The organism is Sphingopyxis sp. (genome assembly GCF_965279725.1).
In the GTDB taxonomy this organism is placed as follows: Bacteria; Pseudomonadota; Alphaproteobacteria; order Sphingomonadales; family Sphingomonadaceae; genus Sphingopyxis.
Genome location: NZ_CBDIIL010000003.1, coordinates 1,420,719 through 1,476,162 on the forward strand (window position 1 = coordinate 1,420,719; position 55,444 = coordinate 1,476,162).

51 protein-coding genes and 1 pseudogene (2 of these 52 only partly in view) are annotated in these 55,444 nt (G+C 64.5%); 24 read left to right on the plus strand and 28 right to left on the minus strand.

The features are described from left to right. Both ACQY6T_RS15810 and ACQY6T_RS15815 read left to right on the plus strand, forming a co-directional pair. Positions 1-1,277, plus strand: the 3' portion of a protein-coding gene (locus ACQY6T_RS15810) for an NAD(P)/FAD-dependent oxidoreductase (RefSeq protein WP_428632313.1). 337 nt of this gene lie to the left of the window's left edge; only the last 1,277 of its 1,614 coding nucleotides appear in the window; its start codon lies beyond the left edge, outside the window; it ends in the stop codon at positions 1,275-1,277. Beyond that, a complete protein-coding gene (locus ACQY6T_RS15815; protein ID WP_428632315.1) occupies positions 1,274-1,825 on the plus strand; it encodes an rRNA large subunit pseudouridine synthase E in 552 nt (183 codons plus the stop codon). The genes ACQY6T_RS15810 and ACQY6T_RS15815 overlap by 4 nt, the downstream gene beginning before the upstream one ends. Here the strand turns inward: ACQY6T_RS15815 and ACQY6T_RS15820 are convergent. From ACQY6T_RS15820 to dcm, 3 genes are read right to left on the minus strand one after another with little or no spacing between them, the layout of a single operon-like run. Next, positions 1,822-3,039: a type II restriction endonuclease gene (locus ACQY6T_RS15820; RefSeq protein ID WP_428632316.1), complete on the minus strand. Its 1,218-nt coding sequence runs from the start codon at positions 3,037-3,039 to the stop codon at positions 1,822-1,824. The two genes, ACQY6T_RS15815 and ACQY6T_RS15820, sit on opposite strands and share 4 nt — an antisense overlap. A 4-nt stretch (positions 3,040-3,043) precedes the next feature. After that, entirely contained in the window at positions 3,044-3,487 is a 444-nt protein-coding gene (locus ACQY6T_RS15825; protein ID WP_428632318.1) for a very short patch repair endonuclease, read from the minus strand. After that, a complete protein-coding gene (dcm, locus tag ACQY6T_RS15830; protein ID WP_428632320.1) occupies positions 3,480-4,745 on the minus strand; it encodes a DNA (cytosine-5-)-methyltransferase in 1,266 nt (421 codons plus the stop codon). The genes ACQY6T_RS15825 and dcm overlap by 8 nt, the downstream gene beginning before the upstream one ends. Before the next feature lie 140 nt (positions 4,746-4,885). On the opposite strand from dcm, the gene ACQY6T_RS15835 reads away from it, so the two are divergent. Then, positions 4,886-5,956, plus strand: coding sequence for a hypothetical protein (locus ACQY6T_RS15835; RefSeq protein WP_428632322.1), 1,071 nt, complete (start codon positions 4,886-4,888; stop codon positions 5,954-5,956). A gap of 112 nt (positions 5,957-6,068) precedes the next feature. Continuing rightward, positions 6,069-6,524 carry a hemerythrin domain-containing protein gene (locus ACQY6T_RS15840; protein WP_428632324.1) on the plus strand — a complete coding sequence of 152 codons (456 nt, stop codon included), beginning with the start codon at positions 6,069-6,071 and terminating at the stop codon, positions 6,522-6,524. Here the strand turns inward: ACQY6T_RS15840 and ACQY6T_RS15845 are convergent. Further along, positions 6,507-8,159 (minus strand): ShlB/FhaC/HecB family hemolysin secretion/activation protein, encoded by a 1,653-nt coding sequence (locus tag ACQY6T_RS15845; RefSeq protein ID WP_428632327.1) that lies wholly within the window; start codon positions 8,157-8,159, stop codon positions 6,507-6,509. The genes ACQY6T_RS15840 and ACQY6T_RS15845 overlap by 18 nt on opposite strands. A gap of 11 nt (positions 8,160-8,170) precedes the next feature. After that, entirely contained in the window at positions 8,171-9,121 is a 951-nt protein-coding gene (locus tag ACQY6T_RS15850; RefSeq protein WP_428632328.1) for a hypothetical protein, read from the minus strand. Positions 9,122-9,624: 503 nt separating this feature from the next. On the opposite strand from ACQY6T_RS15850, the gene ACQY6T_RS15855 reads away from it, so the two are divergent. Together ACQY6T_RS15855 and ACQY6T_RS15860 are read left to right on the plus strand one after the other, a co-directional pair. Further along, complete coding sequence (locus ACQY6T_RS15855; RefSeq protein ID WP_428632685.1) at positions 9,625-11,955, plus strand: TonB-dependent receptor; 2,331 nt, start codon at positions 9,625-9,627, stop codon at positions 11,953-11,955. Between the two features lie 85 nt (positions 11,956-12,040). Then, positions 12,041-12,313, plus strand: coding sequence for a DUF3297 family protein (locus tag ACQY6T_RS15860; protein WP_428632329.1), 273 nt, complete (start codon positions 12,041-12,043; stop codon positions 12,311-12,313). Between the two features lie 118 nt (positions 12,314-12,431). On the opposite strand, the gene ACQY6T_RS15865 is transcribed toward ACQY6T_RS15860, so the two are convergent. The 3 genes from ACQY6T_RS15865 to ACQY6T_RS15875 all read right to left on the minus strand — a co-directional run bounded on the left by ACQY6T_RS15865 (position 12,432) and on the right by ACQY6T_RS15875 (position 17,388). Continuing rightward, on the minus strand, positions 12,432-13,007 hold the full coding sequence (locus ACQY6T_RS15865) for a CHAP domain-containing protein (protein WP_428632330.1): 576 nt from the start codon (positions 13,005-13,007) through the stop codon (positions 12,432-12,434). 164 nt (positions 13,008-13,171) lie between these two features. Further along, positions 13,172-15,526, minus strand: a complete 2,355-nt coding sequence (locus ACQY6T_RS15870) for a putative bifunctional diguanylate cyclase/phosphodiesterase (RefSeq protein WP_428632332.1) — start codon at positions 15,524-15,526, stop codon at positions 13,172-13,174. Positions 15,527-15,636: 110 nt separating this feature from the next. Then, positions 15,637-17,388, minus strand: coding sequence for a fatty acyl-AMP ligase (locus tag ACQY6T_RS15875; RefSeq protein WP_428632333.1), 1,752 nt, complete (start codon positions 17,386-17,388; stop codon positions 15,637-15,639). A 222-nt stretch (positions 17,389-17,610) separates the two neighbouring features. Here ACQY6T_RS15875 and ACQY6T_RS15880 point away from each other — a divergent pair, with 222 nt between their 5' ends. The 4 genes and pseudogenes from ACQY6T_RS15880 to ACQY6T_RS15895 all read left to right on the plus strand — a co-directional run. After that, positions 17,611-18,141: a regulatory protein RecX gene (locus tag ACQY6T_RS15880; protein WP_428632335.1), complete on the plus strand. Its 531-nt coding sequence runs from the start codon at positions 17,611-17,613 to the stop codon at positions 18,139-18,141. Positions 18,142-18,175: 34 nt separating this feature from the next. Further along, positions 18,176-18,637 carry a DUF192 domain-containing protein gene (locus ACQY6T_RS15885; RefSeq protein ID WP_428632336.1) on the plus strand — a complete coding sequence of 154 codons (462 nt, stop codon included), beginning with the start codon at positions 18,176-18,178 and terminating at the stop codon, positions 18,635-18,637. An 84-nt stretch (positions 18,638-18,721) separates the two neighbouring features. Beyond that, positions 18,722-19,108: an NADH:ubiquinone oxidoreductase subunit NDUFA12 gene (locus ACQY6T_RS15890; protein WP_428632337.1), complete on the plus strand. Its 387-nt coding sequence runs from the start codon at positions 18,722-18,724 to the stop codon at positions 19,106-19,108. Between the two features lie 239 nt (positions 19,109-19,347). Further along, positions 19,348-19,518: pseudogene (locus tag ACQY6T_RS15895) on the plus strand (DUF2155 domain-containing protein); the annotation flags it as partial. 35 nt (positions 19,519-19,553) lie between these two features. Here the strand turns inward: ACQY6T_RS15895 and aat are convergent. Next, positions 19,554-20,333 carry a leucyl/phenylalanyl-tRNA--protein transferase gene (aat, locus tag ACQY6T_RS15900; protein ID WP_428632688.1) on the minus strand — a complete coding sequence of 260 codons (780 nt, stop codon included), beginning with the start codon at positions 20,331-20,333 and terminating at the stop codon, positions 19,554-19,556. Continuing rightward, positions 20,330-21,160 carry a class I SAM-dependent methyltransferase gene (locus tag ACQY6T_RS15905; protein ID WP_428632338.1) on the minus strand — a complete coding sequence of 277 codons (831 nt, stop codon included), beginning with the start codon at positions 21,158-21,160 and terminating at the stop codon, positions 20,330-20,332. Before ACQY6T_RS15905 ends, aat begins: the two co-directional genes overlap by 4 nt. A gap of 57 nt (positions 21,161-21,217) precedes the next feature. Between ACQY6T_RS15905 and ACQY6T_RS15910 the strand changes: the two genes are divergently transcribed. Continuing rightward, the gene (locus ACQY6T_RS15910) at positions 21,218-21,406 is read left to right on the plus strand and encodes a hypothetical protein (RefSeq protein ID WP_428632340.1); all 189 of its coding nucleotides are present in this window, start codon (positions 21,218-21,220) and stop codon (positions 21,404-21,406) included. Position 21,407: 1 nt separating this feature from the next. Next, entirely contained in the window at positions 21,408-21,968 is a 561-nt protein-coding gene (locus ACQY6T_RS15915) for a demethoxyubiquinone hydroxylase family protein (protein WP_428632342.1), read from the plus strand. 4 nt (positions 21,969-21,972) lie between these two features. On the opposite strand, the gene ACQY6T_RS15920 is transcribed toward ACQY6T_RS15915, so the two are convergent. From ACQY6T_RS15920 to ACQY6T_RS15950, 7 genes are all read right to left on the minus strand, one after another. Continuing rightward, positions 21,973-23,469 (minus strand): CpaF family protein, encoded by a 1,497-nt coding sequence (locus ACQY6T_RS15920; RefSeq protein ID WP_428632345.1) that lies wholly within the window; start codon positions 23,467-23,469, stop codon positions 21,973-21,975. Between the two features lie 190 nt (positions 23,470-23,659). Next, positions 23,660-23,917, minus strand: a complete 258-nt coding sequence (locus ACQY6T_RS15925; protein ID WP_428632348.1) for an ATP synthase F1 subunit epsilon — start codon at positions 23,915-23,917, stop codon at positions 23,660-23,662. Positions 23,918-24,079: 162 nt separating this feature from the next. Beyond that, the gene (gene atpD / locus ACQY6T_RS15930) at positions 24,080-25,618 is read right to left on the minus strand and encodes a F0F1 ATP synthase subunit beta (protein ID WP_428632350.1); all 1,539 of its coding nucleotides are present in this window, start codon (positions 25,616-25,618) and stop codon (positions 24,080-24,082) included. Positions 25,619-25,676: 58 nt separating this feature from the next. Then, the gene (locus ACQY6T_RS15935; RefSeq protein WP_428632352.1) at positions 25,677-26,552 is read right to left on the minus strand and encodes a F0F1 ATP synthase subunit gamma; all 876 of its coding nucleotides are present in this window, start codon (positions 26,550-26,552) and stop codon (positions 25,677-25,679) included. Positions 26,553-26,602: 50 nt separating this feature from the next. Next, on the minus strand, positions 26,603-28,132 hold the full coding sequence (atpA, locus tag ACQY6T_RS15940) for a F0F1 ATP synthase subunit alpha (RefSeq protein ID WP_428632353.1): 1,530 nt from the start codon (positions 28,130-28,132) through the stop codon (positions 26,603-26,605). Between the two features lie 39 nt (positions 28,133-28,171). Then, positions 28,172-28,738, minus strand: coding sequence for a F0F1 ATP synthase subunit delta (locus tag ACQY6T_RS15945; RefSeq protein ID WP_428632354.1), 567 nt, complete (start codon positions 28,736-28,738; stop codon positions 28,172-28,174). 136 nt (positions 28,739-28,874) lie between these two features. Continuing rightward, positions 28,875-29,387 (minus strand): hypothetical protein, encoded by a 513-nt coding sequence (locus tag ACQY6T_RS15950; RefSeq protein WP_428632356.1) that lies wholly within the window; start codon positions 29,385-29,387, stop codon positions 28,875-28,877. A 52-nt stretch (positions 29,388-29,439) separates the two neighbouring features. Here ACQY6T_RS15950 and ACQY6T_RS15955 point away from each other — a divergent pair, with 52 nt between their 5' ends. Genes ACQY6T_RS15955 through ACQY6T_RS15965 form a run of 3 tightly spaced genes read left to right on the plus strand, consistent with a single transcriptional unit; the run spans position 29,440 to position 31,502 of the window. Continuing rightward, positions 29,440-30,117, plus strand: a complete 678-nt coding sequence (locus tag ACQY6T_RS15955) for a dienelactone hydrolase family protein (protein ID WP_428632358.1) — start codon at positions 29,440-29,442, stop codon at positions 30,115-30,117. Next, complete coding sequence (locus ACQY6T_RS15960) at positions 30,114-30,659, plus strand: hypothetical protein (protein WP_428632360.1); 546 nt, start codon at positions 30,114-30,116, stop codon at positions 30,657-30,659. Before ACQY6T_RS15955 ends, ACQY6T_RS15960 begins: the two co-directional genes overlap by 4 nt. 36 nt (positions 30,660-30,695) lie before the next feature. After that, entirely contained in the window at positions 30,696-31,502 is an 807-nt protein-coding gene (locus tag ACQY6T_RS15965) for an alpha/beta hydrolase (RefSeq protein ID WP_428632362.1), read from the plus strand. Between the two features lie 95 nt (positions 31,503-31,597). Here the strand turns inward: ACQY6T_RS15965 and ACQY6T_RS15970 are convergent, their stop codons facing one another. Together ACQY6T_RS15970 and ACQY6T_RS15975 are read right to left on the minus strand one after the other, a co-directional pair. After that, complete coding sequence (locus tag ACQY6T_RS15970) at positions 31,598-33,145, minus strand: S1C family serine protease (protein WP_428632364.1); 1,548 nt, start codon at positions 33,143-33,145, stop codon at positions 31,598-31,600. A gap of 169 nt (positions 33,146-33,314) precedes the next feature. Further along, a complete protein-coding gene (locus tag ACQY6T_RS15975; RefSeq protein WP_428632365.1) occupies positions 33,315-34,136 on the minus strand; it encodes a DUF2306 domain-containing protein in 822 nt (273 codons plus the stop codon). Between the two features lie 162 nt (positions 34,137-34,298). On the opposite strand from ACQY6T_RS15975, the gene ACQY6T_RS15980 reads away from it, so the two are divergent. From ACQY6T_RS15980 to ACQY6T_RS15990, 3 genes are read left to right on the plus strand one after another with little or no spacing between them, the layout of a single operon-like run. Next, positions 34,299-34,763: a DUF1203 domain-containing protein gene (locus ACQY6T_RS15980; protein ID WP_428632366.1), complete on the plus strand. Its 465-nt coding sequence runs from the start codon at positions 34,299-34,301 to the stop codon at positions 34,761-34,763. 2 nt (positions 34,764-34,765) lie between these two features. Next, positions 34,766-35,800, plus strand: coding sequence for a bifunctional DNA-binding transcriptional regulator/O6-methylguanine-DNA methyltransferase Ada (ada, locus tag ACQY6T_RS15985; RefSeq protein WP_428632368.1), 1,035 nt, complete (start codon positions 34,766-34,768; stop codon positions 35,798-35,800). Beyond that, the gene (locus ACQY6T_RS15990) at positions 35,797-36,558 is read left to right on the plus strand and encodes an isocitrate lyase/PEP mutase family protein (protein ID WP_428632369.1); all 762 of its coding nucleotides are present in this window, start codon (positions 35,797-35,799) and stop codon (positions 36,556-36,558) included. Before ada ends, ACQY6T_RS15990 begins: the two co-directional genes overlap by 4 nt. On the opposite strand, the gene ACQY6T_RS15995 is transcribed toward ACQY6T_RS15990, so the two are convergent. From ACQY6T_RS15995 to ACQY6T_RS16010, 4 genes are all read right to left on the minus strand, one after another. Beyond that, a complete protein-coding gene (locus ACQY6T_RS15995) occupies positions 36,552-38,114 on the minus strand; it encodes a hypothetical protein (protein ID WP_428632371.1) in 1,563 nt (520 codons plus the stop codon). The genes ACQY6T_RS15990 and ACQY6T_RS15995 overlap by 7 nt on opposite strands. A gap of 66 nt (positions 38,115-38,180) precedes the next feature. Continuing rightward, positions 38,181-40,349: a primosomal protein N' gene (locus tag ACQY6T_RS16000; RefSeq protein WP_428632373.1), complete on the minus strand. Its 2,169-nt coding sequence runs from the start codon at positions 40,347-40,349 to the stop codon at positions 38,181-38,183. A 149-nt stretch (positions 40,350-40,498) separates the two neighbouring features. Next, positions 40,499-41,587, minus strand: a complete 1,089-nt coding sequence (locus tag ACQY6T_RS16005; protein ID WP_428632690.1) for a PepSY-associated TM helix domain-containing protein — start codon at positions 41,585-41,587, stop codon at positions 40,499-40,501. 2 nt (positions 41,588-41,589) lie between these two features. Next, positions 41,590-43,782 carry a TonB-dependent receptor gene (locus ACQY6T_RS16010; RefSeq protein ID WP_428632376.1) on the minus strand — a complete coding sequence of 731 codons (2,193 nt, stop codon included), beginning with the start codon at positions 43,780-43,782 and terminating at the stop codon, positions 41,590-41,592. Between the two features lie 278 nt (positions 43,783-44,060). Between ACQY6T_RS16010 and ACQY6T_RS16015 the strand changes: the two genes are divergently transcribed. Then, positions 44,061-46,370: a patatin-like protein gene (locus ACQY6T_RS16015; protein WP_428632377.1), complete on the plus strand. Its 2,310-nt coding sequence runs from the start codon at positions 44,061-44,063 to the stop codon at positions 46,368-46,370. Between the two features lie 135 nt (positions 46,371-46,505). On the opposite strand, the gene ACQY6T_RS16020 is transcribed toward ACQY6T_RS16015, so the two are convergent. The 3 genes from ACQY6T_RS16020 to dnaK all read right to left on the minus strand — a co-directional run bounded on the left by ACQY6T_RS16020 (position 46,506) and on the right by dnaK (position 50,629). After that, complete coding sequence (locus ACQY6T_RS16020; protein ID WP_428632379.1) at positions 46,506-47,480, minus strand: MBL fold metallo-hydrolase; 975 nt, start codon at positions 47,478-47,480, stop codon at positions 46,506-46,508. A gap of 65 nt (positions 47,481-47,545) precedes the next feature. Further along, on the minus strand, positions 47,546-48,664 hold the full coding sequence (gene dnaJ, locus ACQY6T_RS16025) for a molecular chaperone DnaJ (RefSeq protein ID WP_428632382.1): 1,119 nt from the start codon (positions 48,662-48,664) through the stop codon (positions 47,546-47,548). A gap of 57 nt (positions 48,665-48,721) precedes the next feature. Beyond that, the gene (gene dnaK, locus ACQY6T_RS16030) at positions 48,722-50,629 is read right to left on the minus strand and encodes a molecular chaperone DnaK (RefSeq protein ID WP_428632384.1); all 1,908 of its coding nucleotides are present in this window, start codon (positions 50,627-50,629) and stop codon (positions 48,722-48,724) included. Between the two features lie 154 nt (positions 50,630-50,783). Here dnaK and ACQY6T_RS16035 point away from each other — a divergent pair, with 154 nt between their 5' ends. The 5 genes from ACQY6T_RS16035 (at position 50,784) to ACQY6T_RS16055 (ending at position 54,269) form a co-directional block, all read left to right on the plus strand. Beyond that, the gene (locus ACQY6T_RS16035) at positions 50,784-51,317 is read left to right on the plus strand and encodes a copper chaperone PCu(A)C (RefSeq protein WP_428632386.1); all 534 of its coding nucleotides are present in this window, start codon (positions 50,784-50,786) and stop codon (positions 51,315-51,317) included. Between the two features lie 6 nt (positions 51,318-51,323). Next, positions 51,324-51,800, plus strand: coding sequence for a vgr related protein (locus ACQY6T_RS16040; protein WP_428632387.1), 477 nt, complete (start codon positions 51,324-51,326; stop codon positions 51,798-51,800). Beyond that, the gene (locus ACQY6T_RS16045) at positions 51,797-52,369 is read left to right on the plus strand and encodes a hypothetical protein (RefSeq protein ID WP_428632388.1); all 573 of its coding nucleotides are present in this window, start codon (positions 51,797-51,799) and stop codon (positions 52,367-52,369) included. Before ACQY6T_RS16040 ends, ACQY6T_RS16045 begins: the two co-directional genes overlap by 4 nt. Before the next feature lie 66 nt (positions 52,370-52,435). Then, complete coding sequence (locus ACQY6T_RS16050; RefSeq protein ID WP_428632389.1) at positions 52,436-52,843, plus strand: hypothetical protein; 408 nt, start codon at positions 52,436-52,438, stop codon at positions 52,841-52,843. A 70-nt stretch (positions 52,844-52,913) separates the two neighbouring features. Beyond that, on the plus strand, positions 52,914-54,269 hold the full coding sequence (locus tag ACQY6T_RS16055; RefSeq protein WP_428632390.1) for a DNA recombination protein RmuC: 1,356 nt from the start codon (positions 52,914-52,916) through the stop codon (positions 54,267-54,269). 105 nt (positions 54,270-54,374) lie between these two features. On the opposite strand, the gene ACQY6T_RS16060 is transcribed toward ACQY6T_RS16055, so the two are convergent. Further along, positions 54,375-55,088, minus strand: a complete 714-nt coding sequence (locus ACQY6T_RS16060) for an META domain-containing protein (protein ID WP_428632392.1) — start codon at positions 55,086-55,088, stop codon at positions 54,375-54,377. Between the two features lie 177 nt (positions 55,089-55,265). After that, positions 55,266-55,444, minus strand: the final stretch of a protein-coding gene (locus ACQY6T_RS16065) for a TrmH family RNA methyltransferase (protein ID WP_428632394.1). It continues 634 nt past the right edge of the window; the window shows 179 of its 813 coding nt (coding positions 635-813); the start codon falls outside the window, past its right edge — the gene reads right to left on this strand; its stop codon occupies positions 55,266-55,268.

Genomic DNA, 55,444 nt, shown 5'->3' on the forward strand with positions numbered 1-55,444 from the left:
TCCTGGCGCAAATGGGGTTCCGCCCGATCATCCTCGACCGCGGCAAGGTCGTGCGCGAGCGCACCAAGGACACATGGGATCTGTGGCGGCGCGGTGTGCTCCACCCCGAATCGAACGTCCAGTTCGGCGAGGGTGGCGCAGGCACGTTTTCCGACGGCAAGCTCTACAGCCGGATCAAGGACCCGCGGCATCTCGACCGCAAGGTGCTGACCGAATTCGTGAAAGCCGGCGCGCCGCCCGAAATCCTGACCGAGGCGCACCCGCATATCGGCACCTTCCGGCTGGTGACGATGGTCGAAAGCCTGCGCGCGACGATCGAGGGGCTGGGCGGCGAATATCGCTGGCAGCACAAGGTCGACGGGCTCGATATCGTCACCGACGGGGCGGGCGAACGCCGCGTCCGGGGCGTGAACCTGAGCAATGGTGAGTATATCGAGGCCGACCGCGTCATCCTCGCCGTCGGCCACAGCGCGCGCGACACCTTTGCGATGCTCCACGCCGCGGGCGTCCATGTCGAGGCGAAGCCCTTTTCGATCGGCGTCCGCATCGAACATCCGCAATCGTGGATCGACACCTCGCGCTTCGGCGCCGATGCGGGCAACCCGATCCTCGGCGCCGCCGAATATCATATCTCGCACCACTGCAAGAACGGCCGCACCGTCTATAGTTTCTGCATGTGTCCCGGCGGCACCGTCGTCGCCGCGACCTCCGAAGAAGGCCGCGTCGCGACCAACGGCATGAGCCAATATTCGCGCAACGAGCGCAACGCCAATTCGGGCTTCGTCGTCGCGATCGACCCCGAACGCGACTATCCCGGCGATCCGCTCGCGGGCCTCGCCTTTCAGCGCCACTGGGAATCGCTCGCCTTTGTCGCGGGCGGATCGAATTACAAAGCGCCCGCGCAGCGCGTCGGCGATTTCCTCGCGGGCCGCCCGTCGACCGTGCTCGGCAGCGTGGTGCCGTCGTATCGCCCTGGCGTGACGCCGACCGACCTTGCGGCGTGCCTGCCCGATTTCGCGGTCGAGGCGATGCGCGAGGCGATCCCGGTGTTCGGACGCCAGATCGCGGGATACGACCATCCCGACGTGGTGATGACCGGGGTCGAGACGCGCACCTCGTCGCCCGTGCGCTTCACCCGCGGCGAGGATTTTCAGAGCCTGAACACTGCGGGGCTTTTTCCGGCGGGCGAGGGCGCGGGCTATGCCGGGGGCATTTTGTCGGCGGCAGTCGACGGCATCAATGTTGCCGAGGCGGTCGCGCGGAGTTTGATGCCATGACGGTGATCCTGTTCAACAAGCCGTGGGGCGTGCTCAGCCAGTTCACCGACCGCGGCACGCCGGAGGCGCGCGCGACCTTGTCCGACTATATCGACGTCCCCGGCGTCTATCCGGCGGGGCGGCTCGACCGCGACAGCGAGGGCCTGCTGATCCTGACCGACGACGGCGCGCTGCAGGCGCGCATTTCGTCGCCGAAGCACAAGACCCCCAAAACCTATCTGGCGCAGGTCGAGGGCGAGCCCGACGACGCCGCGCTCGACGCGCTGCGCCGCGGCGTTACGCTCAACGACGGCCTGACGCGCCCCGCGACCGTGTGCCTAATCGACCCGCCCCAGCTGTGGGACCGCGACCCGCCGGTGCGATACCGCAAGAGCGTCCCCGACTCATGGCTCGAACTGACGATCACCGAAGGCCGCAACCGCCAAGTCCGCCGCATGACCGCCGCCGTCGGCTATCCGACGCTGCGGCTAGTGCGGTGGCGCATCGGGGGGTGGGAGATTGGGGATTTGGCGATGGGGGAGTGGCGGGAGGCTGTGCCGAGTTCTTAGCTCTGTCTGGACTGAACGAGGCGAATAAAGTCGGAGACATCCATAAGCCAAGCCTGCTGTTCCGGTTTATATGTTGCGTGAAGATCACGAGGCAAAACCAATTGCAATTGCTTGGCCTGCATTTCCGCCGTCTGCTTCAGCGAGATGCCGGGTTCAAAAGTCAGAAGGTGCTTGACTTGGATGCGCTCGGCTTCCGAAAGCACTTGGCGCCAGCGCTCCTTGAGTGTCGATTTGGCTCCCAGCATAGTAAGGCGATTAACATCGAAAGTGGGATCGGCATATTGAGTCGCGCCGGGAAACAGGAAATCGGGTTTGTTCCCGTTTTCGGTGACGGCGCCGCGTGAATGGTTGATCCCAAAGGCGATCAGCAGTGCTTCGATATGGCTTTCCAGTGCCAAACCTGCGCGGGATTTGCGGCGATTCTGTACGCTTAGAGAAAAAGCAATAAAGCCTTCAACATCCTCTCCATCACTGTTCTGGAAGCCAGTGCGCAGCCGTTCGGCTACAATCTTGCGCTCGAGGCGCCGGAACAGTTGGTCCTCCCTTTCCATCCATTTCATGAGCGCCAAGTCAGGCGCATCTTGAATAAATGGCAATGCGAGGGACGAGCGGGCGAGATCGGAGAGCATCCGTGCCTTTGGCATCAGAAGGCCAAAGGGAGCTATCAGCCGGTCCAGATCGGAACCTTCCGGCTCCTCCGGGTCAATATCCAGAGCTTCGAGAATGAAGCGCGCTACAAAATCGAGCGCCGCATCGGAATTTCCGCCGACGGACTGATAGCTGAACTGAAATTCGGACTGAACATCAACGCCGAACAACCAAAGCAACTGGTTGTACATCGTGCTGTCGCTCGGCGTTATGATCACCAGGCAGCCTTCTGCCTTGCGTTTTGCGAGGAAGAAAGCGTCGCCTTCGTCCATCATCGCCGTCACATCATTGGTGGAGTAATAGAGACGGTATTCCGATCGGGTTGGATGTTTCCGACGGGCGTCGTACCAAGTTACAAAACCTTCGGCTTCGACCGCTTCCTGCTCGTGTCCGATCCAGATAAACTTGGTAGCGATGTCTTTCAGATCGTCTTCGCCTAGCAGTTTTTTCAGCTCAGTGGATGCATTGAACTCGTGCTGGTTCGAAGTTGCAGGCCGCGTTTCAACGGCGCTTAGTCGCTTGACGGCGATGCCGGAAAAATATTCTGAAAGGTGCCCCCGTTCCATCGCCCTATTCGTGCGCTGGAACCGCCTTGGCGGTCAACCAGTTCCTGCAGCGCTGCAAAACAGATTCAATTTCTTCCGCCGGGCGGCCTTTGATTTCGCATTCCCAGATGGAGAGTACGCGCCACCCGGCTTCGTCGAGTTTTCGTAGCGCGGTTGCATCACGTTTTTTGTTCGCAGCGATTTTGTCCCGCCAGAATTCGGTCCGCGTCGAAGGCAATTTGAAAAGGCGACAGTCGTGGCCGTGCCAGAAGCAGCCATTCACGAATATCGCTGCCCGCCATTTCGGGAAAACCAAGTCCGGTTTCCCCGGCAGTCGCTTGTCGTGGACGAGAAAGCGAAGGCCCAAGCGATGAAGTCCCCTTCGGATGATCATTTCCGGCTTGGTATCCTTACCCCGGATGCCGGCCATCATACGGCTACGCACTTCCGGAGTAACAACGTCAGCCATTAGCTTCCGCCATCGCACGACCCTGCTGAAAATCGGCCGCGGGAACTTCTTCCGGCACCTCTCTGCGGTTGGACAGCGCTGCGGCGAGATACGGCTTCATGGCATTGGCCAAGAACTCAACCACCGGAACAACGACCGCATTTCCGAACTGGCGATATGCCTGAGTATCAGACACACCAATTTTCCATGTTCGTTCGCCGCGCTCAAAGCCCATCAACCGGGCACATTCCGTCGGCGTCAGTCGACGAGGACGTTCTCCAGGCTGATCCACAAGGATTTCTGAGCCGTCCTTGTAATAGCGCGCCGACAAGGTGCGAGTGACATCGTTTGGACCGAAAAGGCTATATCCGAAGCCATTGCCCTTTGAATTATGCTTCTCCTTATATTTCTGGAGATATTCCCAGAGTCGGGGCGTCAGCGTGTATTTCGGCTCAACATCTTCGTGGCGATCCAGAATGCTGCCGAGCTTCGGTCCGTCGGCGGCGTCGGGGAGTTCCAAGCCTAGCAGATCGAAATCAGTCTTCTCTCTGAAGCCTATAATGAAGATGCGCTCTCTTTTTTGCGGGACCCAAGGTGCCGAACTGATTACGCGCTTCTGCACATGATATTTCAGCTCGTTTTCCAGCACATTCATGATCGTCCGGAATGTCTTGCCGCCGTCGTGACTTTCCAGATTTTTCACATTTTCCAGCACAAATGCCTTGGGTCTGTGATGCTTGATGATCTCGGCGGTATCGTAAAATAGAGTTCCTTGCGTATCGCACAGAAAGCCGTGAGGACGGCCAAGCGCATTCTTCTTCGATACTCCGGCAATGGAAAAAGGCTGGCAAGGGAAACCGGCAAGCAAAAGGTCATGCTCGGGGATCAGGTCCGGATTTTCCGAGAACTGCCGAACATCGCCGTGCAATTCATGATTGTCTCTGAAATTTTTCCGATATGTTTCCTGCGCATTCTTGTCCCATTCGGACGTGAAAACGCAGTGGCCGCCAATGCCCTGAAATCCGATCCTTAGCCCGCCAATTCCGGCGAAAAGATCAATGAAACGAAAGGAAAGATCACCGGCCGAAGCTTCTTGAACCGGTTTAGGCTTGAGACTGTCGATCATTTCCAGCGAGCGATAGATATGCGCCTTTGGGACCGTTTCGCCCCGCTCCCAGCGATAGACGGTGCTAACGTCGCATTCCAGTTCCTGCGCCACCTCATCGACCGACATACCGAGGCGCTGCCGAAACTCATGGAAAGACAGGTTTTCGGTCATGCTTTACTCCTCTGGGTCGATTTTTGGCAAAATGCCAGGAAGAGTCCCAGAGTGCAAGAACAAAATGTAAACAAAACCCCTTTCCTACATTCTCCCACCACGTCATATCCTGTCCGGTTTGGCAGACAGGAGGGCATATCATGCAGAACCGGACACCGATCGCGGCGGAGGCTCGGCCGCCGCTTCCCGACTTTACGCCGGTGCCGCGCAAATATCGGCACGACGGGTGGACGCCCGAGCGGCAGAAGGCGTTTATCGCGGCGCTCGCCGATACGGGGTCGGTCAACCGCGCGGCCGCGATGGTCAATATGGCGCAGACGAACTGCTATACGCTGCGGCGTGCGCCGGGGGCGGAGAGCTTTCGGCGGGCGTGGGAGGCGGCGCTCGATTTCGGGGTCGCGCGGCTGAAGGATATCGCGTTCGAACGCGCGATCGACGGCTATCTGGATCCGGTGTTCGTCGGCGGCAAATTGCTGGGGTTTCGGCGGCGGCACAATGACGCGCTGCTGATGTTCTGCCTGCGCCATTATGGGCAGGATGCGGGCGGCAAGCGGACGACGATCAACTATTTCTCGACGCGGGCGAGTGCGGGGGCGGTGGCTTCGGGCGGGGGTGCCGGGGCGATGGGTGTCTCGGCCGCCTCGACAGGCTCGCGACAGGCTTCGCTCGACACGAACGGATCAGCGAGTGTGGCCGAGGCATCGACGACGACGGTGCGGACGGTGATCCATGGCGGGGCGGCGGCCGGACTCGGTTCGGCGGGGACGCAGGACGAGGCCGCAGCGGTGGTCGAAGGTTTCGACGGGACGGCGCTCGACGCCCAGGCGGAGGCCGAGATCGGCGCGGCGCTGCTTGCGCTCGCCGAGCGGCAGCGCGCGGTCGATGCCGCGGTGGCGGACGGCGGGGTCGAGGCGATCGCGCTGCAGCTCGACGATCCGGGGGTCGGACTGGTGCGGATCGGTAAACAGGCGATCCCCTTTCATGGGCCGCTGCAGCCGTATGAGGGGTTGGCCGATGCCGAACCGGCGCTGCGGATTGCGGGCGAGGCCGACTGGGTAGAAGCGGGGGGTGATATTCCCGAGGGCTATCGCGAATGGATCGAGGCGGCCGAGGCGCGCGGCGAGCGGGTGCCGGCGGTGCCGCTGGCGCCGCCCGCGGGCGCAATCGCCGCGGTGCGCAAGCGGCCGTCGCGGCGGCGAAAAATGGCTTAGGCCGCCATCGCGCCGTATCGCGGCGCCGGATATCGGCTAATGCGCGTTTACCGTCTTTTCATGCCGCGCCCATAGGGCAGGTCTGAAGGGACCGTTTATGGAGAGGCGCATCATGCCCATCGGTCCTGAAATGCGGCGGCTGCGCGCCGAGCATGACGCGCTGTCGACGCTGTCGCAGCTGTTGGCCGGACTGATCCGGGCGGCCGAACCGCCGCGCCCGACCGAGCTGGCATCGGTGCGCGGGATGCTGCGCGACACGCTGCTGCGCCATTTGAAATGCGAGGACTGGATCCTCTACCCGCGGCTGAAAGCGAGCGGCAATGCCGCGATCGTGACCATGGCGTCCGAATTCGTCCACGAGATGGGCCATATCGCCGAGGATTTCGCGGCCTATGACGCGCGCTGGACCGCCGCGTCGATCGCCGACGACTGGCCGGGGTTTTGCCGCGAGACCGAGGTCGTGCTCAACGTGCTGGGGATGCGGATCGAGCGCGAGAATTGCGACCTGTATCCGGTCGCCGAACAGCTCGATTTTGCCGTGCCGGGCGAGCTATGGGCGGATCGATAATTTCCAGCTGAGCGCGACGCGCCACCCCTGATCGAACCCGGGGGCGGGCTGTTTCCACGCATCGGCAAATTCGACCCCGACGGTGGCGTTGTCGGCATAGGACAGACGGACGCCGCCGCCCCAGCTGCCGAGCTGGAAATCGGTGCGCGGGGTTATGGGGCGGGCGAGCAGGGTGACGTCGGCATAATCGGCGAAACTGTACAGCTCGCTTTTCGCCAGCCTGCCGGTGCGCAGCGGGCGCCACGCGAGTTCGCCGAAGGTCGCAAAGCCGCGGTCGCCGTTGACCAGCCCATCGTCGAAGGCGCGGCCGAAGGTGGCGCCGCCGACGCTGAACCGCTGCGCCGCGGGCAGCCGGTCGCGGGTCCAGCGTCCGGTCGCGGCGGCGCGGAGCACCGCGACCTTGCCGATCGCCTGGTTCGCCTCGACCCCGGCGTCGGCGTAAAGAAAGCCGACCTCTCCGGCGGTGGGATCGACGCGCGCGCCTGCAAAATCGAGCCCTTTCGCGGCGCCGATGCGGGCGCCGATCACGGTGCGATCCTCGCTGAGGCGAAAGGCGAGGCTGCCGCTGGCGGTCCAGGTCTTCTCGGCGGCGATCGTCGAGCCGAACAGGGCGTTCTTGGAATCGAGATGGTCGAGCCGCGCCGCGAGGGTGACGTTGCGCCGCGTTGCGCGGACCAGCGGATGGGTGACGCCGACCCCCGCGCTCCACGCCTCGCCATCGATCGCCAGCCCGCGCGGCCGGGTGCGCAGCGCGGCGCCCGAAATTTCGGCGCGGGTGCCATTGGCGCCGATCGGGGTCGCATGGCTGGCCGACAGATAGAGCAGGGATTTGAGGTTCACCGCCGCGGCGCCGGAGAGCCGGGTTTCGTCGCCGCTGCGCAGCAGGCTGGTGCCGCGGGCGTTGGCTTCGACGATGCCGTCGTTGATAAACGGGCTGGTGCGCGTGGTGAAGCCCAGGCCGAGTGTTGGCTTTTTGGCATCGATCGCCAGGTCGAGCGCGACCGCGCCCTGCTCGCCGCCGAGCGCGAGCGACGGGGTGACGGTGACGCCGGGCAGGTCGCCGATATTGCCGAGGACGCGTTCAAATCGCGCGCGCGGCAACGGGTGCTGGCCGGGCAGGCCGCGCGCCATTTTGGCGATCAGCGGCGCGGGACCGCCGGTGCTTTCGCCGCTGAACGTGACGGTGCCGATATAGCCCTCGGCCGAAGCGACGGTGACGATGCCGCCCGACAGATCCTGTTCGGGGATGACGAGGGTGAACAGCGCGACGCTGGACCGGCCATAGGCGCGGGTCATCGCGGCGGCGAGCTTGGCCAGATTGTCCGCCGAGGCGGGTTTGCCGACGAACCGCTGCGCGGCGCGGCCGACGTTCGCGGGAACACCCGCCCCGATAAAGCGGATTTCGCGGATGACGACGTCGGGACGCGCGCCCAGCTCGACCTTGCCGAGCGAAAGGCGCTGGACCTCGGGATCGGGAAGCGGGGTTCGGTCGTCGCGATTGGGCGCCAGCGGTGGGCGGCCATCGAGCGGAGACGCCGCGGGTTGAGCGGCCCAGGTTGCAATCGGGAGCGCCGCGGCGGAGAGGAGCAAGGCTCCTGCCACCGCCGCGGTGCAGCTTTGGCGCCAATGGCGCATTCGCGGCGGTATCAGTTGCCGCCCTTTGGCTTGAGCCCGCCCAACACGCCGCCGACGGTGCCAGTGACACCCGAGACGACGCCGGTGACGGGATTAGCTGCGGTGCCGCCGCCGATCGTGCCACCGGTCACGCCGCCCGTGACCTGGCTTAGCGCGCCAGTCGTCGTGCCGACGACATTGCTGACCAGCGCAACGGGCGATCCGACCGGCGAGCCGCCGGGGTTGCCGCCGGTCAGGCCGCCGGTGACGCCGCCGAGCAGATTGCCGCCGGTGCCGGGTTGCAGCGTGACCAGCTGGCCCGCCGAACCGACGCCGACGGTCAGCAGGCTGCCGCTTTGCTGGCCGGGCGACAGGATGCTCGCGCCGAGCAGCGGCGACGCGCCGAAGCTGCCCAGCGCAGTGGCCTTGCCGATCGTCGCGGTGATCAGCTGGCCGGGCGCGGCGGTCAGGCCATCGACCAGATATTGCTGGCCGTTACCGGTCTGGACCAGCGAAACGCCGGTCGCCTTCACCACGCCGATCACGGTGCCGACAATGTTGGCGCCGCCGGGCACGCGCCCGTCGACGGCGTTGGCGAGCAGCAGCCCCCGGTCGGCGATGACATTGACGAGGCCGCCCGATTTGACGAGCACACCACCGATGACGGGGTTGACGTTGTTGATGTCGCCAGTGTTCGCCAGCAAGCCGGTCCCCGCGACGCCGCCGGGGCCGACCAGGCCGCCGACCGCGAGCGCGCCCGCATTGCCGAGGCCAAGGCTGCTGCCGGCTGGACCCGCGGGACCCGCCGGACCCGCCGCGCCGGTCGCACCTGCCGGACCGGCTGGCCCAGCCGCGCCGGTGGCACCGGTCGCGCCGACGCTGCCGATGCGGGTACTGCCCGACGATTCGCAGGCTGCCAGCGCGAAACACGCGGGGATGAGGATGAGATGGGCTGGGCGAAATTCAAGACGAGAGAAAGACATAGAAATCTCCTTCGGCTGTAACTGGTCCCTGCTTTCATAATAGATTTTGTAGAAGAAAGTTCCGCTTTATCAGATGGTTAAAATGAAATTCATGTCTTTGTTAACTATCTGGACGGGCGAAATTTTGGGCGTTTCCGCCCAGAAAAAACATGCTCGTTAACCGTGTTTCCGTCGGAACAGTTGGCTCCAACCGGCGGGCGCTGAGCAAATATGTGCCATATTGGGACAATTTTCGGGGCGACCGTTCCCACCGGTTAATTTGCCCAAACGAGGGCCGTGATCGCGAGTCGCAAATGGCAAGCGAAGCAATCCTCGACGGGATGTCCGGGGGTTCCACTCGACGATGCGGCCTTTGGCGCAAGCGCGCCGGTGTTGACGCGGATCTTTCTTGCTTATGTCATCGCCCTGTCACGCCTTCGCCGCTGCACCGCAATATCACCCGCCTAAAGCCCCCCGACGCCCGCGCCATTTCGGTATCGGGAAAAGGGGATTTTCGAATGACCATGAAGTTCCGGAACCGCCTGCGGGCCGGATCCGTTTCGATCGCTGCGTTCGCCGCGCTGGCCGCGGCGCCCGCCTTTGCCGAGGATATGACGGCCGATGCGGCGGCTGACGGCACCGACGTCGATGAAATCGTCGTGCTGGGCCAGGGGCAGGCGCGTCAGGTGCAGGAACTCGGCGCCGCCGACATCGCGCTTGAGGTTTCGGGCATCAGCCCGCTCAAAGCGATCGACAAGCTGCCCGGCGTGAATTTCCAGTCGGCCGACCCGTTCGGCGCCTATGAATGGTCGGCGCGCATTTCGATCCGCGGTTTCAGCCAGAACCAGCTCGGCTTCACGCTCGACGGGGTGCCGCTGGGCGACATGAATTACGGCAACCACAACGGGCTGCACATCAGCCGCGCGATCATCAGCGAAAATGTCGGCCGGGTCGAAGTGGCGCAGGGCGCCGGATCGTTGGCCGCCGCGTCGACGAGCAATTTGGGCGGGACGATCGAATTCTATTCGCGCGAACCCGCCGAAATCTTTGGCGTCGCAGCATCGGCGACCTATGGCAGCGAAGACACCAAGCGCGCTTTTATCCGGCTCGACAGTGGCGACATCGTCGCCGGCGGCCCGCGTCTGGCGCTCAGCTATGCGTGGCAGGATGCCGACAAATGGAAGGGCGACGGCGTTCAGCGTCAGCAGCAGGTCAATGCGCGCATCGTCCAGCCGGTCGGCGACGGGCAGTTCTTTGGCTTCGTCAATTATTCGGACCGCGCCGAGAACGACTATCAGGATCTGAGCGCCGACATGATCGGGCGGCTGGGTTACCAGTGGGACAATTTCGCTAAGGATTGGGACACCGCGGTGCGGGTCGCCAAAGTCTATCAGAACCAGGTCGCGCGCGCCGTATTCAATGCCGGTGTCGCCAACGGCAGCCTGCCGCTCGGCGCCGTCTTCACCGCTCCCTATGCCGGGGCTGGCGAAGCGTTTCCGGCGCCGGTCGCGACCGTCGATGATGCTTATTATGACGCCTCCGGCCTGCGCAAGGACTGGCTCGCCGGGGTCGGCGTCGATGCGCCACTGACCGACTATTGGACGCTTAACGCGATGGGCTATTACCATGGCAACAAGGGGCGCGGGTTGTGGTTCACCCCCTATGTGACCACCCCCGGCGGGGCACCGATCACCATTCGCACCACCGAATATGACATCGAACGTTATGGCATCGTTGCAAGCAGCCTGTTCACATTGGGCGACAACAAGTTCGAAATCGGGATGTGGTACGAGGATAATGACTTCAACCAGGCGCGCCGTTTCTATGGTCTGGCCGATACCGCCGGGGCGCCGAGCCGGGGCAGCCTGAAATTCCCCAAGGATCCGCTGGCGACCCAGTGGGAGTTCGATTTCAACACCCAGACGCTGCAATATCATGTCCAGGACACGCTCGACCTGGGGCAGGTGCAGATCAATGCGGGGTGGAAGGGGCTGCGCGTCACCAATTTGGCGACCCCGATCGTGCGCGGCGGGCTGGCGGCGGGTCGCACCGAGGCCAAGGACTGGTTTCTGCCGCAGGCGGGCCTGCTGTTTCGCCTGAGCGACGATAACGAGGCGTTCGCGAGCTATACCCAGAATATGCGCGCGTTCGAAAGTTCGGCTACCGGCGGGCCGTTCGCGACGACGCAGGCGGGGTTCGACGCGCTCGACCTGAAACCCGAAACATCGACGACGTACGAGCTCGGCTTTCGGACCAAGTCGTCGCGGTTTCAGGGGGTGATCGCGGGCTATTATGTCGATTTCCAGGATCGCATCATCGCCTTTGCCAACGGGTCGGGCATTCAGGGTAATCCGGCGATCTTGCAGAATGTCGGCGATGTGCGGTCGTGGGGCGTCGAAGCGGCGGGGACGTTCCGGGTCACCCCCGACCTGTCGCTGTTCGCGTCCTATGCGTATAACGACTCCGAATATCAGGACGACGTCGTCAATGCCGGTGGCATCACGGTCGCGGCAACCGCAGGCAAGACGGTGGTCAATTCGCCGCGCCACCTGGCGAAGGGCGAAATCACCTGGGACACCGGCACTGTCTTTGCCCGCGTCGGCGCCAACTACACGTCGAAACGCTATTATTCATTCGAGAATGACGCCGAGGTCGGCGGCTTTGTGATCGTCGATGCCAGCATCGGGTACCGGCTGAACGAGCGCATTTCCGTGCAGGTCAATGCGACCAATTTGTTCGACAAGGAATATGTCTCGACGATCGGCACCAATGGTTTCGCCAACCGCGGCGACAACCAGACGCTGCTCGCGGGGGCGCCGCAGCAGTTCTTCGTGACGCTGAAGGCCGGGTTCTGAAACGCTTCGCCCAATCGCCTTTCCGTTGACGATGATGGCGCGGTCCAGCTAGGGCCGCGCCATCATCTTTTCTGGAAGCACTGACATGACCGATACCCCGCCCGACCATATGTCGACCAACCCGCGCTCGCCCCATTTCGACATGGAGGTGCTGCAGCGCGGCATCGGCATCCGCTTCAAGGGCAAAGAACGCACCGACGTCGAGGAATATTCGATCTCGGAAGGCTGGATCCGCGTCGCCGCGGGCAAGTCAAAGGACCGGTTCGGTCAGGCGATGACGATCAAGCTGTCGGGCGAGGTCGAGGCCTGGTTCGAGGATGCGGCTGCCGACGACGACAAAGCGGCAGACGCCGAGTAAAATCGGCGGTCGTCCGGAAGCGGCGACCTTAAAGGGGGAAGCCACCCGAAGCGGCGGACCGTCCCGAGTGGCTTCGTCGCTCGCCAAGCCTTAGCGGATTGGGGGGGGGGGATAAGGCTTAGTTGCCGAGCGAAGCGACGACGACCTCGAGGCCGTTGCCGGGTTTCCAGTCGTTCTGCGCCCACACCGGGGCTTTAAAGCTTGGCGCCTTGTTGGGCGCGCCGCCAGCATAGATGAAGCCCTGCACCGGATTGGCGCGCAGACCAAGATCGCCGATCGGGGCGTACCAGACGCGAACCATGCTCCAGTCGCCGGCGTTGCTGACGTCGACGACGCGAACATTGCGCTCGATCTGGCCGCGGCGGCCGTTGATCGGCGACCAATTGGCATGGTCGATCAGGATTTCGCGGTCGCTGAGGATTTTCTTGACGACGGCGACATGGCCCAGCGGCATGCCGCCGGTGCCGGCGAACGCCATCACGGCGCCCTGGCGCGGCTCTTCGCCACGTTCGTAGGTGCCTGCGGCCTGTGACCACCAGGTTTTGGCGTTGCCGCGGATTTCGACGCCCGATTCGGCGCGGGCAAAGGGAACGCATTGCAGATAGTCGCGCGCCTCGGCGGGGGCGCTGGTGAGCATGCCGGTGAGCATCATCACAGACGCAATGGCCGCAGCCAGATAACGACGATAGAGCATGAAATGCGACCCCTAATGCTTGTGTTCAAGCGTTGGAGTGTCTTTGCCATGCTTTGCACGAGCCACCACCCACCGCGCGACGAATCGCGCCGAGCCTGCGGTGAGCGGCGGAACCTTTTGTTAAGCCGTTCAATTCGTCGTGTGAGGGCTTCGACCGGTCGCTGTCACGCTGCGGCGCTGGCGGCAGACTCGGTCGGACGGAACAGGGTGAGCACGTCGGCCGACGGCATCGGGCGGCCATAATAATAACCCTGGATATTGCTGCATCCCATCGAGCGCAGCGTTTCGACCTCAAGCTCGGTCTCGGCGCCCTCGGCGGTCGTCGACATGCCCAGGCTGTCGGCCAGCGCGACGACGGCGCGGATGATCGCGATCGATTCGATGCTGCCCTTGGCGGCGCCGACGACAAAGCTGCGGTCGACCTTGATCGTCGAAAATTGCGTCTTGCGCAGATAGCCAAGCGACGAATAACCGGTGCCGAAATCGTCGAGCGACAGGCGAATGCCCAGCCCGATCAGCTGGTCGAGCAATTGCGCCGCGCCGCCGCCGTCGCGCAGAAACACGCTTTCGGTGACCTCGATCTCCAGCCGTTGCGGGGGCAATCCGCTCTGCGCCAGTGCCGACACGACGACCGAGGCAAAGGCGGGGTCGGTCAGCTGGTCCGCCGACACGTTGACCGCGATCTTCAGGTTCGACGGCCATTTCATCGCTTCGTGGCAGGCGGTGCGCAGCACCCATTCGCCGATCGGCGAGATCAGGCGCGCATCCTCGGCCAGCGGGATGAAGCGGCCCGGCGAGACGTTGCCGAGCTTATGGTTCTTCCAGCGGATCAGCGCTTCAAAGCCATTCAGCGTGCCGTCGACCGCGGTCACCACGGGCTGATAATAAAGTTCGAATTCACGGCGTTCGAGCGCGCCGCGCAGTTCCTGCTCCATCACGCGCCGTTCTTCGGCCTGGGCGTGCAGCGACGCGACATAGCCGGCAACCACATTGCCGCCCTTGTCCTTGGATTTGTAGAGCGCCAGATCGGCGTTGCGGGTCAGCGTTTCGACCGTCGCGCCGTCCTGCGGCCCGATCGCATAACCGATGCTGGCGCCGACGAACAATTGGTGATTGTCGACGACATAGGGGCGGCTGATGGTATTGATCAGGCGCTGCGCGAGATCCTCGGCGGCGTCGGCAGAGGGGACATTGTGCAGCACAACGGCGAATTCGTCGCCGCCCAGCCGTCCGCAGGTCATGCCGCGCTCCATCAGACCTTTAAGCCGTGCCGCGACCTGCGCGAGCAGCTTGTCGCCGACGGGGTGGCCCAGCGTATCGTTGACCGCCTTGAACCGGTCGAGGTCGATGATCAGCAGCGCGCAGCGCGCCTTGGCATCGAGTGCGTGCGCCATCGCGCGCGCAATATCTTCGTTAAGGCTGAGGCGATTCGGCAGGCCGGTCAGATTGTCGAAGCGCGCCATCTTGGCGATCTGTTCGGCGGTCGCCCGCTGTTCGGTGACGTCCGACCCGACGCCGCGAAAGCCAAGGAGCTTGCCGGCTTCGTCCAGGCGCGGCGAGGCCGATAGTTCCCACCAGCGCGGCGCGCCGTCGATCGTGACCGGGACGATCAGGTTCGAAAAACTTTCGCGCCGCTTCATCCGTTCGGCCATGTCGTGCAGGCTTTTGGGAAACAGGCCGGTGTCCCACGCGTCGCCTGACAGCGCCTGCAACAGCGGGACCCCCTCGAGCGCTTCGGCGGTTTCGCCCAGCGCAAAGGCGAAGCGCGGCGAAACATGGACGAGGCGGCGGCTGTTATCGGTCTGCCACAGCCAGTCGGCCGAGGTTTCTTCGAACTCGCGCAGCAACAGGCTGACCGTTTCGGTCTTTTCGTGCAGCGTTTCTTCGGAGCGGCGATAGCGGATGTGGCTTTGCGCAAAGCGGACGCAAAAGCTGCCAAGGAGCAAGCCAGCGACCAGCGCGACCCCGGCGAGTTGCGGCGCCCCGGCGCGCACGAGTGCTGCGGCAGCCGACAGCGTGACCGGCGCGATGAACAAGATGCACGCCATCGGGACGCTGTGCGCGACGATGGCCAGCGTGACCATCATCAGCACCGCGATCGTCCACATCGACAGGGCATGATCGAGCGGCGGGGTCAGGCCGTGCAGCCAGAAGGGGGCGCCCCACAGCAGCGCCGAATAAAGCGCGTGGTGGTTGCACAGCCGATATTCGGCGATTCCCGATAATTTGGGATCACCGAGCGGCAGGCTGCGAAACCGGCTGTACGACCACAGGCTGAAGATCAGGCCGCACCCGAGCCAGCCGCCGACAAGCGGTAACGGCACATTGTGGATCATCGTGAACGCGGCGACCAGCGCCATGCCGAGCCCCATCAGCAGGCGCAACGACCCGCGGCCGCGGAGCGGCGCGAGTTGGAGCTGGAGGAGGTTGCCGAGGTCCGCATCGCGCGGTCCCAGCCCCAATAGGGTCCGCGCAGGAATCTCTTCGGCAGCTATCTGGTCGGTCAGCAGGCTTTTCACCCTGCCTGCATAGCGCGGGGGGGTTACCCGAAGGTAACCAGCACCCCGGTTCAGGACAGTTTTTTGTCCAGCACCGGGACAAAAATTGCAGGCAAGGTCAGCGGGTTGGTTCAGGCTGCCATTGCAAAAGGCTGTATTTCCCCGGCCAGATATTGCGCGCGCGCCTTTGACCGGCTGAGTTTGCCCGAACTGGTCCGCGGCAAGGTGCGCGGCGGAATCAGCTCGATCAGGCAATTCATGCCGGTAATCGCGCGGACGCGGTCGCGAATCGTCTCGCGCAGCGCGACGCGTTCGGCGTCGTCGCTGGTGCGGCACTGGACCAGCACCGCGGGGGTCTCTTCACCCCCCGGCGCGGTGATCGCGAACGCGGCGATGTCGCCCGATTTGAAGCCCGGCAATTGCTCGACCGCCCATTCGATGTCCTGCGGCCAGTGGTTCTTGCCGTTGATGATGATCATGTCCTTGGCGCGGCCGACGATATAGATGTAACCGTCTGACAGATAACCCATATCGCCGGTATCGAGCCAGCCGTCGATCAGGCAGGCTGCGGTCGATTCGGGATCGCGATAATAGCCGGTCATCAGCGACGGGCCGGTGCACCACACTTTTCCGACCGCCCGGTCGGGCAGCGGGTTGCCGCTTTCATCGCGTACTTCGATCACCATATCGCGCGCCGCGCGGCCGCAGTTGACGATGGCGCGATAGCGGGTCGGGCGACCCGCATCATTGGCGGCGCCCGACAGCTCGGTTTCCTCGACCAGCTCGACGACGATGCCTTCGCCCGGCGGCATGATGCTGACCGCGAGCGTCGCTTCGGCGAGACCATAGCTGGGCAGGAAGGCGCTGGCGCTGAAGCCCGCGTCGGCAAAGGCATCGACGAAGCTTTGCATCACATCGGGGCGAATCATGTCGGCGCCGTTGCCCGCAACGCGCCAGCGCGACAGGTCGAAACGGTCGGCGACATGCGTCTGGCTCGATACGCGGCGCGCGCAGATGTCATAGCCAAAGGTCGGCGAATAGCTGAGCGTCGTCCCTTCGTTGCGGCTGATCAGGTCGAGCCAGGCGAGTGGACGGCGGGCGAAATCCTCGGTCTTCAGATAATCGACCGACACCTGATTCGCGACCGGCGAGAGCAGACAGCCGACGAGGCCCATGTCGTGGTACCAGGGCAGCCACGATACGCAGCGATCGCTGTCGCGCACTTCCATACCATGCGAGTGGGCGGCGAGATTGTTGAGCAGCGCGGCATGAGTCACTGCGACGCCGTGCGGGAAGCGGGTCGAACCGCTGCTATATTGCAGATAGCAGGTTTCGTCCGACTGCTGCGCGGGCAGGTCGGTCACCGGCGCAGCCTTGGCGGCAAATTCGCTCCAGTCCACCGGCAACACGCCCCGCTGCTCGGCCGCTTCGACTGCCATCGCGGCGATTTCGGGCGGAAAGAACAGCATTGTGGGGTCGCAGCTCGTGAGCTGAACGACGAGCTGACCGACATAGCTATCGCGGCCGCCGAAACTGGTCGGCAGCGGCAGCGGCACCGGCCACGCCCCGGCATAGATGGTGCCAAAGAACAGCGCGGCAAATTCGGCGCCGGTCTCGGCGATCAGCGCGATGCGATCGCCCGGTTTCACCCCCGCCGCGATCAGCCGATAGGCGGTCAGCACCGAATCGTCCTTCAGCTCGCGATACGGATAGGGACGCACCAGCTTGCCGCGCGGGTCGTGGAAATTCAGCCCGCGGGTGCCGGTCGCCGCATAATCGAGCGCTTCGCCGACCGTGGCGAAGTCCGAAAAGCGGCGGGGCTGGCTGCAAAGGGTCGGTGTCGGCTGAAGCTCGTCGGCCGGAAGCTGATTATTTTCAATCATAGATGGTTCACGGTCCCGGGAAGCGGGACGCGCGGCAACAAGCATGTCATCTTTCTGTGTCATGTTGGCCTGCGCGATCCCTAGCAGTTGGAACAAAATCGCCCGATTTCGGGCTATATTGCCCGATATGGCGGCGCTGATCGTTCTCAATCAGGCCCGACTGTGGCATAAACATGGCATATGGCCAATCGCCGCCCTCCGTCGGATCGTTCAAAAAGACCCTTGGGCGCCGCGCGGCTCGACGAGCTGGCGCTGGCCTATGTCGCGCGATTCGCGACGAGCCGGGCCAAACTGACACGCTATCTGTCTCGAAAAATTCGCGAATCGGACTGGACCGACGACATGGACGCCATCGCGGCGTGCGAGGCGGTGGCCGACCGGATGGAGCGGTTGCAGTTCCTCGACGATCGCCAATATGCGGTCATGCGCGCGGGCGCGATGACGCGGCGCGGGTTGGGGGTGCGGCGGATCAAGGCGCAGCTCTATGTCGACGGGATCGCCGCGGCGGACAGCGGCGAGGCGATCGAGACTGCCGAAGGCGCGGCGCTGATCGCGGCGCTCGGTTTTGCGCGGCGGCGGCGGTTCGGGCCGTATGCGACGCGGCCCGCCGATGATCCCAAGCTGCGCGAGCGGCAGATTGCCGCCTTTTTGCGCGCCGGTCACAGCATGACGTTGACGCGGCGCATCTTGTCGATTCCGCCCGGGGACGAAGCGGCGCTGGCGGCGCTGGACGATACGGTGGGGCTCGATTAGGGCTGGCCTAACTTATCTGGATAGGGATCTGCCGATGCGCGCCATTTTCACTGCCCTTGCCTTGTCGCTCGCCGTGCCGATGGCGGGGTGCAGCCAAGATGCCAGCGAGGCGACGGGCGTCGCGACAATCCCGGTGACGATCGCTGGGGCGGGTCAGACGCACCGGTTCAACGTCGAGGTGGCGCGCACCGATGCCGAGCAGGACAAGGGGCTGATGTTTCGTACCAGCCTGCCCCGGGATGGCGGCATGCTGTTTCCGTTTAAGAAGCCGCGGTTCGGCAGTTTCTGGATGAAGAACACGTTGATCCCGCTCGACATGATTTTCATTCGTGCCGATGGCAGCATCGACCGCATCGCCGAAAACACGATCCCCGAATCACTGGAACCGGTGGTCAGCGGCGGCGAGGTCAGCGCGGTGCTGGAGCTTGCGGGCGGCACCGCGGCGCGGCTTGGCATCGACGAGACCGCCAAAGTGACGTGGCAGGATGCGAAATAGCGCCGCGAAAGCGGGGTGATCGACCGCCAAAGACCCTTAAAGATCTCTTGCGAAGCGGCGGGGCTTGGCTGTAAACGCCTCGCCATGAGCATCCTCGGCAAGATTTTCACCTGGTGGGACGGTGCGACCGTCGGCACGCTGCTGAACAGCTGGAAAACCGGCGAAAAGGTCGGTGAGGACAGCCTGGGCAACACCTATCATCGCGCGCGCAAGGGCGATCGCCGCTGGGTGATCTATAACGGATCGAACGACGCGAGCCGGGTGCCTCCCGAATGGCACGGCTGGCTGCACCGCACCTTCGACGAGCTGCCGACCGATGCGTTGCCCGCACCGCGCGCGTGGGAAAAAGAAGCGACCGCGAACCTGACCGGCAGCACCGGCGCCTATCGCCCCGCCGGCGCGTTGGAACGTGGCGGCCAACGCGCCGCGGCAACCGGCGATTACGAGGCTTGGCGCCCCGGCGCCGAGTGAGGGACGCGATGCCGCGCCTGATTTCCACCGCACTGGTTGCGCTGCTGGCCGGGACGGCTTTGACCGGTTGCGATCGGTCGCCCTCGCAAGGCAATGGCAGCGCGACGGTACCGACCGTCGCCAAGTCCGAACGGGTGCAGCAGGAAGTCGGCGGCATCGAGGGCGCGACGCCGATGTCCGATCGGGTTGCGATCGTCGGCCTGCTCAACAAGCGCAACGGCCTGGTCCGCGATCTGGAGATGAAGCCCGGCGAATCGGCGCGGGTCGGCCGCGCGATCGTTCGGCTGCGCGCGTGCGAAGCAACCGCACCGTGGGAGGATCCGCCCGAAACCGGGGCGTTCGTCCAGTTGACGGTGCAGGATCAGCGCGACAACAAATGGTACCGCGTTTTTTCGGGCTGGATTTTCCGCGAACGGCCCGACCGCAATGTCATCCAGCACCCGATTTATGACGTGTTCGTCAAAAGCTGTGCGATGACATATCCGGGCGGCGAGCCGGTCGCGCCTTCGGCACCGAAATCGGGTGCGGCGGCGCGGCCCAAGGCATCGAGCGCGCCCCAGTCGCCCGCGACAAATGGCGGCGAAGGCACCGAGGCGCCCGCCGCGCCTGCGGCCGCGGCACCCAAGGCGCCGCCGTCGCCGCCCGCCAACACCGAATAGAGCCGCGCCAGATAATCGGCCTGACGGATTTCGATCGCGCCCAGGCTGGCGAGGTGCGGGGTGATGAACTGGCAATCGAGCAATTTCCATCCGCCCGCGCGCAGCCGCGCGACCAGGTGGGCGAGCGCGACCTTTGACGCGTCGCGGGCACGGCTGACCATCGATTCGCCGAAAAAGGCGCGCCCGAGCGATACGCCGTAGAGGCCGCCGACCAGTTCGCCATCCTGCCAGCATTCGACGCTGTGGGCGTGACCGATCTGGAACAGCCGATCGTAACTCGCCTTGATGACGGGGTTGATCCACGTCGTCGGCCGGTCGTCGGCAGGCTGGGCGCAGAGCGCGACCATGTCGGCAAAGACGGTGTCGGTGGTGACGCGGAACCGGTCGCCGACGATGACCTTTTTCAGGCTGTGCGACAGATGGAACGCATCCAGCGGCAGGATCGCGCGCAGCCGAGGCTCGACCCAATGGACCGACGGGTCATCCGCCCCGTCGGCCATCGGGAAAATACCCTGCGCATAAGCGCTGAGCAGCAGCGCAGGGTCGATGGGTTCGAAATGCTTCAGGACGCGGGCTTCACGAATTTTAACGTCATGCGGTCCGATTCGCCGATCGCGACATATTTGGCGCGATCGGTCTCGCCCTCGGTCAGCACCGGCGGCAACGTCCAGACGCCCTTGGCATAATCCTTGGTGTCCTTGGGATTGGCGTTGATCTCGCTGCGGCCGGCGAGTTTGAACCCGGCGGCTTCGGCAAAAGCGATGATCGAGCTTTCCTTCATATAGCCCGATTTTTCTTCCTTCGCGGCATCGTCCGTCTCGTTCAGTCGGTGATCGACGACGCCCAGCGTGCCACCGGGTTTGAGCATCGCAAAGATCTGCTTGAACGCCGCGGCGGTGTTATCGGCGCCGTCGAAGCGCCAGTTGTGGACGTTGCGAAAGGTCAGCACGACATCGGCGCTGCCGTCGGGGACTTTGGGATTGGCGCCGGCATTGGGGAATTCGGCGAGCTTCATCGCGCCATAGGCATCGGCATTTTCGGCCTGCTTCGCCTTGACGCGGTTGAGCCCTTTTTCCCACGGCGCCGCGACATAATAGGTGCCGCCGCCGGCCTTGGCCAATGGGGCCAGGATTTCGGTGTACCAGCCGCCGCCGGGCCACAGTTCAACGACGGTATCGCCGGGCTTCACGCCGAAAAAGGCGAGCGTTTCGGCGGGGTGACGAAAGGCGTCGCGCGCGGTGTTGGCGGCGGTGCGGGTGGGCGCGGCGACCGCGGCGGCGATCGCGTCATCGGGCTTGGCCGCGGCTTCGCTGGCGGTGGCATTTTGGGCGGGCGCGCTGCATGCCGCGGCGGCGAACAGGGCGGCTATTGCAACGGGGCGGAAATTACGCATATCGGCACCTCTTCTTATTGGGGGGACGTTCCCCTGTTTGCGAAGGTGCGCGCGTCAATGCAAGTGTCCATGCTGTCGGTCGGTATCGGAGCTGCGGTGCTGTTCGGCATCGCCGAGGTCGCCAACTGGCGCCGCAACAACCGGCGCGACGTCGACAAGGTCGGATTCATGCCGTGGCGGGGGATCGCGCTTGCGTCGGCTGCCATGGCAGTATTCGCGACGGCATTCTGGCTACATCGGGGATAATATGGACATTGGACCCGGCATGGCGCTGACCGCGCGGTTGAAGTCGGGAGAAACGCTCGGCGACCGGGTGATGAAGGTCGATCATGCGGGCGAGCATGGCGCCGTCTGCATTTATAGCGCCCAACGCTGGTTTGCGCGCTGGCGCGCGCCCGACATGGTGGACGAGCTTGATGCCTTCCTGGCGCATGAGCGCAGCCACCGCGCGCTTTTTTTCGCAGAGTTGCAGCGCCGTGGCCGGGGTCGCTGCCGCAGCTATGTCTGGTGCGGCATCGGTGGGCTGATGCTTGGCACAATCACCGGAATCGCGGGGCGCGGGGCGATCGCCGCGACGACGGTCGCAATCGAGCGTGTCGTGCTGCGCCATATGCGTGAACAGATTGCAGCGTTGGAGGGTGTCGACGAGCCAGCGGTACGAACGTTGACGATCATCATCGCCGAAGAACAGGAACATCACGATCTGTCGGCCGCGCGCTTGCCTTCGTCGGGCGTTTGGCAGCGGCTGATAGATCCGATCGTGTCGGTGTCGACCGAAGCGGTGATCTGGCTCGGGATGCGGCTCTAGGCTCTTACAGACACGCCTCAAGATACGGCTGATCGAACCCGTATTGCCGCGCCTTTTCCAGCGTGTACGGGCGCAGGCCCATGGGGCGATATTCGCCGACGATCTTGCCGTCCTTGTCCTCGTCGAGATATTCGAACTTGAACAATTCCTGGGTGACGATGACGTCGCCTTCCATGCCGATCACCTCGGTGATATTGGTGACCCGGCGCGACCCGTCGCGCAGGCGCTTGATCTGGATGACCATATCGACCGAATCGGCGATCTGTTTCGAAATCGCTTCCTTCGGGATCTTAACGTCGCCCATCAGCACCATATTTTCCATACGGCCCAGGCATTCGCGCGGGCTGTTGCTGTGGAGCGTACACATCGACCCGTCGTGACCGGTGTTCATCGCGGCGAGCAGATCGAAACATTCGGCGCCGCGGACTTCGCCCATGATGATGCGGTCGGGACGCATACGCAGCGCGTTCTTCACCAGATCGCCCATGTGGATCGCGCCATTGCCCTCGAGGTTCGCGGGACGCGTTTCGAGCGGTAGCCAGTGCGGCTGTTGCAGACGGAGTTCGGCGGCATCCTCGATCGTCAGAACGCGTTCGCCGGGATCGATCATTTTCGACAAGGCATTGAGCATCGTGGTCTTGCCCGAACCCGTACCGCCCGAGATAACGATGTTGAAGCGGCTGGCGCCCGCGATCTTCAACGCGGTGCACATCTTCTGGCTCATCGCGCCCCACTGACACAACATGTCGAGGGTGATCGGCTTGGCCGAGAATTTACGAATCGAGATCGCGGTGCCGCGCAAGGATAGCGGCGGAACGATCACGTTGACGCGGCTGCCGTCCTTGAGACGGGCATCGGCGAGCGGGGTGGTCTGATCGACGCGGCGGCCGACGAGGTTGCAGATGCGCTGGGCGATCTGGAACAGATGCTGTTCGTCGCGGAACTGGATCGGCGCGATGACCAGCTGGCCCTTTTTTTCGATGTAGGTCTGATACGGTCCGTTGACCATGATGTCGGTGATGTCGGGATCGGCGAGCAGCTCTTCGAGCGGACCGAAGCCGAGCAGCTCGTCGACCAGCACCTTTTCGAGTGCGAATTGTTCGCGGCGGTTGAGTGTGATGCGCAGTTCGGCGAGCACTTCGAGGATGATCGGGCGGAATTCCTCGGTCAGCTCGTCCTTCGACAGCGTTGCTGCGGCTTCGGGATCGACGCGTTCGAGCAGGCGCGGCAGGACCTGTTCCTTGATCTTGTGGACGCTGGCTTCAAACCCTTGCGCCTGTTCAGGCTCCGCCATATCGGCGGTCGAACGCTGGTTCAGCCGCTCCATCGCCTCTTCTTCGGGCGACAGATTCGACGGCATCTTCGGGATTTCGATCGCGGGCGGGGTGTCGATGGCCGGGAATTGCGCGCCGCCAGGCGTGCCCGATCCACCCTGCATCGGCTTGGCCACGCCAAAGGCGGGGCGGCCAGCGGTTCCGGGTCGGCGTCCGAATGCACTCATTCGCTTTGTCCTGCTTTCCAAATCCAGTCGGAAGTGTCGCCGCCACCGGCTGACGCACCCCCATCCGACACGGTGAATAAAGTGGAAACTTTGATATTGTCCTAATGCGCCGGACGATTGACGCCGGACGCAAAAAAGCCCGCGTCCGATCCGGATGCGGGCTTTGCTTCTGCCGTGGACGGCGGAAAGATCAGCTGGCGATATGCTCGGCGAGGACGGTCAGGCCGCTCTCGTTAACCTCGGCAAAGCCGCCTTCGACCTCGATCACTTCGGGCGCGGCGCCCTGGGTGGCATAGATGGTCAGCGGCGCGTTGCGCAGCGTCGCCATGAACGGCGCATGGCCTTCGAGCACCGAAAAATCGCCCTCGCTGCCGGGAACGGTGACCATGTAAACCTCGATCGACCGCTCGAGGCGGGCCGGGGTGACGAGTTCGAACTTCAGAGCCATGGGCTTCGTCCTTAAGCCCCTCCCCTTCAGGGGAGGGGTTGGGGTGGGGGCTGTCGGCTTGGCGTAAGGCCGATATAGCCCCCACCCCGCTCGACTAAGGCCCGGCTAAACGCCGAACCAAGTCTCTCTGCCCCTCCCCTGAAGGGGAGGGGTTAAAGCAACTTACGCGTCTTCGGCCAGCTTCGCGGCCTTGGCAATCACGTCGTCGATGCCGCCGACCATATAGAAGGCCGCTTCGGGCAGATGGTCATATTCGCCGTCGACCACCGCCTTGAACGATTTCACCGTGTCTTCGACCGCGACGAATTTGCCCGAAATGCCGGTGAAGACCTCGGCGACGTGGAACGGCTGCGACAGGAAACGCTGAATCTTGCGCGCCCGCGCGACGACCAGCTTATCTTCTTCGCTCAGCTCGTCCATGCCGAGAATCGCGATGATGTCCTGCAGCGACTTGTACTTCTGCAGCGTTTCCTGAACGCGGCGGGCGGTCTCATAATGCTCTTGGCCGACAATCGCGGCGGTCAGGACGCGGCTGGTCGAATCGAGCGGATCGACCGCCGGATAGATGCCGAGTTCCGAAATCGCGCGGTTCAGCGTCGTCGTCGCGTCCAAGTGGGCGAAGGACGTCGCCGGCGCCGGATCGGTAAGGTCATCCGCGGGAACGTAAATGGCCTGCACCGAGGTGATCGACCCCTTGTTGGTCGAGGTGATGCGTTCCTGCAGCGCGCCCATGTCGGTCGACAGCGTCGGCTGATACCCCACCGCCGAAGGAATACGGCCGAGCAGTGCCGACACTTCCGAACCCGCCTGGGTAAAGCGGAAGATGTTGTCGACGAAGAACAGCACGTCCTGGCCTTCGACATCGCGGAAATATTCGGCGATCGTCAGACCCGACAGCGCGACGCGGGCGCGGGCGCCCGGGGGTTCGTTCATCTGGCCGAACACCAGCGCAACCTTCGAACCCTCGGGGGTCGGGTTGCCGTCCTTATCCTTGGCGATCACCCCGGCGTCGAGGAATTCGTGATACAGATCATTGCCTTCGCGGGTGCGTTCACCGACGCCCGCGAACACCGACGTACCACCATGGCCCTTGGCGATGTTGTTGATCAGTTCCTGGATGAGAACCGTCTTGCCGACGCCGGCGCCGCCGAACAGGCCGATCTTGCCGCCCTTTGCGTAAGGCGCGATCAGGTCGATGACCTTGATCCCGGTGACCAGGATGCTGCTTTCGGTCGACTGGTCGACGAATTCAGGAGCCTTGGCGTGGATCGGCGAGCGGAGGTCGGTGACGACCGGGCCGCGTTCGTCGATCGGCTCGCCGATGACGTTGAGGATGCGGCCGAGCGTCTGCGGGCCGACGGGCACCGAAATCTGCGCGCCGGTATCGGTGACGGGCTGGCCGCGGGTCAGGCCGTCGGTCGCGTCCATCGCGATCGTGCGGACGGTGTTTTCACCAAGGTGCTGCGCGACTTCGAGGACAAGGCGGTTGCCGTTGTTCGAGGTTTCGAGCGCGTTCAGAATCGCGGGCAGGGTGCCGGTGAACTGGACGTCGACGACGGCGCCGATGACCTGTGCGATGCGGCCCGTGGCGATGCCGGTGCTGGCGGCCTTGGGGGCAGCAGCCTTCTTCGGCGCAGCGGCCTTGGGGGCGGCGGGCTTCTTGGCGGGAGCCTTCTTTGCAGGGGCGGGAGCGGTTGCCATTGTCTTCTTCCTCGGGTTGATCGGTTAGAGCGCTTCGGCGCCAGCGATTTTCTTGGTGCTACAGCGCTTCCGCGCCAGCGATGATTTCAATCAGTTCGGTCGTGATCGCCGCCTGACGGGTGCGGTTGTAAATGATGGTCAGCTTGTTGATCAGGTCGCCCGCGTTGCGCGTCGCATTGTCCATCGCGGTCATCGACGCACCCTGTTCGGACGCGGCGTTCTCCAGGATGCCCTTGAAGATCTGGATGGTAATGTTGCGCGGCAGCAGATCGGCGAGAATCGCTTCCTCGTCGGGCTCATATTCGACCGCGGCATCGCTCGCCGCCGGAACGTCGACCGGCGCGGGAACGGGGATCAGCTGCTGGCAGGTCGCCTCCTGAAGCAGCGCCGAGCGGAACTTCGAATAGAAGAGATGTGCGACGTCGAACACGCCGGCTTCATACATCTCCATGACCTTCGCCGAAACCTCGTGCGCCTGATCGAAGCCGATGTCGCGGATGCCGGTCGTCTCGTACAGCTCGGTGATCTGGCCCGCGAACAGGCGTCCGATGACCGGACGACCCTTGCGGCCGATCAGGTAGAAGAGGACCTTCTTGCCCTGCGCCTGCAGTTCGAGTGCCTTGTCGCGCGCCGCCTTGACGATGTTCGAGTTGAACGCACCGGCAAGGCCGCGGTCGCTGTTCAGCACGACGAGCAGATGCGTGTCGCTCTTGCCGGTGCCGGCGAGCAGCTTTGGCGCGCTGTCCGAGCCGCCGACCTTCGACGCCAGGCTGGCGACGACGCCTTCGAGGCGCGTCGCGTAAGGACGCGCGGCTTCGGCAGCCGCCTGCGCCTTGCGCAGCTTGGCGGCTGCGACCATTTTCTTGGCCTTGGTGATCTTCTGGGTCGATTTGACCGAGTTGATCCGCCCTTTGAGTTCTTTCAGGTTTGCCATGAAGGCCCCTATATTTCGTCATCCCGGCCGCAGCCGGGACGACGGAAACCTTATGCGAAAATTTTGGCGAACGCTTCGAGCGCGGCAACCAGACCCTTTTTGGCGTCGTCGCCAAGGTCCTTGGTGTCGCGGATCGTCTTGAGCACGCCGGCATGGTCGCTGCGCAGATAGGCGATCATCGCCGCTTCGTAACGCGAGACGTCGGTGGTCGCGACCTTGTCGAGATAGCCGTTGGTGCCGGCAAAGATCGACGCAGTCTGTTCTTCGAACGGCATCGGCTGGAACTGCGGCTGCTTCAGCAACTGCGTCAGGCGCGCGCCGCGGTTGAGCAGCTTCTGCGTCGACGCGTCGAGATCCGAACCGAACTGCGCAAAGGCTTCCATTTCGCGATACTGTGCCAGCTCGAGCTTGATCGAGCCCGACACCTTCTTCATCGCCTTGGTCTGCGCGGCCGAGCCGACGCGGCTCACCGACAGGCCGACGTTGATCGCCGGACGGATGCCCGCGTTGAACAGGTTGGTTTCGAGGAAGATCTGGCCGTCGGTGATCGAAATCACGTTGGTCGGGATGTACGCCGAAACGTCGCCCGCCTGCGTTTCGATGATCGGCAGCGCGGTTAGCGAGCCCGAACCATTGTCAGCGTTCATCTTGGCCGACCGCTCGAGCAGGCGGCTGTGCAGATAGAAAACGTCGCCGGGATAGGCTTCGCGGCCCGGCGGACGGCGCAGCAGCAGCGACATCTGACGATAGGCGACGGCCTGCTTCGACAGATCGTCATACACGATCACGGCGTGCATGCCGTTGTCGCGGAAATATTCGCCCATCGTGCAGCCGGTATAGGGAGCGAGGAACTGCAGCGGAGCGGGCTCCGACGCGGTTGCGGCGACGACGATCGAATATTCCATCGCGCCATTTTCTTCGAGCTGGCGGACGATCTGCGCGACGGTCGAGCGCTTCTGGCCGATCGCGACATAGATGCAATACAGCTTCTTCGATTCGTCGGTGCCGGCGTTGGCTTCCTTCTGGTTGATGAAGGTGTCGATCGCGACGGCGGTCTTGCCGGTCTGGCGATCGCCGATGATCAGTTCGCGCTGGCCGCGGCCGACGGGGACGAGCGCGTCAAGCGCCTTCAGGCCGGTCTGGACGGGTTCGTGCACCGAAGTACGCGGGATGATCCCCGGCGCCTTCACTTCGACGCGCATGCGCTTTTCGGCCTTGATCGGGCCCTTGCCGTCGATCGGATTGCCAAGGCCATCGACGACGCGGCCGAGCAGGCCCTTGCCGACGGGGACGTCGACGATCGTGCCGGTGCGCTTGACGACGTCGCCTTCCTTGATCTCGGCGTCGCTGCCGAAGATCACGATGCCGACGTTATCGGCTTCGAGGTTGAGCGCCATGCCCTGCACGCCATTGGCGAATTCGACCATTTCACCGGCCTGGACATTGTCGAGGCCGTGGACGCGGGCGATGCCGTCGCCGACCGACAGAACCTGGCCGATTTCGCTGACCGTTGCGTCGGTGCCGAAATTGGCGATCTGGTCCTTGATGACCTTGCTGATTTCAGCGGCGCGGATTTGCATGGTTTAGCCTTTCATCGGGCATTTGGGCGGTCGGGCTTTTCAGCCCTTCATCGCCTGGGCGAAACTGTTGAGACGGGTACGGATGCTGCCGTCGATCAGCTGGCTGCCCAGCTGGACGACGAGGCCGCCGAGGATGGCGGGGTCGACGGTCGTCGCGACGTTGACGTCGCGCCCGACACGGGATTTGAGGTTTGCGGTCAGCTCTTTCAGCTGCTCGGCGGTCAGCGGATGCGCGCTCGTGACCTTCGCGGTCACTTCGCCGCGGTGATCAGCAACGATCGCGTCGAACGCATCGATCATCTTGGGCAGGTCGGCGAGGCGGCGATTGTCCGCCAGGACGCCCAGAAATTTGGCGGTCAGCGAATCGAGCTTCATTGCTTTGCCGACGGCGGCGATGGCGTTCGCGGCATCGGTGCGGCCGACGACCGGGCTGGCGATCAGCGCCGCCAGGTCGGCCGATTCGGTGAGGCCCGCGCGCAGGTCGCCCAGGCTCTTGGCGACCGCGTCGATCGCGTTCGATTCGCGGGCCAGATCGAACAAAGCGACCGCATAACGGCCCGCGAGGCCCGCCGTGATGTTGCCCTGAATGCCGCCGGAATTCTCCACGCGTGAAAGTCCTTTGTTGCTATCCCGTGGGGGATGGGTCGCGCGGGTTTGGGTGGATATTCGAGAGAATACCCCCGCAGCGAAGTCGCGGCGCGCCTAGCAACGATTCTGCGGCAATGCAAGGCGGGGGTGGGGCCTAGTTGCAGGCGGATTGCGGAATCGACTGGGCCAACTCCCGGCGCATGGCCGCAAGGCGTTTTAGCATCGCGCTGTTGCCAGCTTCGGCGGAGCCATTGCCGACGGTGTCGGCCGAGCGCCATGCCGTTTCGAGATTCTGAACCTGATCCATATTACAAACACGAAAGCTGTCCGACGCCGAGGTCGGATAATAGGATACCGTGCAGGCCTGATCGCCCAAGGCAGGGTAGCAATCGCTAAGGCTGGCCAGAGGTGCAGACGATTCGGCGAAGCCCTCGGCTTGCAGCCCGGCGGTCGCAGTCTTCAGCGCAGCGTCGATCTTGCTGTGATCGCGACCGGCCAGTTCGCAAAGGCAGGATTGCTCCGTCAGGTTTTTGATCCGACCGAAACGCGGATCCACGGTCATCTTTTCGGAAGTGGCGGGCGGATCCACGGGCTTGGATGCGCCGCAGCCTGATAACAGACTCAGGGTGACCGCCCACACAGCACTTTTCAGCCCGCGACCTTGCATTCTCTTCGCCCTCCCATAAACCGTCGGCGACAAACTAACATGGGAGACAGCGATGGGCGATATGATCCGGATGACGATGGACGATGGCGTCGAGATCGTCGTCTATCATGCGCAGCCGACCGGCGAGCGCCGCGGCGGGCTGGTGCTGGTGCAGGAAATTTTCGGGGTCACCGACCATATCCGCGAGCTGTGCGAAGAATATGCCGCCGACGGCTATGAAGTGCTGTCCCCCGCGCTGTTCGACCGCGAGCATCCGGGGTTCGAAAGCGATTATTCGGGGCCGCAGTTCGAACGCGCGGTGCAACTGGCGCGCGAACTGCACCCGTTCGAGCAGAGCCTGAAGGATGCGCAGACGTGCATCGATGCATTGAAAGTGAAAGGTCCGGTGTTCATCACCGGCTTTTGTTACGGCGGGTCGGTCGCCTGGCGGATGGCGCAGATCAGCCCCGATGTCGCCGCGGCATCGGCCTATTATGGCAGTCTGGTGCCAACGACGTTCAAGGACGAGGCGCCCGCCTGTGCGACGATCGCCCATTTCGGGCGGTTCGACGCGGGCATCCCGATGGCGGGGGTCGAGGCGCTGATCGCCAAGGAGCATCCGACCGCGCAGATCTTCGTTTACGAGGCGGGACACGGCTTCAACAGCGACCGCCGCAAGGATTATCATGAACCGAGCGCCGAGTTGGCGAAAGAGCGGACCTTGATGCTGTTCGAGGCCTGCGGGGGGTGAGCGGGAAAATTGCCGTGATGCTGCTGGTCGCCGCACTGGGCGATCTGCCGCCCGCGCCTGACGACGCTGCGATCGCCGATCCCGCTCCGCTGCTGGGGGGCGCCGTGATTGAATGTTCCGACGCCGACCTGTCGCGCAAGACGTGCAGCGCGCTGGCGACCTTCACACCCGACGCCAGTGGTGAGTTGGTCAACATCAACCGGACGCTGATCGATGCTGCGGCGCCCGATCTTGTCCTGACGACGCGCTTTGCGATCCATCGCCGCGGCCAGATGCTTTGCTTTCGGGTCGACGACGCGTCGCTGGCATCGCCGCGATTCGAAGCCCGCGGACGATTGGTCGACAGCGACGCGACGCGGAAGCGGCAGGCACAGTTTCAGACGATGTTGCGACCCTATCTCGGGCAGCAGATTTGCGAAACCTATGTGCGCGATGGCGGGGCGATCCGCGTCGAGGCGTGGGTCGGCGAAAACCGTATGCGCGACCTGGATCGGAACGTCGTCTGGGTCACACCCGGCGACGGCTATATATTACGCCCCTGACGGCGCGCCCTGTCAGGTCTGAAAATATGAGGTATCATGGCGAAACTCACGGGCAGCTTGCTGATTCTTATCCTGATCTTTTCGGTCGCGGCGACCGCAATCCTCTATACGCAACAGCGGCGCATCCTGTTTCCTGCTCCCGCCGATTATCCGCATGCGCCGCCGCCGGGCTTTCAGCTGGTCCGCACACAAACCGATGACGGGTTGCGCCTCGGTGCCTTCTATCGCCCCGCGACGTTGGGCAGGCGCACGATCCTCTTCTTCCATGGCAATGGCGATAATCTGAACGGCGCGATTCAGGCGACGCGCGGCCCGGCTGCGAATGGCAACGGGCTGATGCTCGTCGAATATCGCGGCTATGGCGGTAACCCCGGGTCGCCGGACGAGGACGGACTGTATCGCGACGGCGACGCGGCGATTCGCTGGTTGGCGGAACAGGGTGTCGCGGCGCGCGATATCGTGATCGTCGGCAACTCGGTCGGATCGGGCCCGGCAACCGAAATGGCGTTGCGGCACGATGTCGCGGCGCTGATGCTGGTTTCGGGCTTTTCCAGCCTGCCCGAGGTCGTGCGCAGCCAGGTTCCGCTGATCCCCGGCTGGCTGGTGCGCGACCGGTTCGACAATGCGGGCAAACTTGCCCGGGTCAAGGCGCCGGTGTTCCTGCTCCACGGCGCTGCCGATACGCTGGTGAAGCCCGACAATCTGTCACGGCTACAACGCGCGCGGCCCGATGCGACGATGGTAATGGTCGCGGGGGCCGGACACGAGCTGGCCTATACCGCCCCCGCGCAGACAATCCTCGTTGGCTGGATCAATGGCCTGGCGGACCGCGCCGCGCGGTAGCAAGCAAATGATCACCGGCCTGCGCGATGTCCAAACTCGCCGGAGGGATGATGAGCCAATATATCTGGATCGGCCCCGGCGCGCGGGGTACCGGCTCAGGGCGCGGCCGCCTTGACGGCGGCGCCTGTCGCGGGCTGGCAGCGATAGACAAGCCGTTCGTTGGGACTGGCGGGCAGCGCGCTGCGGATGGCATCCTGCTGCGCGGCGAGACCGGCGAGCGCATCGGCGTCGGCGGTGCAACTTTTCAGCGTCACCCCGGCGCGAATCTCACGCGCCTTGGTCATCGTTTCGGCGTCGAGCAAATAGCGGTCGACGCGATAATCGCGGCCCGTCGAATCGATCGACGCGACGGTGACGGTCGCTTCCTCGTTGGGGACGAGGATTCGCTGCCAGCGGTCATCGGCGCCCTTGGTATATTGGGTACGGCCGTTGACGCAGCCGCCCGCGCCGATCGTGACCGGCACGTCGGTGGTCGCTGATACGGTGATCCGGCTGCGGTCGGGGCGGATCGTGCAGAGGAAATTGCCCGCCGCCAGTTTCGGCGCGTCGGCGGCGACCGGCGCGGTTTCCGCAGCAATTTCGGCGCGGGCGTCGGGGCGGGTGACGAACAGGATAGCGGCGCCGAGCATCAGCACTGCCCCCGCGCCGCCCGCGATCTTGGCGTTCCGCATATTCTTCTGGCTATAGAAGAGCAGCCCGGCCCCGGCGGCGAGGGCGCCGATCACGAACAGCACCCCGGCCAGCGCGATGCGGTTCTCGCGCGATGCTTGCGCGTCTTCTTCGGCGCGTGCCTGTTTCAGGTCGCGGTCAAGCTGCGCGGCGGCGTTCTTTGCGGCATTGGCTTCGGCGCTGGCGCGCGATTCGGCGTCGACGGCGGCGCGGTCGCGCGCATCGGCTTCGGCGAGCGACACGCATGGAGTGCCGATGCTGGCATAGCTTTGGTTCGCGTCGGTCAGGAAGCGCGTCAGTTCGCGCCCGGCAATCGCAAAGGCAAAAGGCGAGTCCCCGTCATCAGCGCGGGTGATCGCGGTGTTGATGCCGACGATGCGGCCGCATCCGTCCACCAGCGGGCCGCCCGAATTGCCACGCGAAATCTTGGCGGTGTGGATCAGCATCGCGACCCCGTCGACCGCCTGGGTGTTCGACAGATTGCCTTCGCTGCGCGTCGGGGTGCGCGGGGTGATATAATCATTGGCGCTGCGCGCGGTCGCGAGGTCGACATTGCCCGGATAACCCAGCGCAACGATGTCGGCGCCCGATTCGATCGGGCCGGTAAAGATCGCCGCGGCGGGCAGGCGCGCCTCGGTAATCTCGATCAGCGCGAGGTCGCGCGCGGTGTCGATCGCGATCAGTTTGGCGGCATAGCTTTTCTGCCCTTCCGACGGGACGACGCCCAGCGCGACATTGTCCGGATATTTGACCGCCGATTCGACAACATGGGCGTTGGTGACGATGCGGGTCGGCGAAATCGCGATGCCGCTGCCATGGCCGAACCCGACCACCTCGCCATCGACCATCGCGACGGTGACGACGCGCACGACGCTGCGCGAGGCGGCGCTGATGTCGTCGGCGGCGTGCGCGGGGGCGGTCGGCGTCAGGATGATGGCGAAGAGGGCGAGGAGCAGGGGCAGGATGCGGGTCATGGGCCGCACCCTAGCCCGGCGCGGCGTGAAGGCAAGCCGGGGTGGGGTTTGATGTGCGCCGATCGAATGTAATCCGTTCGCGTCGAGCGAAGTCGAGATGCCCAGAAGGCGCACGCTAACAATAGGTGTCTCGACTTCGCTCGACACGAACGGAAATTTGGTGGGCGTGCTAAATATACGGACCCCACATCATCATCCACGCCCCGCCGCTGCCCGCGAGGATGATGAGGCCGCAGACGATCAGTAGCGCCGCAACGCCCTTGCGCGCGGCTGGCGTGCCGCGGGCGCCGGTGCGCAGATAGAGTTCGGCGATCGCCAGTGGGATCAGCGAATTGGCAAAGGCGAGGAAGATATCGAACGGGCCGTCGAGCGCCTTGCCGATCCCCGCGCCGCCGGTCGCCATGCCCCATGCCATATAGCCGACGCGCATGAACCACACCGCGCTGGCGACCGCGAACAATCGGATCGCCCAGCGGCGGTGGTCGACGAACTGGCGTGCACGCGCGGCCTGCCATGCGAGCGCGGCAAAGCCGATAATCAGCAATGCGTCGAGGGTGATGCCGAAGGCGCCGGCAAGCACCAGCCAGCTACCGCGGCCCCATGTCATCCACAGTCCGCCAAGCGCGAGGGTCAGCGCGCTGACCAGATAGAGCCGCCCGTTCCAGCGGTGCAGCGCGGGCCAGCGGGTGCGGATCGCCGGGACCAGCTGGACCAGCCCGCCAAAGGTGATGACCGCCGCCATCAGCACATGGACCGCAAAGAAGATGTTGCCCGCGGTGTCGCCCGCAACATAGCCCGTGATGATCGGCTTGTCGTTCCACCCGGCAAAATTGCCGGTCAGGGTCCGCACATAATAATAGAGCAGGATGAACGCCACGAACAGCAGCTGCCCCGCCGCGATGGTGAGATAACAGAAGGTCGCGGCGCGGCCGAGCCAGTCGGTGCGGCGCGCGAGCTTTGTGGGTGCGATCGATGTGTCGATGGTGGCCATGGTTCCGTCCCCAATTTCTGACTGGAGCCTGCTCCTTCTACTTAGGTGAGTCAATGATATAATACAGTAACACACTCAGCATGAATGTTTGAGCGCAAGCATCGGGACGCGGCGCCATCGGCGCGGTGACATTGATGTCCAACGACGAGAAAGGATGTTCCGATGACCTATGTAATCGAGGGGCTCAGCCCCGACCACTTTGCGCCGCTGTTCGCGATGAGCGATGCCGAGCTCGCGGACCGAAACGCGCGCCGCGTTACCGCCACCGCCGACCGCGGCTTTCCGTGCCGCGTCAGCCTGGAGGATGCGCGGGTGGGTGAGGAGCTGATTCTGCTCCACCACACCAGCCATGATGTGGCGACGCCATATCGCAGCGCTTATGCAATCTATGTGCGGCCCGATGTGGTCGCGGCGCGTTACCGCGATGAACCGCCGCCGGTGTTCGCAGGTCGCCCGATCGCGCTCCGCGCTTTCGACGCGGACGGTATGCTGCAAACCGCCCGCCTCGCCGGACCGGGCGAGGCCGACGCCGCGATCCGCGACCTGTTCGCCGACGCCGCCATATCCTATATCGATGCCCATCATGCCGCGCATGGCTGTTTCGCCGCGCGCGTGACCAGGAATTGACCATGGCGTTCGAAACCATGACTGACGACGATCGCTGGGCCGCCGCGATCCACCGCGACAAGGCCTTTGACGGGCGCTTCATCACCGGGGTGCTGACCACCGGCATCTATTGTCGGCCAAGCTGCGCGGCGCGCCATCCGTTGCGCGAAAATGTCCGCTTCTTTGCCGATGGCGCGGCGGCGCGCGCCGCGGGGCTGCGCCCCTGCAAGCGCTGCCTGCCCGACGATGTCGCGCGCGACGAGGGTGCGGTGATCGCCGCCATTGCCGCGATCAAGGCGAGCGAAGAGCCGCTGGCGCTCGCCGACCTGGCGGCGCGCACCGGCTATTCACCGACGCATTTTCAGCGCGTCTTCACGCGCCACACCGGCTTGTCGCCCGCCGCTTATGCCCGCGCGCTGCGCGAGGAGCGGGCGCGGCAGGCGCTGAGCGCGGGTGGCCGGGTGACCGACGCGATTTACGACGCGGGCTTTTCGGGGCCGTCGCGTTTCTATGACAATATGGAGGGACGGATGGGGATGACGGCATCGGCATGGGTTAATGGCGGCAAAGATACCGTGATTCACTGGGCGGTGGTGCCGACCAGCCTGGGCGACATGCTGGTCGCGGCGACGGAAAAAGGCGTGTGCCGTCTGTCGTTCGCCGAGGGACGCGAGGCGTTGGAAGACCGCTTCCCGGCGGCCGATCTGGTCGAGGGCGGCGATGCGTTTGCGGCGCTGTTGAAGCAGGTCGTCGCGGCGGTCGAGGCGCCGACCGACGGTTTCGATCATATCCCCATCGATGTGAAAGGCACCGCGTTTCAGGAAGCTGTGTGGCGCGAACTGCGCAAGATCCCGACCGGCGAGACGCGCAGCTACGCCGACATCGCCGCCGCGGTGGGCAAGCCGAAAGCGGTGCGCGCGGCGGGCAGCGCCAATGGCGCCAATAATGTCGCAGTGCTGATCCCGTGCCACCGCGTGGTGCGCAGCGACGGGACGCTCGGCGGCTATGCTTATGGCCTGCCGATCAAGGAAGAATTGCTGAAAAGGGAAGCGAAATGACGATCGACAAAATTGCCGCGTTCAAGGCTCTGCATATTCCGGGCGATCCGCTGATCCTGATCAACATCTGGGATGCCGGGAGCGCGAAAGCGGTCGCCGCGGCCGGGGCGAAGGCGATCGCCACCGGGAGTTTCGGCGTCGCGGGCGCGCAGGGCCGCGCCGACGGCGAGGATTTCCCGCTCGCGGATGTGTTCGAAAATCTGGCGCGCATCCTGTCGGTCACCGACCTGCCGGTGACGATCGACATGGAGGCGGGATATGGCGCCGATCCGGCGGCGGTCGGTGTCTCGGTTGGCCGCGCGAAGGCGGCGGGCGCCGCAGGCATCAATATGGAGGATCGGCTGCCGGGCCAATCGGACCTGCTGCCCGTCGCCGACGCCGTTGCGCGTTACCGCGCCGCGACTGCCACCGGCATTTTCGTCAACGCGCGCTGCGACACCTTTCGCGGGGCGGATGTCGCGGCGGACGGTGACGCGCTGGTCGCCGCGACGCTCGAACGCGCGCGCGCCTATGCCGATGCGGGCGCAGGGTCGCTGTTCGTACCGTTCCTGCTCGACCCCAAATGCATCGCCGCGATCTGCGACGCTTCGCCGCTGCCGGTGAATATATTGCGCGGCAAGGGCGGGCCGACGCACCCAGAATTGGCGGACCTGGGCGTCGCGCGGATCAGCCACGGACACCAGCCGTGGGCCGCAGCAATGGCATGGCTGACGGGGCAGGCAAATCAGGTGCTGGGCGGCGCCGAACCTGATTATTGAGCGGCGGCGGGTGCTGCGACGTCTTTACTGATGTCGTCGGTTGCAGGAGCGCCGGAGCGCCCGTCGCGCATCGCTTCCAACTGAGCCAGAAGCGCGTCGCCTCCCCCATTTTGGTGCGGGTCAAAGGCGACCGTTTTTGCCAATTGGATTGCGGGTTCGAACTGCCCCTGGTTGGCGAGCGAAACCGCATAGGCGACGCGGGTCTCGATATTCTCCGGCGCCAGCACAAAGGCGCGTTCGAGCGCTTTGATCGTCATAGCACTCGGTCTCTCACCTTGCTCGAGAAAGCTGTTGTAATAAGCAAGGAGCGGCGTTGGATCATTGGGATCAGTCCGATTTGCAAGCTGGATCGGGCGGCGGGCGGCCCGCCAGTTTTCGGCGCTGTCGTCGTCTTTTTCCTGCAATTCATGAATCAACAGCTGACCCAGCAGGACATTGGCCCGCACATGGTCGGCCTTGATCGCAAGCGACTTGTCGAGTGAAGTCCGAACCGCGGCGAGGTTGCGTTTGTCGCCCAGTGACCATTCTGCGGCGGCGAGTTCGAACCATACCCCCGCGTCGGCGGGATAGGTCGCCGACAGCTTTCGAAGCTCGTCGCGTACCTTGGTCGTGCGGACGATGTCGTCATGCGCGCTCAGCCGTTCAAGCCGGAGCGGTATCACCGCGCTCTCGGCTGCGGACAACGGAGTGATCCGGATGTCGGCTGGCACCGGAATGGGATCGCGCGTCAGGCGATAGGTCAGCCGGTTGTTGACGTAGCGATTGAGATCCTTGTCGAGCAGGGCGAGGTCGCCAAAACTGTCGGTGGCGGCCTTCTGCGGATCGCTGCCGGTGTTGATGGCGCGGATATAGGGCGCAAGCTGTTTGACGCGAGCGGGGTCATGGTAGAGCATGTGGGTCAACAGCCAGGCGCGGCCATAATAGACATCGGCCTGGCCGCTGTTCCGCATGTTGCCCGGCGTTTGCGAAACCAGTGTCGCAGCCGGAATCTTCGGTAATGCGAGCAAGCCATAAGCACGGCGGTACGCCGGTTTTCCAATCTCGGCCTTTCCTTCGTTGTTGAAGTCGGTCGTCGAATAATATTCGGCGAATCCTTCGACGAACCAGGCCGGAAATGCCGAGGTCAAATAGCGCTTCATGAAATGGTGGGTATATTCATGAAATAGCGTTTGCTGGGCCGCCGATGTGCTGTGGCGTGTGACACCACCGTAACTTTCACGGTTGGATACAGCAAAGCTGCCTTCGGAATGCGGCGAGTAGAAACCAGCGATCGACGACCCGCGCGATCCCGACGCGAGCCGACCGGCATCGTCTGCCTTGGCGACCAGATAGATGGGCAGGCGGTTTTCCTCGCCCTGTACTGGAACATTGATGACCGATCGCAATGTGAGGTCGAAGCGCTGCAGCGTCTGAGCGAAGTCGCGCAGCGATTCCTCGTTGCTTTCACTATAGATGATAAAACTTTCGGTGTCGGCGCGAAACCATTTGGCATCGGCCGTCTGCGCCGTGCTGAATAGCGCCATTCCGGCCATCAGCCCCCAAGTAACCCGTCGCATCTTTGTCCCCCGAACGAATGACCGCAATCGTGACAGCCTGCGCTGACCGTGTAAAGTTCTTCGCGCCTAAACAAAACTATAGGGATCGATGTCGATCGCCAGCCGCGCCTTGCTGGGCCAGTCGATGCTGGCGACCCACTCGCGGATCGTCCCCTGCAGGTCGAAACTGCGCGGTGCGTGCAGCAACAGGCGAAAGCGGTGGCGGCCGCGAAGCATCGCGAGCGGGGCGGGGGCGGGGCCATAGACCGCCAGACCTTCGGCAACCGGCGCTTTCGCGCCCAGCCGCTGTGCGACGCCGCGTGCGACCTCGATGTCTTCGGACGAAATGACGAGCGCGGCGAAGCGGCCATAGGGCGGCGCGCCCGCCTGTTTGCGCGCCGCGGCCTCGGCGGCATAGAAACCATCGCGGTCGTTGGCGACGAGCGCCGCCATCACCGGCGCGTCGGGGACGCGGGTCTGGATCAGCACCTCGCCGGGCTTCACCCCGCGCCCGGCGCGCCCTGCGACCTGCGCGATCTGCTGAAAGGTGCGTTCGGACGCGCGCAGATCTCCGCCGTCGAGCCCGAGGTCGGCATCGACGACGCCGACGAGGGTGAGGTTGGGGAAATGATAGCCTTTGGTGACGAGCTGGGTGCCGATGATGATATCGACCAGCCCGCCCTCGACATTGTCGACAAATTCGGCGGCTTTGGCGGGCGACCACAGGGTATCGCTGGTGACGATGGCGACGCGCGCGCCCGGAAAGCGCAGCGCAATCTCGTCGGCGACGCGCTCGACCCCCGGCCCGCACGCAACCAGGCTGTCCTCATCCTCGCATTCGGGACACAGCCGCGGTGGCGGCATCACATGGCCGCAATGATGGCAGGCGAGGCGATGGACGAGCCGGTGCTCGACCATCCACGCGGTGCAATTCGGGCACTGGATGCGGTGGCCGCAGGTGCGGCAGAGGGTCAGCGGCGCAAAGCCGCGGCGATTGAGGAACAGCAGGCTCTGTTCGCCCTTGTGGAGCCGGTCGGCCAGCGCATCGACGAGCGGCGGGGCGAGCCAGCGGCCGCGGTCGGGCGGGTCGCTGCGCATGTCGATTGCCGCCAGATCGGGCAGCGTTGCGCCGCCAAAGCGCGCGGGCAGGATGATATGGCGATAGCGTCCTGCCTCGACCATCGCGAGGCTTTCGAGCGCCGGGGTCGCGCTCGCGAGCACCACCGGCAGCCCCTCGAAATGCCCGCGCATCACCGCGACGTCGCGCGCGTGATAATGGACGCCGTCCTCCTGCTTGAAGCTCGTCTCATGCGCCTCGTCGACGACTATCACGCCGAGGTTCGCATAGGGGAGGAACAAGGCTGAGCGCGCGCCGACCACGATCTTCGCCTCGCCGCTGGCGATCGCGTGCCAGGCGCGGCGGCGCTCGGTCGAGCGGAGGCCCGAGTGCCAGGCGACGGGTTCGCAGCCGAAGCGCGCGGCGAAGCGGGTGAGCATCGGTTCGGTCAGGGCGATTTCTGGGAGCAGGACGAGCGCCTGTTTGCCCGTGTCGATCGCGGCGGCGATCGCCTCCATATAGACTTCGGTCTTGCCCGACCCGGTGACCCCGTCGAGCAGCAAGGTTTCGAATTTTTCGACGACCACCGCGTCCCGCAGCACGCCCGCCGCCGCCGTCTGTTCGTTTGATAGGTCGGGCGGCGCGAAGGCAGAATCGGGTTCGGGATAGGGCGCGTCGGCTGACACGCTGACCGCCTCGAGCGCGCCGGTGGTCACGAGTCCGCGGATCACCGCATCGCTGACTTCGGCGAGCGCGGCAAGTTCGCGCACCATGCCCTGCCGGTCGCCGATCTTTTCGATGGCGACGGTCCGTTGCGGCGTCATCCGCGCCGGCAATTCGCCGGTGGCGCGATATTCGACGATCGGGCGCTTGGCGTCGGCAAAGGCGACCCCGGGCAGTACCATCCGCAGCACCGATCCCGGCGGCGCGAGATAATAGTCGCTGGTCCATTCGACCAGACGGCGCAGCGGCGCTCGGATCGGGGGGACGGCGACGACTTCGTAAAGGTTGCGCAACCGGTTGTCGCCGACCGCCTCGGGCGCGCCGAAACTCGCATCCTCCCACACCACGCCGCCCATCCGCCGCGGCCCGAGCGGGGCGATGACGACGCTGCCGAGCGGCGCCTCGCACCCCTGCGGGACGCGATAGTCGAGCGGGCCGAGGGCGGCGGTGAGGAGGAGGACGCGGGCGCGGGTCATGGGAGGGGGAGGATATAGGTTGCGCGGGGAAATAGGAAAGCGCGGAGGATGGTTCCTGCCCCACATCCTTCGCCATACCGGACTTGATCCGGCATCCAGTGCCGCGCGCGCCGCATGGACCCCGGATCAAGTCCGGGGTGACGATGATGTCAGGCCTTCGCCAACGCCGCTTTCTTCACTACTCGCTTCGCCGGTTTCGGCCGCCGGAACCAGAAGGTCCACACCGTCAGGCTGCCGAGCAGCGCCAGCACCAGCCCCGATATGGTCATCAGCAGCCGATAGGGCAGCCCACCGACCTTGGCGGCGTGGAGCGGGTAAGCGATGTTGAACGCCTGCGCCCCCGCCGGCATCGCCAGCGCATCGCGCGATCCGAGCAGCTTGCCCGTTGCGGCATCGAACCACAGGGTCGAGCGCCCGTTGGGCAGCCATTCCTCGCGCTGTTTCATACGGATGCTGATCGGCTCGCCGGCTTTGCGCGGCAGGCTAAGGATGCGGAATTCGGCGCCCGGAAAGCGCGTCCGCGCGGCGGTCAGCATCGCGGTCCAGTCGGGGTCGGCGGCCAGCGGCCCGCCCTTGTACTTCGGCGGTGTCAACGCTTTGGCGGTTTCGGCGACGGGGCCGAACGGCGCGACGATGATCGCGGCGAAGGGGCGGAAGATCATCATCGTGCCGGTGACGACCGAGAGCAGGAGGAGCGGCGCGACGACGATGCCGAGGTCGCGGTGCTGCGTGACGATCGCGGGGCGGGTCATCCGTTTCGGCCATAGGCGAAACCGGAAGGTCCGGCGCGTCTTCCACCACAGAATGACGCCTGAAATCACGAAGAAGAGCGCGCACAAGCCCGCGATCCCGATCACCCATTCGCCGGTGTCGCCAGTGAACAGATGGTGGTGGAAATCGAACAGCCAGATTTCGGGGCGCTCCCACTGGCTCGCCCAGCGCGCCACGACCTCGCCCGATTGGCTGGCGTAAAGCCCCGCGCCCTCCTCGAACCGCATCTGGTGCAGCCCGAGGCGTTGGCTGGCATAGATGATCCCCTGCGGATCGCCGGGCATCGCCATCAGCTTTTCGGTCGTCGCCGCGACGGTGGCAAGGTCGGTGACCTGCGCGTCGCCCGCGTGCGGCAGGCCGATCCACTCTTCCTTATGGACGAGGATCGCGCCCGACAGCCCGAGCAAGGCCAGCACGAGGCCGATCAACCCCCCGGTCCAGCGGTGCAGCGTGTCGAGCAGCCTCATCATCAGAAGCGGTAATCCCAGCCCAGCGTGAAGGTGCGCCCGCGCCCGGCGAAGTAGGACAGCTGGTCGGTCGGCAGCCGCGTGTCGCTCGAATAATCGATATATTGCGTGTTGAACAGATTCTGCACCGACAGGCTGATTCCGCCGATGCCGGTCTGATACCGCACATTGGCGTCGGTCAGCGTGTAGCCGCCGAAATCATTGTCGGCGAGCTTGAGCGGGCGCAGCGGGTTAGCATCGTCGGCGGCACGCGCCTTGCTGTCGAAGCGGCGCTTGAAATAGACCTGCGTCTGGACGCGCGCCGAAAACGGGCCGCTGTTGTAGCTGGCCGCGAGGTTCAGGCGGTCGGGCGAAATGTTGGTGCCGTCGAGGTCGCTGTCGACTTTCCCGTCGGGCACCGCATCGCTGTCGAAACGGCCGATCAGATGGGCGTAACCGACATTGAGTTTGAGCCCGTCGATCGGGGTCTGGATGCCGAGGTTGAGCTCCAGCCCCTGGATCTCGACGCGCAGCCGCTGGACGTCAAAGGTGCGGTCGGGGCGCGCGATCAGCAACTGGCCCTTGTCGCTCGACGACCAGAAATAGGAGGCGCTGGCGTCGAGCGGGCCGCGCTTGACCTCAAACCCGATCTCGCGGTTGTTCGACACGATCGGCGAGATGTCGAGGAAGGTGTCGATATCGACCCCGGCGGTGCCGATGGCGCGGGTGATGCGGCCGATGTCGGGGACGGTGAAACCCTCGGCATAGCTTGCATAGGCGCGGATGCCCGGCGCGGGTTCGACGATGACGCCGCCATTGATCAGCACATCGTCAAAGGTCGGCGAACCGCCCGCGACCGACACCCCGCCGCGCGGCGTCGTGGTGGTCGCCAGCGTGGTATAATCGTCGATCTTGATCTTCACATTCTCATAGCGTGCACCGCCCGCGACGCGGATCAGCCCGTCGAACAATTTGAGGTTCGCCTGCGCAAACGGCGCGAGGCTGCGGAAATCGGTCGGCGGCACCCAGGTCCGCCCGGTAGCGATCAGCCGCTGTTCGGTGGTGTCCCACAAGGCGTCGAACCCCAGCGTCAGCGTCAGATCGTCGAAGCCGGGGAGGCCACGTTCGTAGCTCAGCTTGCCGCCGAATTTGCGGCTGCGGTTCTGCGACTGGTCGAACAGCGTGCCGATCGGGGCGATGCGGACGTCCTGAAACGCCGCCTGTGTCGCGATCTCGCCGCCAAAGGTGTCGCGGCTGCGGTTAAAAAAGATCTGGCTGACCAGATTGCCGCCGCCAAGGTCGGTGTCGGTCAGCGACAGCGCGACGCTTTCGGTGCGGTTCTGCGCCGACTTGCCCGGCGGGGTGCCGCGCACCGCGCTCGTGGGCAAGCCAAGCGCGCGGTTACCGGCAACTGCGACATAATCGCCGTCGCCCTTCAGCTCGAAACGGCTGGCGATCAGGTCGATCCGGGCGCTGGGCGACAGTTCATAGCCAAAGCGCCCGAACAGCGAGAGCGACTTTGAATCCTGCGTTTCGCCCTGCGTCAGGTTGAGCCCGACGGGGCGGCCCTTGGCATCCGAAAAGACACCGCGGATTTCATAGGCGGCGCCGACGGTCGCATCGAACGCCCCAGCTTTGTACTGGACCAGCCCCGCGAGCTTGCCGCCCATCCCGGCCTTGGAAAAATCATTGTCGGCGGTGCCCTGTACCAAGGTGCGGCCGCTGATGCCTTCCTCGGTCGGCGCGCCGACGGTGACCTGGTTGACGATGCCGCCGGTGCCGCCGATGCCCTGCAAGGCGTTCGAACCATAGATCAGCTCGACGCGGTCGACGAAAAAGCCGTCGATGGTGAAACCGTCGCGGCTGCCGTCGCGCAGCGGGGTCGATTGCGGAATGCCGTTGATCGCATAGAGCGGCGAACGCCCGCGCAGCGTCTCGCCCGCGCCCGACAATTTCTGCCGCGTCGGCGAAAAGCTGGGGGTCAGGTTGGCGACCGCGTCGGTGACCGAGCCCGCCATCGCGAGCTGCTGGTCGAGCGCGTCCTTGTCGATGATGTCGATGGTCAGCGGCAGCGCGCTTGGCGGCAAGATGGTGCGCGCCGCGGTGACGATGATCGTCTCCTCGCCATTGGCGTCCGTGTCGGCGGCTTCCTGCGCGAAAGCCGGGGCGGACAGCGCGGTGGAAGCGAGCGCGGCGACGAGCAATTTGCGAATCATTCTTAACTCCTGTTGGGGAGCCGCTAATGCGAGCGATTTGCAGATGCAAGGGGTTTCGCGTCGAAGCTTATGCTCCGCTACCGGACTGCTTAGATCAAAAGAGCCTCTCATTCCCGTTCGTGTCGAGCGAAGTCGAGACACCCCGAAGGCGTGCGCTGCTGATGGGTGTCTCGACTTCGCTCGACACGAGCGGAAATGGAGGACGCCGCTCTCATTCTGACCAACTTTCTCGGCGGAAAGGGTGACGCCGCACACCAAACCGCGCTATCATCCCGGCAATGCGGGAAAAGGAACTGCGCTTCGCTCTGATTTGCTACGGCGGCATCAGCCTCGCCGTCTATATGCACGGCATCACCAAGGAAGTGTGGCGGCTCGCCGCGGCGTCGGGCGCTTTTCACGACGGCACCGCATCGACCGGGTCGGGGGCGGTCTATGGCGAACTGCTGGCGGAGATTGCGGGGCGCAGCAATGTGCAGCTGCGCGTTCTGGCCGACATCGTCGCCGGGGCGAGCGCGGGCGGGATCAACGGCATTTTCCTGGCGCGCGCGCTGGCGACCGGGCAATCGCTCGACCCGCTCACCGACCTGTGGCTCGACGATGCCGATGTCGACAGCCTGATCGACCCCGACGCGCGGCCGCTGTCGGCGGCGACCAAATTCTGGGCGGTGCCGATCGCTGGCTGGATGATGAAAAAACGCGGCAATGTCATCGACCGCACCGTCGGTGCGGGCGCGCAGGACGAGGTGCGCGCCAAGCTGTCGCGCTTCGTGCGCGCGCGCTGGTTCGAACCGCCGTTCGGCGGCGAGACCTTTTCCAACCTGCTACTCGATGCTTTTGATGCGATGGATGCGGGGCCGCCGGGGCCGGTGCTGGTGCCGGGCGGCCAACCGATCGACCTGTTCGTGTCGGTTACCGATTTTGCAGGACATAGCGTGCCGCTGGCGCTCAACAGCCCGCCGCGGGTGACCGAGGACGAGCATCGGCTGATGCTGCATTTTCGCGAGGACAGCCGCACCGGCGCGCGGCTCGACGATGTACCCGGCCTCACCGCGGCGGCGCGCGCGACCGCCAGCTTTCCCGGCGCCTTTCCGCCTTTCACGCTGCGCGAACTCGACCGGGTGCTCGCTAAGCGGAAGATCGCGTGGCCGGGCCGCGACGCCTTCATCCGTACCCAGATGCCGGTCGCGGCCGATGGCGACCCCGCCGACCGGGTGCTGATCGACGGATCGGTGCTGGCGAACGCGCCGTTCCGCCCCGCCATCGCGGCGCTGAAACAGCGTCCGGCGCGGCGCGAGATCGACCGCCGCTTTGTCTATATCGATCCCAAGCCCGATTACCGGTCGATCAGTTTCGGCAAACCGGCGGCGGCGGGCGAGGCGCGGCTGCCCGGCTTTATGGCGACCATCCTTGGTGCGCTGTCCGAAATCCCGCGCGAACAGCCGATCCGCGAAAATGTCGAGGCGATCGAGGCGATGTCGCGGCGGATCCGCCGGATGCAGCATATCGTCGATGCGATGAAGGTCGAGGTCGAGGAGCAGGTCGCGGCGCTGTTCGGCACGACCTTTTTTCTAGACACGCCGACGGTGGCGCGGCTGGGCAAATGGCGGGCCAAGGCGCAGGATCAGGCGGCGGCGCGCGCGGGTTTCGCTTACGCGCCCTATGGTCATCTCAAGCTGTCGGCGGTGATCGAGGAGCTCGCCAGCCTGATCGATCGGCTGTTGCCACCCGAAGGCGCCGTGCACCGGACCAATCGGCGGCTGGCGTTGTGGACCGAGGCGCGGGCGCGCGGGCTCGACCGGATTTCCGGCAAGAAAGGGGCGGGGGCGAGCGGCGACGCGATCGCCTTTTTCCGCACCCATGACCTCGGCTTTCGCATCCGCCGGTTGCGCTTTCTGGCGCGCGAGCTCGACACCGCGGTCGAGTCGACGCGCGACAGCCGTGATCCGGTGTGCGAGGATATGCGCGAGGCGATCTTTACCGCGCTGGGCCTTTATCTGGACCGGCAGGGCGACAGCTGGCTCGCCGACCTCGATCTGCCTGCCGATGCGGGGGCAGGCGACTGGATCGACGCGGTCGCGGCGCGGCGCGATCTGACCGTGATCGACGGCGAGGCCGATGTGCTGATCGCCGCCGGACTCGCCGCGATGCCAAAGGACGACCGGCGCACGCTGCTGCTCGCCTATCTCGGCTATCCCTTTTACGACATTGCAACGCTGCCGTTGCTGCAGGGCGAGGGGTTCGACGAATTCGACCCGATCAAGATCGACCGCATCTCTCCGTCGGACGCCACGGCGATCCGAACCGGCGGCGCGGGGGCGATGCTGAAGGGGATCGAGTTCAACAGCTTCGGCGCCTTTTTCAGCCGCGCCTACCGCGAGAACGACTATCTGTGGGGGCGGCTGCACGGCGCCGACCGGCTGATCGACATCGTCGCGAGCAGCGTCGGCGGCGAGCAGGGACTGTCGAGCGAGGAGTTGGCGGCGATCAAGCGCCGCGCGTTTCACGCTATACTGGACGAGGAAGAGGAACGGCTGCCGAAGGTCGCCGGACTGATCGCCGAATTGAGGGGCGAGATTGGCGTGGCCTAGAGCCGGACGACTATAGGCTGAGCCATATACTCCGTTCGTGTCGAGCGAAGTCGAGACACCCATCGGGGCAGCGTCAGTGCGAGGGGCATCTCGACTTCGCTCGATGCAAACGGGTCAAACCGATGTCATCATGCCTCAGTGACTATGCGATCCGCCGCCATGGTCATGCTCGGCGGCACCCTTGGCGCCCATCACATCCTTCGACCGGTCGGGCTGCATCCCCTTTGGGTGCCCCTTTTCGCTGCTGAATACCGCTGCGACAAACGCATCGCCCGAAATGAAGCCGCCTTTCACCTCATATTTCGCCGCCGGCTTCATCGCCTGCACCTGTTCCAGCGTCTTGCCCGCCGCCTTGGCGCTTTCGACCGCGGCGATGACCTCGGCCAGCATCGCGCGATAGGCGGCGAGATCGGCTTTGCTCGCCAGCGGGCCATGACCGGGAATGATCACGCTCTTGTCGTTCGCCAGCGCCAGCACTTTGTCAGCTGCAGCGAGCAAGCCATAGGCGGAGCCACCGCTTTCCAGATCGATGAAGGGCAGGGTGACCTTGTTGAAAAACGTGTCGCCCATGTGAAAGACGTTGGCGGTTTCCCAGTGCAAAATCGAATCGCCGTCGGTGTGGGCGTGGGGCGCATGCATGACGCGCAGCGTGTCGCCGTTGAGATGCAGCGAGATACCGTCGTGATAGGTCAGGATCGGCAGCGCCTCTTTCGCGGCGGGCGGAACCGTATCGCCGCGCAGCGGCTGCCCGGCGGCCATCCGTTCGCGGACATGGTCGTGCGCCATGATCATCGCGCCCGCCTTGCCGAAATTCTCGTTCCCGCCGCTATGGTCGCCGTGCCAATGGGTGTTGATCAGCCATTTGACCGGCGTTGCCCCAAGCGCCGCCACCGCGGCTTCGAGCTTGGGGGTCAGCGGAGCAAACTGATCGTCGACCAGCACGGTGCCATCGGCGCCGTGGCTGACCGCGATATTGCCGCCGGCACCGAACAACACCGCGATGCCGGGGGTGACGACCTCGGTCTTGATTTCGACCTTGGAGAAATCCTGCGCTGTGGCAGCGATTGGTGCGAGAAGGAGAGCGGATGCGAGCAGGACGGCGCGAAGCATGATGGACCTTTCGCTGAGAGAAGCAGGCGACCTGTGTAGCCATCCCACCGTCCGGCGCAACGCCCTCAATCGGTCAGATCGTCCCACATATCCTTGATCCGCCCGAAAAAGCCCTGACTGGCCGGACATTCGTCGCCGGTCTCGGTCTCGCGGAACTCGGCGAGCAGCTCTTTCTGCCGCGCGCTGAGCTCGGTCGGGGTTTCGACATCGATCTGAACGACGAGGTCGCCATGGCCGCGGCCGTTGAGCACCGGCATACCCGCGCCGCGTTGGCGCAATTGCTTGCCCGACTGAATGCCTGCGGGGATGTTGATGTCATGCTTGGCACCGTCGAGTCCGGGGATGCTGATCTCGCCGCCCAGCGCTGCGGTCGTAAAGCTGATCGGCGCGCGGGTGAACAGCGTCGTGCCTTCGCGTTCGAATATCTTGTGCCGCGCCATGTGCAGGAAGATGTAGAGGTCGCCCGGCGCCGCGCCGCGCGCGCCGCTTTCGCCTTCGCCCGACAGGCGGATGCGGGTGCCTTCATCGACCCCGGCGGGGATGGTAACGGTCAGCGTCTTGCGGCGGTCGACGCGGCCTTCGCCGTGGCAGCTGTTGCAAGGGTCGGCGATGACTTCGCCCGCACCCTGGCAGGTCGGGCAGGTGCGCTCGACCATGAAAAAGCCTTGCTGGGCGCGGACCTTGCCATGACCGGCGCAGGTCGAACAGCGGCTGGTCTGGGTGCCGGGCTTGGCGCCCGAGCCGTCGCAGGCATCGCAGCGCGCCGCGACATCGACCTGGATCTCGCGACTGCAGCCGGTGAAGGCGTCCTCAAGCCGGATTTCCATGTCGTAACGCAGGTCGGCGCCGCGTGCGGGACCGCGCTGTTGGCGGCCGCCGCCAAAGGCCGAGCCAAAGATCGATTCGAAAATATCACCGATATCGCCGAAATCGGCGCCGCCGCCGCCACCCGCGCCGCGCACGCCTTCCTTGCCGAACCGGTCATAGGCGGCGCGCTTTTGCGGATCGCGCAGGCAGTCATAGGCTTCGCTGATCGACTTGAAGCGCGCTTCGCTGTCGTGGCACCCCGGATTTTTGTCGGGGTGATATTTCATCGCCAGCTTGCGGTAGCTCGCTTTCAACGTCGCGTCGTCGGCGGTGCGTTCGCATTCGAGCAGTTCGTAATAATCGATGTCGAGTGACATAGGTCAACAGGCCCCCTCCGGCCCGTCGGACCCGGGTGGGGTCCGACGGGGGAGTTCTTACTTCTTGTCGTCTTCGACTTCGGAGAATTCGGCGTCGACGACGTCTTCGTCGGTCTTTGCCTCACCAGCATCGTCGGCGCCGGGGGATGCGGCCGACTGCTGTTCCTTCTCGTAGATCGCCTGGCCCAGCTTCATCGCGACCTGCGCCAGCGCCTGCGACTTTTCCGTCATCGCGGCGGGTTCGCCGCCTTCGACCGCGGTCTTGGCTTCGGCCACCGCCGCTTCGATCTCGGCCTTCAGCGCCGCATCGACCTTGTCGCCATGCTCGCGGAGCTGGCTTTCGGTCGAATGGATCAGGCTTTCGGCGTTGTTCTTCGCCTCGGCCGCCTCGCGGCGCACCTTGTCCTCTTCGGCGAACTGCTCGGCGTCCTTGACCATCTGGTCGATGTCGGAGTCCGAAAGGCCGCCCGAGGCCTGGATCTTGATCTGCTGTTCCTTGCCGGTGCCCTTGTCCTTGGCATGAACCGACACGATGCCGTTGGCATCGATGTCGAACGTCACCTCGATCTGCGGCACGCCGCGCGGCGCCGGTGGGATGCCGACCAGGTCGAACTGACCCAGAATCTTGTTATCCTGAGCCATTTCGCGCTCGCCCTGGAACACGCGGATCGTGACCGCCGACTGGTTGTCGTCGGCGGTCGAATAGACTTGGCTTTTCTTGGTCGGGATCGTCGTGTTGCGGTCGATCATCTTGGTCATGATGCCGCCCAGCGTTTCGATGCCAAGCGACAGCGGGGTGACGTCGAGCAGCAGCACGTCCTTGACGTCGCCCTGCAGCACGCCGGCCTGGATCGCGGCGCCGATCGCGACGACTTCATCGGGGTTCACGCCGGTGTGCGGTTCCTTGCCAAAGAAATCCTTCACGACTTCGCGCACGCGCGGCATGCGGGTCATGCCGCCGACCAGCACGACTTCGTCGATCTCGCTCGCCGAAATGCCGGCGTCCTTGATCGCCTTCTTGCAGGGCTCAAGGGTACGCTTGACCAGCTCTTCGACCAGCTTTTCCAGGTCCGAACGGGTGATCGTCTTGACCAGATGCTTCGGCCCGTTGGCGTCGGCGGTGATGAAGGGCAGGTTGACCTCGGTCGTCGCTGCGGTCGACAGTTCGATCTTGGCCTTTTCGGCGGCTTCCTTCAGGCGCTGCAATGCCAGCTTGTCGCCGCGCAGGTCGATGCCTTCGTCTTTCTTGAAGCCGTCGGCGAGATATTGGACGATCTTGCTGTCGAAATCTTCGCCGCCCAGGAACGTGTCGCCGTTGGTCGACTTCACTTCGAACACGCCGTCGCCCACCTCGAGGATCGAGATGTCGAAGGTGCCGCCGCCAAGGTCATAAACCGCGATCGTCTTGTTCTCGGTCTTGTCGAGACCGTAAGCGAGCGCCGCTGCGGTCGGCTCGTTGATGATGCGCAGCACTTCCAGGCCCGCAATGCGGCCGGCGTCCTTGGTCGCCTGGCGCTGCGCGTCGTTGAAGTACGCCGGCACGGTGATCACCGCCTGGGTCACCGTCTCGCCCAGATAGGCTTCGGCGGTTTCCTTCATCTTTTGCAGGATGAAGGCCGAAATCTGCGACGGCGAATAATCCTCGCCGCCCGCCTTGACCCATGCGTCGCCGTTGGTGCCCTTGACGATCGTGTAAGGAACCAGCTCGGTATCCTTCTTGGTGATCGGATCGTCGAAGCGGCGGCCGATCAGGCGCTTCACCGCGAAAACGGTGTTTTCGGGATTGGTGACCGCCTGGCGTTTTGCCGGCTGGCCGATCAGCCGTTCGCCATCCTTGGCAAAGGCGACGATCGACGGCGTCGTCCGCGTGCCTTCGACATTTTCGATTACCTTGGGCTTGCCGCCTTCCATCACCGCCACACAGCTGTTGGTGGTGCCGAGGTCGATCCCGATCACTTTCGCCATTTGTATTCAGTCCTTGTTGCTTCTGCGGCGCCCTGAAAAGGCACGCCGTTCATTGAGGTTCTGGGCGCGATATAGGTGCGCTAATCCTTGGCACAAGGGTTTTGAGGGCTTATCGGGGACGGGAAATCATGTGCTTTTACGGAGTCCTCCCAAAATGAAACCTTTCGCGCTCCTCGCTCTCGCCGCCACCACGCTGACCCTGTCGGCGTGCGGAGAAAATCTGGGCAAGGGGCAACCGCTGAATGTCGTCAGCGGGCATATCGTGATGGGCGCGACGCCCGACCGGCCGGCGGTCGGCTATTTCCGGGTCGAGGGCGGGCCGGTGCCGGTTCAGCTCGTCGCGGTGACCGCCGACCTCGCGCAGCGCGTCGAAATGCATGAAAGCGTGAAAGAAAACGGCGTCGTGACGATGAAGCCGCTGCTCCGCGCCGAGGTTCCGGCCAAGGGCGAGCTGATCTTCAAGCAGGGCGGCAAGCATCTGATGATCTGGGGCATCAACGGCGCCGCGGTGCGCGCGGGCAAGCTGCCGATGGCGTTCGTCTTCACCGACAACAACAATGAACGCATATTGTTCGACATGGTGATCAAGCCCGCCGAGGGCGCGGCGGCGGGTAGCGAAGCGGCGATGGATCATGGCGCAATGGGGCACGGCGAAGACAAGGCAGCCCCGGACGCGGCCAAGAAGTAAGCGCGGGTGCCGCGCGCCTCGCGATCCTTGACCAGCGGCGAGGTCGCGCTTGCCAGGACGGTGTTCGGCGACGCAATCGCCTATGACCGCGTCCGCATCTGCCATCACAAATGGATCTTTTTCCAGCCGCGCGGCGTCGTCATGGCACCGATGGGCAGCCTGCATTTCAACCCACATGGCGAGCTGTATTGCGACGATTTCAGCGCCGCGTCGCAGCGCCTGCAAGGGCTGTTCATCCATGAAATGACGCATGTCTGGCAGGCACAGACGCGCGGGCGCTGGTATCTGGTGCTTATGCGCCATCCCTTCGCGACCTACAGCTACAGCCTGAAACCCGGCTGGCGGCTCGATCGATACGGATTGGAACAGCAGGCCGAGATCGTCCGCCACTATTGGCTGCTCACCCAAGGCATGGTCGTTGGCGGTGGCCCGGGAGTCGAGGCGTATCGCGCGATCTTGCCCGAGCAATGGGGCGCGGCATGAGCGATTTCGAATTTGTCTTCGTACTCTACAGCCTGCTGCTCGGCCTCTCGATGGTCGAACTGCTCGGCGGATTGGGCCGCGCGCTCGAGGTGCGCTTTGCGGCACAGGCGGAGCGCGAGGCGTTTTCGATCGGCTGGCTGACCCCGCTGCTCGCGATCTTTGTGATGCTCGATCTGCTGTCCTTCTGGAGCGCCGCGTGGACTGCGCGCAACAGCATCACGGTGTCGACCACGACGCTGATGGCGGTCGCCGCCTTTGCCAGCGTTTATTTCCTCGCCGCGCGACTCGTTTTCCCCTCGCATCCCGAGGGGTTCGCCAATCTCGACGTCCATTATTTTCGCGTCCGGCGGATCGTGCTGGGGTTGTTGCTAGCGCTGCTCGTGGCGCAGCTGGGCTATTATCTGTCGCTCCCCGATCTGGCGGCGAGCCTAGCTCGCCCGATCGCGTGGATTATGACCGCCGTTCTCGTGGCGCTGATGGTGGCCGCGATGTGGGTGACACATCGCCGCTGGAGCATTGCTATCCTCGCCGCGCTGATCCTGCGTTATGTCGTCATCTATCTGGTTTGAAGTCTTATTTAACGCGGCCGTAACCCGGCCGCGCTAGGCGCGCCCTGATGGAGGGGAGTTTCAACTATGAGGAAGATTGTTGTCACCGCGCTGAGCCTGCTCGCGATGTCGGGCTGCTCGGCGGCACCGGATACCTATGACTTCGCAGTTGCCGACGCGCAGGAGCGGCTGGTCAACGGCACCTATCCCAAAGGCTCGATCCAGAATTTTTCAAGCCATAACATTACCCCAAGCTCGCTGGGCGAGGGGCGGATCGAATGGCAGATCCGCATGGACGACGGCAACGTAGGTTTCCGCTGCGAATCGCAACTGACCCCGGCCAATGACGAGGACACACAGGTGCGCATTGTCAGCCAGTGCGGCCAGGACACGGGCGACGAACAAGATATGATTATCGAAGCGGCGCGGCGGTCGCTGGAGCGGCTGATCGAATCAAACCTGACCGGCAAGCCCTACGTCAAAGGCGACGTATAGGTTTCGGAATCGCGACGCAGGCGCAATTACGGGCTAGCCAGCGGGGCGGCGTTCGTCGTATGTTCCGCTGATGGATGGAATGTCGCTTCTCGTCGCTTTTGTTGCCCTCGCCATCGGCAGTCTGATCGGCTGGCTGTCTGCTGGTCGGCAATCAGGCGCGCTCAAGGCCGAACGCGACGGGCTGTCGGAGCGGTTCAAGGTTGCGGTGACCGACCTGGCCGCCGAGGCCGAGGCGCGCAAGGCGGCGGACATCCAGCTTGCCTCGCTGCTCAGCGAACAGCGCGCGCGCGATGCCGCGCATGATGCGCAGATTGCGCAGCTGAAGGACGCCCAAGCGGCGCTCACGACGCAGTTCCGCGAAGTCGGACAGGTGATGCTCGACGGCGCGCAAAAGGCGTTCCTCGAACGCGCCGAGGCGCGGTTCAAGGAAAGCGAAGCGACCGCGGGGCAGAATCTGAAAGCGCTGCTGTCGCCCGTCCACGAGCGGCTCCAGAAATATGAGGAGGCGGTCGGCAAGGTCGAGGCCGAGCGGCGCGACGCGTTCGGCCTGCTTCACGGCCAGATCGCGGCGATGCGCGAAGGCACCGAACGCGTGTCGAGCGAGGCGGCGAAGCTGGTCAACGCGCTGCGCAACGCGCCGAAGGCGCGCGGGCGCTGGGGCGAGCAGCAGCTCAAGAATGTCCTCGAAAGCTGCGGCTTGTCCGAACATGCCGATTTCCAGACCGAGGTCAGCGTGACCGACGGCGATGGCGCGCGGCTGCGCCCCGACGTCGTCGTCAAGGTTCCGGGCGGGCAGAGCCTGGTGATCGACGCCAAAGTGTCGCTCAACGCCTATCAGGATGCGTTCGGCGCGGTCGAGGAGCGCGAGAAAGCGCTGCATCTCGCCTCCCATGCCGCGGCGATGAAGGCGCATGTCAACACGCTGGGCGCCAAGGCCTATTGGAACCAGTTCGACGACACCCCCGATTTTGTCGTGATGTTTGTGCCGGGCGAACATTTCCTCGCCGCGGCGCTCGATCAGGATCCGACGCTGTGGGACTATGCGTTCGAGCGCAAGGTGCTGCTCGCGACCCCGACCAACCTGATCGCGATCGCGCGCACCGTCGCCGCGGTGTGGCGGCAGGAAAAGCTTGCCAATCAGGCGCGCGAGATCGCCGCGCTCGGCAAGGAGCTGTATGCGCGCATGTCGGTGATGGGATCGCACATCGCCAAGGTCGGGCGCAATCTCGATCAGGCGACCGGCGCGTATAACGCCTTTGTCGGCAGCTTCGAATCGCAGGTGCTGACGCAGGCGAAGCGGTTCGAGGCGCTGGATATCGAGACGGGTGACAAGGAGATTGCCGTACTGCCGGTGGTCGAACAATCGGCGCGCCCGCTGGCGAAGCTGGCGGCGGGACCAGCGGCGGTCAACGACGCGGGGGAGTAAGGGAACCCGCCCGTTGGTGTCGAGCGAAGTCGAGACACGCTGGGCTCGCGCTCCGCTTCACGTGTCTCGACTTCGCTCGACACCAACGGAACGATGAGGTGGGTTTCAAATCACCCGCTTCAACACCGCCGTCTGCCCTTCGCTCCCGGTCAATATCAACGTCCCGTCGTTGGGAAAGGTCAGGCGGACCGGCGCCGCCATCAATTTGAAGAACGCGTTTTCCTGCGTCGATCCCGCGCCCGGACACGCCATCTCGGTCGCCATCAGCGGTCCGGCGGTCAGCGTGCCGCTCTCGGCCGAATAGCCGCCCGAAAAGCGGTTGCAGCCCGCGCTGCCGCTCAGCCGTGCACCGTCGAATTGCAGCGACGTCGGCCGGTCCTTGGCGACCGCGACGCCGCCGATCGACACAAAGGTCCAGCTCGAATCGGCCAGCGTGTCGGGCGGCAATATTTTTCCGCCGCAGCCGTGCAGCGTCCTGCCGTCGGCGACGACGCGCACCGTGTCGGCAAAGCGGCGGTCGCTCATCCCGTCGCTGCACGGCGCCTGTTTGATCACCACCGACAGCCGGTCGGTAACATAGGTGCGGCCGTTCATGGACGGCTTCGCGCCGGGGTTGGCGACCATGATCTTGGTTTCGCCATAGTCGCCGTCGTAATTGAGCCGCGCCGGGGTGATCTCGAGCGTCCAGCCGGGTTCGGTGCCGAGCGCCATATACGCGTCGGCGGCGGGCAGATTGGCGGGCGTCGTCGGTGGCAATTCGTTAGCGGGGGCGCACGCGGCCAGCATGGGAAGGGCGATCAGGTGCATATGTCGGATCATGGGGCAGTCTCCTCATCTCGTCATGCTGAACTTGTTTCAGCATCCATGGCCCGCGTTCTCGTTCGGCGCCGCGCCGGAGGGACACTCTGGCCATGGACCCTGAAACAAGTTCAGGGTGACGAAGCTACAATGGATCGTGTCTGTAAGCGAAAGCCGATGTCGTTCCGCTGAACGCCGCTATTTTCGCCGCTGGTTCAGCACTTCATACGCCATCACCGCAGTCGCGACCGCGGCGTTCAAGCTGTCGGCCTTCCCCATCATCGGCATCTTGACCCGCACATCGGCGGCATCGGCATAGGCGGGCGGCATCCCCTGCGATTCATTACCGGTCAGGATGAAGGTTGGCGCGGCATAGC

Excerpts from the sequence above, each read along its gene's own strand:
- atpA (WP_428632353.1), bottom strand. The coding sequence starts at position 28,132 with ATGCAAATCCGCGCCGCTGAAATCAGCAAGGTCATCAAGGACCAGATC.
- ACQY6T_RS16020 (WP_428632379.1), bottom strand. The coding sequence starts at position 47,480 with ATGCTTCGCGCCGTCCTGCTCGCATCCGCTCTCCTTCTCGCACCAATC.
- ACQY6T_RS15875 (WP_428632333.1), bottom strand. The coding sequence starts at position 17,388 with ATGATTGAAAATAATCAGCTTCCGGCCGACGAGCTTCAGCCGACACCG.
- ACQY6T_RS15920 (WP_428632345.1), bottom strand. The coding sequence starts at position 23,469 with ATGAGTGCATTCGGACGCCGACCCGGAACCGCTGGCCGCCCCGCCTTT.
- ACQY6T_RS15835 (WP_428632322.1), top strand. The coding sequence starts at position 4,886 with ATGCAGAACCGGACACCGATCGCGGCGGAGGCTCGGCCGCCGCTTCCC.
- ACQY6T_RS15820 (WP_428632316.1), bottom strand. The coding sequence starts at position 3,039 with ATGGAACGGGGGCACCTTTCAGAATATTTTTCCGGCATCGCCGTCAAG.
- ACQY6T_RS15915 (WP_428632342.1), top strand. The coding sequence starts at position 21,408 with ATGGACATTGGACCCGGCATGGCGCTGACCGCGCGGTTGAAGTCGGGA.
- ACQY6T_RS15890 (WP_428632337.1), top strand. The coding sequence starts at position 18,722 with ATGAGCATCCTCGGCAAGATTTTCACCTGGTGGGACGGTGCGACCGTC.
- ACQY6T_RS15885 (WP_428632336.1), top strand. The coding sequence starts at position 18,176 with ATGCGCGCCATTTTCACTGCCCTTGCCTTGTCGCTCGCCGTGCCGATG.
- ACQY6T_RS15860 (WP_428632329.1), top strand. The coding sequence starts at position 12,041 with ATGACCGATACCCCGCCCGACCATATGTCGACCAACCCGCGCTCGCCC.
- ACQY6T_RS15955 (WP_428632358.1), top strand. The coding sequence starts at position 29,440 with ATGGGCGATATGATCCGGATGACGATGGACGATGGCGTCGAGATCGTC.
- dcm (WP_428632320.1), bottom strand. The coding sequence starts at position 4,745 with ATGACCGAAAACCTGTCTTTCCATGAGTTTCGGCAGCGCCTCGGTATG.
- ACQY6T_RS15950 (WP_428632356.1), bottom strand. The coding sequence starts at position 29,387 with ATGCAAGGTCGCGGGCTGAAAAGTGCTGTGTGGGCGGTCACCCTGAGT.
- ACQY6T_RS16035 (WP_428632386.1), top strand. The coding sequence starts at position 50,784 with ATGAAACCTTTCGCGCTCCTCGCTCTCGCCGCCACCACGCTGACCCTG.
- ACQY6T_RS15935 (WP_428632352.1), bottom strand. The coding sequence starts at position 26,552 with ATGGCAAACCTGAAAGAACTCAAAGGGCGGATCAACTCGGTCAAATCG.
- ACQY6T_RS15975 (WP_428632365.1), bottom strand. The coding sequence starts at position 34,136 with ATGGCCACCATCGACACATCGATCGCACCCACAAAGCTCGCGCGCCGC.
- ACQY6T_RS15980 (WP_428632366.1), top strand. The coding sequence starts at position 34,299 with ATGACCTATGTAATCGAGGGGCTCAGCCCCGACCACTTTGCGCCGCTG.
- ACQY6T_RS15855 (WP_428632685.1), top strand. The coding sequence starts at position 9,625 with ATGAAGTTCCGGAACCGCCTGCGGGCCGGATCCGTTTCGATCGCTGCG.
- dnaJ (WP_428632382.1), bottom strand. The coding sequence starts at position 48,664 with ATGTCACTCGACATCGATTATTACGAACTGCTCGAATGCGAACGCACC.
- ACQY6T_RS15990 (WP_428632369.1), top strand. The coding sequence starts at position 35,797 with ATGACGATCGACAAAATTGCCGCGTTCAAGGCTCTGCATATTCCGGGC.
- ACQY6T_RS15840 (WP_428632324.1), top strand. The coding sequence starts at position 6,069 with ATGCCCATCGGTCCTGAAATGCGGCGGCTGCGCGCCGAGCATGACGCG.
- atpD (WP_428632350.1), bottom strand. The coding sequence starts at position 25,618 with ATGGCAACCGCTCCCGCCCCTGCAAAGAAGGCTCCCGCCAAGAAGCCC.
- ACQY6T_RS15970 (WP_428632364.1), bottom strand. The coding sequence starts at position 33,145 with ATGACCCGCATCCTGCCCCTGCTCCTCGCCCTCTTCGCCATCATCCTG.
- ACQY6T_RS15910 (WP_428632340.1), top strand. The coding sequence starts at position 21,218 with ATGCAAGTGTCCATGCTGTCGGTCGGTATCGGAGCTGCGGTGCTGTTC.
- ACQY6T_RS16000 (WP_428632373.1), bottom strand. The coding sequence starts at position 40,349 with ATGACCCGCGCCCGCGTCCTCCTCCTCACCGCCGCCCTCGGCCCGCTC.
- ada (WP_428632368.1), top strand. The coding sequence starts at position 34,766 with ATGGCGTTCGAAACCATGACTGACGACGATCGCTGGGCCGCCGCGATC.
- ACQY6T_RS15925 (WP_428632348.1), bottom strand. The coding sequence starts at position 23,917 with ATGGCTCTGAAGTTCGAACTCGTCACCCCGGCCCGCCTCGAGCGGTCG.
- ACQY6T_RS15995 (WP_428632371.1), bottom strand. The coding sequence starts at position 38,114 with ATGCGACGGGTTACTTGGGGGCTGATGGCCGGAATGGCGCTATTCAGC.
- dnaK (WP_428632384.1), bottom strand. The coding sequence starts at position 50,629 with ATGGCGAAAGTGATCGGGATCGACCTCGGCACCACCAACAGCTGTGTG.
- ACQY6T_RS15815 (WP_428632315.1), top strand. The coding sequence starts at position 1,274 with ATGACGGTGATCCTGTTCAACAAGCCGTGGGGCGTGCTCAGCCAGTTC.
- ACQY6T_RS15965 (WP_428632362.1), top strand. The coding sequence starts at position 30,696 with ATGGCGAAACTCACGGGCAGCTTGCTGATTCTTATCCTGATCTTTTCG.
- ACQY6T_RS15825 (WP_428632318.1), bottom strand. The coding sequence starts at position 3,487 with ATGGCTGACGTTGTTACTCCGGAAGTGCGTAGCCGTATGATGGCCGGC.
- ACQY6T_RS16050 (WP_428632389.1), top strand. The coding sequence starts at position 52,436 with ATGAGGAAGATTGTTGTCACCGCGCTGAGCCTGCTCGCGATGTCGGGC.
- ACQY6T_RS16060 (WP_428632392.1), bottom strand. The coding sequence starts at position 55,088 with ATGATCCGACATATGCACCTGATCGCCCTTCCCATGCTGGCCGCGTGC.
- ACQY6T_RS15865 (WP_428632330.1), bottom strand. The coding sequence starts at position 13,007 with ATGCTCTATCGTCGTTATCTGGCTGCGGCCATTGCGTCTGTGATGATG.
- ACQY6T_RS16045 (WP_428632388.1), top strand. The coding sequence starts at position 51,797 with ATGAGCGATTTCGAATTTGTCTTCGTACTCTACAGCCTGCTGCTCGGC.
- ACQY6T_RS16055 (WP_428632390.1), top strand. The coding sequence starts at position 52,914 with ATGGATGGAATGTCGCTTCTCGTCGCTTTTGTTGCCCTCGCCATCGGC.
- ACQY6T_RS15850 (WP_428632328.1), bottom strand. The coding sequence starts at position 9,121 with ATGTCTTTCTCTCGTCTTGAATTTCGCCCAGCCCATCTCATCCTCATC.
- ACQY6T_RS16005 (WP_428632690.1), bottom strand. The coding sequence starts at position 41,587 with ATGAGGCTGCTCGACACGCTGCACCGCTGGACCGGGGGGTTGATCGGC.
- ACQY6T_RS16015 (WP_428632377.1), top strand. The coding sequence starts at position 44,061 with ATGCGGGAAAAGGAACTGCGCTTCGCTCTGATTTGCTACGGCGGCATC.
- ACQY6T_RS16010 (WP_428632376.1), bottom strand. The coding sequence starts at position 43,782 with ATGATTCGCAAATTGCTCGTCGCCGCGCTCGCTTCCACCGCGCTGTCC.
- ACQY6T_RS15845 (WP_428632327.1), bottom strand. The coding sequence starts at position 8,159 with ATGCGCCATTGGCGCCAAAGCTGCACCGCGGCGGTGGCAGGAGCCTTG.
- ACQY6T_RS15905 (WP_428632338.1), bottom strand. The coding sequence starts at position 21,160 with ATGCGTAATTTCCGCCCCGTTGCAATAGCCGCCCTGTTCGCCGCCGCG.